This is a genomic window from Salegentibacter sp. UBA1130, assembly GCF_002311535.1.
Classification (GTDB): domain Bacteria; phylum Bacteroidota; class Bacteroidia; order Flavobacteriales; family Flavobacteriaceae; genus Salegentibacter; species Salegentibacter agarivorans.
In genome coordinates this window covers 57,672-115,342 of record NZ_DCAP01000012.1, presented here as the reverse complement: position 1 = coordinate 115,342, position 57,671 = coordinate 57,672, and the positions used below count along the sequence as shown (strand labels likewise).

At 36.8% G+C, this 57,671-nt stretch carries 58 protein-coding genes (1 of these 58 only partly in view); 20 read left to right on the top strand and 38 right to left on the bottom strand.

Going from position 1 to position 57,671, the window contains the following annotated elements; all coding sequences use genetic code 11:
* Nucleotides 1-140: 140 nt before the first annotated feature.
* The 3 genes from B4F31_RS04505 to B4F31_RS04495 form a co-directional block, all read right to left on the bottom strand.
* Nucleotides 141-332 carry a hypothetical protein gene (locus B4F31_RS04505; RefSeq protein WP_286760717.1) on the bottom strand — a complete coding sequence of 64 codons (192 nt, stop codon included), beginning with the start codon at nt 330-332 and terminating at the stop codon, nt 141-143.
* A 119-nt stretch (nt 333-451) separates the two neighbouring features.
* Nucleotides 452-1,753, bottom strand: coding sequence for a hypothetical protein (locus B4F31_RS04500; RefSeq protein WP_286760716.1), 1,302 nt, complete (start codon nt 1,751-1,753; stop codon nt 452-454).
* Nucleotides 1,754-1,935: 182 nt separating this feature from the next.
* Entirely contained in the window at nt 1,936-2,769 is an 834-nt protein-coding gene (locus tag B4F31_RS04495; protein WP_286760715.1) for a hypothetical protein, read from the bottom strand.
* Between the two features lie 363 nt (nt 2,770-3,132).
* Here B4F31_RS04495 and B4F31_RS04490 point away from each other — a divergent pair, with 363 nt between their 5' ends.
* Entirely contained in the window at nt 3,133-3,696 is a 564-nt protein-coding gene (locus tag B4F31_RS04490) for a DUF4256 domain-containing protein (RefSeq protein WP_286760714.1), read from the top strand.
* Between the two features lie 77 nt (nt 3,697-3,773).
* Here the strand turns inward: B4F31_RS04490 and B4F31_RS04485 are convergent, their stop codons facing one another.
* Complete coding sequence (locus B4F31_RS04485) at nt 3,774-3,908, bottom strand: hypothetical protein (protein ID WP_286760713.1); 135 nt, start codon at nt 3,906-3,908, stop codon at nt 3,774-3,776.
* Nucleotides 3,909-3,960: 52 nt separating this feature from the next.
* Between B4F31_RS04485 and B4F31_RS04480 the strand changes: the two genes are divergently transcribed.
* The 6 genes from B4F31_RS04480 to B4F31_RS04455 all read left to right on the top strand — a co-directional run bounded on the left by B4F31_RS04480 (nt 3,961) and on the right by B4F31_RS04455 (nt 9,311).
* Nucleotides 3,961-5,388, top strand: a complete 1,428-nt coding sequence (locus B4F31_RS04480) for an exonuclease domain-containing protein (protein WP_286760712.1) — start codon at nt 3,961-3,963, stop codon at nt 5,386-5,388.
* Nucleotides 5,389-5,633: 245 nt separating this feature from the next.
* Nucleotides 5,634-6,356, top strand: coding sequence for an iron-sulfur cluster repair di-iron protein (gene ric / locus B4F31_RS04475; protein ID WP_075326081.1), 723 nt, complete (start codon nt 5,634-5,636; stop codon nt 6,354-6,356).
* A gap of 206 nt (nt 6,357-6,562) precedes the next feature.
* Nucleotides 6,563-7,861: a hypothetical protein gene (locus B4F31_RS04470; protein WP_286760711.1), complete on the top strand. Its 1,299-nt coding sequence runs from the start codon at nt 6,563-6,565 to the stop codon at nt 7,859-7,861.
* A 93-nt stretch (nt 7,862-7,954) separates the two neighbouring features.
* Nucleotides 7,955-8,311, top strand: a complete 357-nt coding sequence (locus tag B4F31_RS04465; protein WP_335740080.1) for a type II toxin-antitoxin system RelE/ParE family toxin — start codon at nt 7,955-7,957, stop codon at nt 8,309-8,311.
* Nucleotides 8,311-8,601, top strand: coding sequence for a helix-turn-helix domain-containing protein (locus tag B4F31_RS04460; protein WP_093306305.1), 291 nt, complete (start codon nt 8,311-8,313; stop codon nt 8,599-8,601). The genes B4F31_RS04465 and B4F31_RS04460 overlap by 1 nt, the downstream gene beginning before the upstream one ends.
* Before the next feature lie 113 nt (nt 8,602-8,714).
* A complete protein-coding gene (locus B4F31_RS04455; RefSeq protein WP_075326077.1) occupies nt 8,715-9,311 on the top strand; it encodes a Crp/Fnr family transcriptional regulator in 597 nt (198 codons plus the stop codon).
* 5 nt (nt 9,312-9,316) lie between these two features.
* Here B4F31_RS04455 and B4F31_RS04450 read toward each other — a convergent pair whose 3' ends face one another.
* From B4F31_RS04450 to B4F31_RS04385, 14 genes are all read right to left on the bottom strand, one after another.
* Entirely contained in the window at nt 9,317-10,099 is a 783-nt protein-coding gene (locus B4F31_RS04450) for an ABC transporter permease (RefSeq protein ID WP_286760710.1), read from the bottom strand.
* 5 nt (nt 10,100-10,104) lie between these two features.
* Complete coding sequence (locus B4F31_RS04445) at nt 10,105-10,800, bottom strand: ABC transporter ATP-binding protein (RefSeq protein WP_286760709.1); 696 nt, start codon at nt 10,798-10,800, stop codon at nt 10,105-10,107.
* Nucleotides 10,794-12,029, bottom strand: a complete 1,236-nt coding sequence (locus B4F31_RS04440) for a nitrous oxide reductase family maturation protein NosD (protein ID WP_286760708.1) — start codon at nt 12,027-12,029, stop codon at nt 10,794-10,796. Before B4F31_RS04440 ends, B4F31_RS04445 begins: the two co-directional genes overlap by 7 nt.
* A 6-nt stretch (nt 12,030-12,035) precedes the next feature.
* Entirely contained in the window at nt 12,036-12,440 is a 405-nt protein-coding gene (locus tag B4F31_RS04435) for a nitrous oxide reductase accessory protein NosL (RefSeq protein ID WP_286760707.1), read from the bottom strand.
* Nucleotides 12,440-13,054 carry a hypothetical protein gene (locus B4F31_RS04430; protein WP_286760706.1) on the bottom strand — a complete coding sequence of 205 codons (615 nt, stop codon included), beginning with the start codon at nt 13,052-13,054 and terminating at the stop codon, nt 12,440-12,442. The genes B4F31_RS04435 and B4F31_RS04430 overlap by 1 nt, the downstream gene beginning before the upstream one ends.
* Before the next feature lie 130 nt (nt 13,055-13,184).
* The gene (gene nosZ, locus B4F31_RS04425; protein ID WP_083634156.1) at nt 13,185-15,152 is read right to left on the bottom strand and encodes a Sec-dependent nitrous-oxide reductase; all 1,968 of its coding nucleotides are present in this window, start codon (nt 15,150-15,152) and stop codon (nt 13,185-13,187) included.
* 68 nt (nt 15,153-15,220) lie between these two features.
* The gene (locus tag B4F31_RS04420) at nt 15,221-15,736 is read right to left on the bottom strand and encodes a c-type cytochrome (protein ID WP_075326071.1); all 516 of its coding nucleotides are present in this window, start codon (nt 15,734-15,736) and stop codon (nt 15,221-15,223) included.
* A 293-nt stretch (nt 15,737-16,029) separates the two neighbouring features.
* The gene (locus tag B4F31_RS04415; RefSeq protein ID WP_075326070.1) at nt 16,030-16,446 is read right to left on the bottom strand and encodes a hypothetical protein; all 417 of its coding nucleotides are present in this window, start codon (nt 16,444-16,446) and stop codon (nt 16,030-16,032) included.
* A 6-nt stretch (nt 16,447-16,452) separates the two neighbouring features.
* Nucleotides 16,453-16,866, bottom strand: a complete 414-nt coding sequence (locus B4F31_RS04410; protein ID WP_075326069.1) for a GreA/GreB family elongation factor — start codon at nt 16,864-16,866, stop codon at nt 16,453-16,455.
* A 17-nt stretch (nt 16,867-16,883) separates the two neighbouring features.
* On the bottom strand, nt 16,884-18,164 hold the full coding sequence (locus B4F31_RS04405) for a Glu/Leu/Phe/Val family dehydrogenase (protein ID WP_075326068.1): 1,281 nt from the start codon (nt 18,162-18,164) through the stop codon (nt 16,884-16,886).
* 12 nt (nt 18,165-18,176) lie between these two features.
* The gene (locus B4F31_RS04400) at nt 18,177-18,341 is read right to left on the bottom strand and encodes a hypothetical protein (RefSeq protein WP_286760705.1); all 165 of its coding nucleotides are present in this window, start codon (nt 18,339-18,341) and stop codon (nt 18,177-18,179) included.
* 170 nt (nt 18,342-18,511) lie between these two features.
* Nucleotides 18,512-19,831, bottom strand: a complete 1,320-nt coding sequence (locus B4F31_RS04395; protein ID WP_075326067.1) for a sigma-54-dependent transcriptional regulator — start codon at nt 19,829-19,831, stop codon at nt 18,512-18,514.
* Between the two features lies 1 nt (nt 19,832).
* Nucleotides 19,833-20,933: a sensor histidine kinase gene (locus tag B4F31_RS04390; RefSeq protein WP_075326066.1), complete on the bottom strand. Its 1,101-nt coding sequence runs from the start codon at nt 20,931-20,933 to the stop codon at nt 19,833-19,835.
* Between the two features lie 157 nt (nt 20,934-21,090).
* Entirely contained in the window at nt 21,091-21,633 is a 543-nt protein-coding gene (locus B4F31_RS04385; protein ID WP_286760704.1) for a lipid-binding SYLF domain-containing protein, read from the bottom strand.
* Nucleotides 21,634-21,950: 317 nt separating this feature from the next.
* Between B4F31_RS04385 and katG the strand changes: the two genes are divergently transcribed.
* Nucleotides 21,951-24,206: a catalase/peroxidase HPI gene (gene katG / locus B4F31_RS04380; protein ID WP_286760703.1), complete on the top strand. Its 2,256-nt coding sequence runs from the start codon at nt 21,951-21,953 to the stop codon at nt 24,204-24,206.
* A gap of 76 nt (nt 24,207-24,282) precedes the next feature.
* Here the strand turns inward: katG and B4F31_RS04375 are convergent, their stop codons facing one another.
* The 3 genes from B4F31_RS04375 to B4F31_RS04365 form a co-directional block, all read right to left on the bottom strand.
* A complete protein-coding gene (locus tag B4F31_RS04375) occupies nt 24,283-24,969 on the bottom strand; it encodes an MCP four helix bundle domain-containing protein (RefSeq protein ID WP_177195728.1) in 687 nt (228 codons plus the stop codon).
* 136 nt (nt 24,970-25,105) lie between these two features.
* Nucleotides 25,106-25,792 (bottom strand): outer membrane beta-barrel protein, encoded by a 687-nt coding sequence (locus tag B4F31_RS04370; protein WP_075326063.1) that lies wholly within the window; start codon nt 25,790-25,792, stop codon nt 25,106-25,108.
* A 225-nt stretch (nt 25,793-26,017) separates the two neighbouring features.
* Nucleotides 26,018-26,461, bottom strand: coding sequence for an Hsp20/alpha crystallin family protein (locus B4F31_RS04365; protein ID WP_093306320.1), 444 nt, complete (start codon nt 26,459-26,461; stop codon nt 26,018-26,020).
* Between the two features lie 181 nt (nt 26,462-26,642).
* Between B4F31_RS04365 and B4F31_RS04360 the strand changes: the two genes are divergently transcribed.
* Nucleotides 26,643-27,932: a DUF2254 domain-containing protein gene (locus B4F31_RS04360; RefSeq protein ID WP_093306322.1), complete on the top strand. Its 1,290-nt coding sequence runs from the start codon at nt 26,643-26,645 to the stop codon at nt 27,930-27,932.
* Nucleotides 27,933-27,965: 33 nt separating this feature from the next.
* The gene (locus tag B4F31_RS04355; protein ID WP_093306324.1) at nt 27,966-28,223 is read left to right on the top strand and encodes a DUF1456 family protein; all 258 of its coding nucleotides are present in this window, start codon (nt 27,966-27,968) and stop codon (nt 28,221-28,223) included.
* A 179-nt stretch (nt 28,224-28,402) separates the two neighbouring features.
* Here B4F31_RS04355 and ettA read toward each other — a convergent pair whose 3' ends face one another.
* From ettA to B4F31_RS04340, 3 genes are all read right to left on the bottom strand, one after another.
* Nucleotides 28,403-30,094 carry an energy-dependent translational throttle protein EttA gene (gene ettA, locus B4F31_RS04350; protein ID WP_075326060.1) on the bottom strand — a complete coding sequence of 564 codons (1,692 nt, stop codon included), beginning with the start codon at nt 30,092-30,094 and terminating at the stop codon, nt 28,403-28,405.
* Between the two features lie 65 nt (nt 30,095-30,159).
* Complete coding sequence (locus tag B4F31_RS04345; RefSeq protein WP_286760702.1) at nt 30,160-30,633, bottom strand: DinB family protein; 474 nt, start codon at nt 30,631-30,633, stop codon at nt 30,160-30,162.
* Between the two features lie 9 nt (nt 30,634-30,642).
* Nucleotides 30,643-30,822, bottom strand: a complete 180-nt coding sequence (locus tag B4F31_RS04340; protein ID WP_075326058.1) for a CAL67264 family membrane protein — start codon at nt 30,820-30,822, stop codon at nt 30,643-30,645.
* Between the two features lie 177 nt (nt 30,823-30,999).
* On the opposite strand from B4F31_RS04340, the gene B4F31_RS04335 reads away from it, so the two are divergent.
* Genes B4F31_RS04335 through B4F31_RS04325 form a run of 3 tightly spaced genes read left to right on the top strand, consistent with a single transcriptional unit; the run spans nt 31,000 to nt 35,178 of the window.
* The gene (locus B4F31_RS04335; protein WP_093306328.1) at nt 31,000-32,643 is read left to right on the top strand and encodes an acyl-CoA carboxylase subunit beta; all 1,644 of its coding nucleotides are present in this window, start codon (nt 31,000-31,002) and stop codon (nt 32,641-32,643) included.
* Nucleotides 32,640-33,527 (top strand): hypothetical protein, encoded by an 888-nt coding sequence (locus tag B4F31_RS04330; protein WP_093306330.1) that lies wholly within the window; start codon nt 32,640-32,642, stop codon nt 33,525-33,527. The genes B4F31_RS04335 and B4F31_RS04330 overlap by 4 nt, the downstream gene beginning before the upstream one ends.
* A 13-nt stretch (nt 33,528-33,540) precedes the next feature.
* Complete coding sequence (locus B4F31_RS04325) at nt 33,541-35,178, top strand: M1 family metallopeptidase (RefSeq protein WP_093306332.1); 1,638 nt, start codon at nt 33,541-33,543, stop codon at nt 35,176-35,178.
* Nucleotides 35,179-35,267: 89 nt separating this feature from the next.
* On the opposite strand, the gene B4F31_RS04320 is transcribed toward B4F31_RS04325, so the two are convergent.
* The 7 genes from B4F31_RS04320 to holA all read right to left on the bottom strand — a co-directional run bounded on the left by B4F31_RS04320 (nt 35,268) and on the right by holA (nt 42,432).
* Complete coding sequence (locus B4F31_RS04320) at nt 35,268-36,587, bottom strand: M24 family metallopeptidase (protein ID WP_093306334.1); 1,320 nt, start codon at nt 36,585-36,587, stop codon at nt 35,268-35,270.
* Between the two features lie 6 nt (nt 36,588-36,593).
* On the bottom strand, nt 36,594-37,691 hold the full coding sequence (locus B4F31_RS04315; protein ID WP_075326055.1) for an AMP-binding protein: 1,098 nt from the start codon (nt 37,689-37,691) through the stop codon (nt 36,594-36,596).
* Nucleotides 37,692-37,752: 61 nt separating this feature from the next.
* On the bottom strand, nt 37,753-38,694 hold the full coding sequence (locus B4F31_RS04310) for a CPBP family intramembrane glutamic endopeptidase (RefSeq protein WP_286760701.1): 942 nt from the start codon (nt 38,692-38,694) through the stop codon (nt 37,753-37,755).
* Nucleotides 38,695-38,697: 3 nt separating this feature from the next.
* The gene (locus tag B4F31_RS04305; RefSeq protein WP_286760700.1) at nt 38,698-39,732 is read right to left on the bottom strand and encodes an o-succinylbenzoate synthase; all 1,035 of its coding nucleotides are present in this window, start codon (nt 39,730-39,732) and stop codon (nt 38,698-38,700) included.
* 27 nt (nt 39,733-39,759) lie between these two features.
* Nucleotides 39,760-40,440: a metal-dependent hydrolase gene (locus B4F31_RS04300; protein ID WP_075326052.1), complete on the bottom strand. Its 681-nt coding sequence runs from the start codon at nt 40,438-40,440 to the stop codon at nt 39,760-39,762.
* An 83-nt stretch (nt 40,441-40,523) separates the two neighbouring features.
* Nucleotides 40,524-41,426: a 1,4-dihydroxy-2-naphthoate octaprenyltransferase gene (gene menA, locus B4F31_RS04295; RefSeq protein WP_286760699.1), complete on the bottom strand. Its 903-nt coding sequence runs from the start codon at nt 41,424-41,426 to the stop codon at nt 40,524-40,526.
* A 1-nt stretch (nt 41,427) separates the two neighbouring features.
* On the bottom strand, nt 41,428-42,432 hold the full coding sequence (holA, locus tag B4F31_RS04290; RefSeq protein ID WP_075326050.1) for a DNA polymerase III subunit delta: 1,005 nt from the start codon (nt 42,430-42,432) through the stop codon (nt 41,428-41,430).
* Between the two features lie 75 nt (nt 42,433-42,507).
* Here holA and B4F31_RS04285 point away from each other — a divergent pair, with 75 nt between their 5' ends.
* The 3 genes from B4F31_RS04285 (at nt 42,508) to B4F31_RS04275 (ending at nt 44,892) form a co-directional block, all read left to right on the top strand.
* Nucleotides 42,508-42,975, top strand: coding sequence for a type I restriction enzyme HsdR N-terminal domain-containing protein (locus B4F31_RS04285; protein ID WP_286760698.1), 468 nt, complete (start codon nt 42,508-42,510; stop codon nt 42,973-42,975).
* A complete protein-coding gene (locus B4F31_RS04280; protein WP_075326048.1) occupies nt 42,972-43,967 on the top strand; it encodes a glycosyltransferase family 2 protein in 996 nt (331 codons plus the stop codon). The genes B4F31_RS04285 and B4F31_RS04280 overlap by 4 nt, the downstream gene beginning before the upstream one ends.
* A gap of 91 nt (nt 43,968-44,058) precedes the next feature.
* The gene (locus tag B4F31_RS04275) at nt 44,059-44,892 is read left to right on the top strand and encodes an OmpA/MotB family protein (RefSeq protein ID WP_075326047.1); all 834 of its coding nucleotides are present in this window, start codon (nt 44,059-44,061) and stop codon (nt 44,890-44,892) included.
* A gap of 71 nt (nt 44,893-44,963) precedes the next feature.
* Here B4F31_RS04275 and B4F31_RS04270 read toward each other — a convergent pair whose 3' ends face one another.
* From B4F31_RS04270 to B4F31_RS04255, 4 genes are all read right to left on the bottom strand, one after another.
* Nucleotides 44,964-45,800, bottom strand: a complete 837-nt coding sequence (locus tag B4F31_RS04270) for an alpha/beta fold hydrolase (protein WP_093306377.1) — start codon at nt 45,798-45,800, stop codon at nt 44,964-44,966.
* Nucleotides 45,801-45,993: 193 nt separating this feature from the next.
* On the bottom strand, nt 45,994-46,614 hold the full coding sequence (locus tag B4F31_RS04265) for an L-threonylcarbamoyladenylate synthase (protein ID WP_075326045.1): 621 nt from the start codon (nt 46,612-46,614) through the stop codon (nt 45,994-45,996).
* Between the two features lie 65 nt (nt 46,615-46,679).
* Nucleotides 46,680-46,892 carry a DUF2945 domain-containing protein gene (locus B4F31_RS04260; RefSeq protein ID WP_075326044.1) on the bottom strand — a complete coding sequence of 71 codons (213 nt, stop codon included), beginning with the start codon at nt 46,890-46,892 and terminating at the stop codon, nt 46,680-46,682.
* 66 nt (nt 46,893-46,958) lie between these two features.
* Nucleotides 46,959-49,280: an ATP-dependent helicase gene (locus tag B4F31_RS04255; protein ID WP_075326043.1), complete on the bottom strand. Its 2,322-nt coding sequence runs from the start codon at nt 49,278-49,280 to the stop codon at nt 46,959-46,961.
* A 165-nt stretch (nt 49,281-49,445) separates the two neighbouring features.
* Here B4F31_RS04255 and B4F31_RS04250 point away from each other — a divergent pair, with 165 nt between their 5' ends.
* The 3 genes from B4F31_RS04250 to B4F31_RS04240 are packed head-to-tail and all read left to right on the top strand — an operon-like array spanning nt 49,446 to nt 52,870.
* On the top strand, nt 49,446-50,726 hold the full coding sequence (locus tag B4F31_RS04250) for an amidohydrolase (protein WP_286760697.1): 1,281 nt from the start codon (nt 49,446-49,448) through the stop codon (nt 50,724-50,726).
* A 3-nt stretch (nt 50,727-50,729) separates the two neighbouring features.
* The gene (locus tag B4F31_RS04245; RefSeq protein ID WP_075326041.1) at nt 50,730-52,352 is read left to right on the top strand and encodes an FMN-binding glutamate synthase family protein; all 1,623 of its coding nucleotides are present in this window, start codon (nt 50,730-50,732) and stop codon (nt 52,350-52,352) included.
* Complete coding sequence (locus B4F31_RS04240) at nt 52,349-52,870, top strand: hypothetical protein (protein WP_286760696.1); 522 nt, start codon at nt 52,349-52,351, stop codon at nt 52,868-52,870. Before B4F31_RS04245 ends, B4F31_RS04240 begins: the two co-directional genes overlap by 4 nt.
* Here the strand turns inward: B4F31_RS04240 and B4F31_RS04235 are convergent.
* The 3 genes from B4F31_RS04235 to B4F31_RS04225 are packed head-to-tail and all read right to left on the bottom strand — an operon-like array spanning nt 52,867 to nt 56,809.
* Nucleotides 52,867-53,790: a patatin-like phospholipase family protein gene (locus B4F31_RS04235; protein ID WP_286760695.1), complete on the bottom strand. Its 924-nt coding sequence runs from the start codon at nt 53,788-53,790 to the stop codon at nt 52,867-52,869. The genes B4F31_RS04240 and B4F31_RS04235 overlap by 4 nt on opposite strands.
* On the bottom strand, nt 53,790-54,692 hold the full coding sequence (locus B4F31_RS04230; RefSeq protein WP_075326038.1) for a patatin-like phospholipase family protein: 903 nt from the start codon (nt 54,690-54,692) through the stop codon (nt 53,790-53,792). The genes B4F31_RS04235 and B4F31_RS04230 overlap by 1 nt, the downstream gene beginning before the upstream one ends.
* Nucleotides 54,692-56,809: a M1 family metallopeptidase gene (locus tag B4F31_RS04225; protein ID WP_286760694.1), complete on the bottom strand. Its 2,118-nt coding sequence runs from the start codon at nt 56,807-56,809 to the stop codon at nt 54,692-54,694. Before B4F31_RS04225 ends, B4F31_RS04230 begins: the two co-directional genes overlap by 1 nt.
* A gap of 119 nt (nt 56,810-56,928) precedes the next feature.
* Between B4F31_RS04225 and recG the strand changes: the two genes are divergently transcribed.
* Nucleotides 56,929-57,671: the beginning of an ATP-dependent DNA helicase RecG gene (recG, locus tag B4F31_RS04220; RefSeq protein ID WP_093306367.1), read on the top strand. The gene runs 1,357 nt beyond the window's last position; the window shows 743 of its 2,100 coding nt (coding positions 1-743); it begins with the start codon at nt 56,929-56,931; its stop codon lies off the right edge, out of view.

The window sequence follows — 57,671 nt, the reverse complement described above, 5'->3', positions numbered from 1 at the left end:
TACTTGTGGTTAGCATTCTACGCAAGATGTGGGATGGGGGGCGCGTACCTGCCGCCCTAAGCATTTTCTTTCCTGGTTTCTAAAAATTACACTTTTACGGAAAATCCAATATTAGCTAAGAACCAAGATTAGTGCATTTTTTATTTTTCAACTGGTTTTTTGTAGTTCTTTACTATACCGTAAATTGAAAATATAAGAACAATAGCGTACAAAATTGCTAATGCCGGTTGTTCAAACTTCAGATTTTCAAAATCAAATTGTTTGTACAAAGCTGCTCCAAGTATTATGGCTATTACTGTAAAAAAGAAATTAGGTAGTTTTATGTTTTTCATTTTATTAATTTATGCTCCTAAGGCGATTAATACTCCTATGATAATTGATTTGCTGGTCCAGTTACCATTTTCCTGCTATCACTGCCGAATATTGACGATTAACCGTGGCATGTATGGTTCTACTTGTTAATCTCTTTTTTTGCTTTCTTAGTAGTCTTATGTTTTAGATCAGGATTTTTTTCTACCTGTTCTTCAATAACTTCTTGCAGAGGCTTTTTTGGTATTTCCAGTACAGTATATTCTTCACCAAAAATTTCCTTGAATGTATCTTTAAATCCTTTCTCTTTTCTTAGATCTGAGAATAAAGGCCAAGTCATGTAATTTTCTTTATCCACCTCTCCATCATTACCAATCTTTTTCATGAGTTTATAAGAATCCTTATAATTCTCTGTTAAAACGAGATGGGCTAATTTGAAGTTATCACTGCTTGCACTCCAATCTTTCTGACTAATTATACTATTTGTTTTTTCTTTATTATTATGGAGGTATTTTGATAATGATTTGTTGACCGTAAAAATATTACTCAAAGCTTCATTATGATGTTTTTTCTGTTTGCACGCATAATCTAATAGTATATCTGCGATATTAAATTGTTTTGAACTTAATAAATCATAACAAATATCATTTAACTTTTTATCTGCCTCTTCTAAATCGTCCTTCAATAATTTTCTCCATAAAGTATGAGTTAATTTAACAGAGATTTCAAAAAGGCAACTATATGCTTTTTTAAAATATTCTGGAGTTACTCGAAGCCGATCGTTTAATTTCATATCCTCTAAAACACATTTGTTCTCTTTACAAACCTTAAAATACTGATTTGAAACTTTGCCATCATTATGTACTAAGAGGTTTCTTCTTTCCGTAATTTCTATAAAAGTGGACCAAACAGGCAAATCTTTTCTTAAAGGAATTGCTAGCTTACTTTCTAGATATTCGAAATGATCGGAATGACTTTTTCTTAATACGGTTTCTATTTCCTTCTCAATTATATATTCTCTGGCTTCACCTATAGATTTAAATTCTACGAGTTGTGAAAAACTAATATTTCTTTCTGAGTTGTTCAGATATTCAGGACGAATATCATATAATGCTTTAAGAAGTCTATTTAGAAAAGCATCATATTGAGAGATTAAAGAAACGAATAAACTTTCTGGAATTATCTTTGAAGCTAAGGACGAAGTTTCGTAATTTTTGGATAAGGATTCGAATATTCTAGTTTCTTCATATTTGACCGCTATGACTTTTTCTCCATCTTCATCATCAATTTCTTCAACATTATTTTCTAGAAACTTGATCAATTTTTCATTTGCTTTCTTTTGGTAAGGATTTATCAGTAAAAGTACCATGGGAAGAGTGTCTTTTATTGATTCAATATGCCTTAAAAATGTATGTAAATTTTCATGAAGTTTTTCACCATTCATAGAATTTTATTTTAGTTCTGTATTATTTTTCCTAAATTATGCATAACGGTCTAATATAAGCTTAGGGGCGAGTTTCGAAGCGATTATCTGGCCACCTACCGTAAAATTATTTAATTGTAAAATCTTCATTATTTTTAAGTAGTCAACCCGCATTTGCTATAGGCAGTATCAGCCAAAGCTTTTTATTTTATCCCCTGTTCTATTGCGTCATAGCCGTTTAATACGTCAAGAATTCCTCGTCTTTCGTTGTAGGTCAATGTCCTTGTCTTAGTGTATTTTCCTGTCAGACGCATTTTCGCACTATTTGATTCAGCAAATTCTCTCAAAAACATTTCTACATCTTTAGTTACGGTCAGGTCAATCCATTCCCAAACTCCACCGCCACTATGATCAGTTTCTTTGTCATCATATTTGTTAAAGACTATTTCTTTCGTATTTCCGTCATAAGATAAGTAGGCACGTTCAAAGAAAATCCAATCATCACCTTTATACGTCATCTGTAACCTTAACCATCTATTTGTGCCATTCTCACCCATATAAATTGAAGTCAAGTTTGTATTTGTGTAATGTGTAAAATACGGCTGTTTGTACCAAGTTATTCCCGAAACATCATCATAGTTTTTTCTTAGTTTGTTGAGAGCTTTAAGTTTATCTGCCTTTTCCTTGGCCGCAATTCGTTCCGCTTCTTTGCGTTTTTCTTCTGCAATTCGTTCTGCTTCCTTTTTTCTCTTTTCTTCTATTTCTGTGACTTGGTCATTGATTGACTCAGCTTCTTTAAATTCTGGAGATTCTGGGTGACGATTTTGGAAATCGGAATAAATGGTTTTCACTTCTTCAAAGTTTTCTTCCTCAAACGCTATTTTGACCTTTGCTAAAAGCTTGTCCGACCCATTTTTACACTCGTCAAGTTGAGTTTCAAGCTCAGAAATTCGATTATCCAATTCAGCTTCTTTTTCCTCGTCGGAACATGCTCCAAGAGCAAAAATGATTGTCAGTAGTAGAATTATTCTTTTCATGCTTTTCTGTTTTTCTCTTGTGGCTAACTCATTATATAATCAATCCCCATTTCCTTTAAAAGCCATTCTCGCGGTACAAAAACACCGGGTATCACTCAGAAAATTACGTCTTAAAAGCCTTTGGAAAAAATAAGCTTATTCCAAAAAATTCAGAAATATGAGATTTTGATAAAACAAACAGCCTGTAGGGATGGCTGTTCTGATAGTTGTTATTTAAAAACAACTACCGATGTTAAATTTTTAACAATATAAGAAGAAGATTAAATTTTTATAGAAAATCCCGGAGAAAATCTTTTAGGCATCATAAGTTTATTTACCTAAAGCAAATAATTATTAAATTAATGCAGGAAAATATTATCGAAGATGAGTAATAAAAAATCACTTTCAAAAGACCGGGAAGAAGAAATAATTCAAATGCTAAAAAGCCGTTTTGAGGAGCATAAAACTCGCTTTAAGCAATTAGAATGGCCCAAAATTGAAGAAAAATTAAAGACAGAGCCAGAGAAACTTTGGGTTTTAAACGAGATGGAAGAAACCGGCGGGGAACCTAATTTGTTTAGCTACGATGCTAACACCAACGAGTTTACTTTTTGTGATTTCTCAAAAGAAAGTCCCAAAGGCAGGAGAAGTTTATGCTACGATCGCGAAGCCCTGGAATCCAGGAAAAAATTTAAACCAAAAAACAGCGCCCGGGACCTGGCTGCCGAGATAGGTATTGAAATCTTAGATGAAGCGCAATACCGAGAATTACAGCAATTGGGAGAATTTGACACTAAAACTTCCAGTTGGCTCAAAACACCAAACGAAATAAGAGAACTTGGTGGAGCCATTTTTGGAGATTTTAGATATGGAAAAGTTTTTATTTACCATAATGGCGCCGAATCTTATTACGCCGCCAGGGGTTTTCGCGGGTTTTTAAAGGTTTAGGTTTTTGAAAAATAGAGTTGACACCGTCGCCCTGTCCCGAAGCTTCGGGATTATTTCAGGGTCCAGGATATTAATACTTATTTCATTTTAGATCCTGAACCGGGTTCAGGATGACGAACCAGGGAAACATCAAACCTTGTCTGGTTGAACGGAGTGGAGATCTCTTTAGGCTTCAGCCTGACGAAACCTAACCAGATAAGGAATATTTCCATTATTTAGTATTTTTTCCTTTTAAACTTTCAGAAATAATCATAATTTGGCCGCATGAAAGATGTGAAATTTGCCATAACCGATATTGAAACCACCGGCGGCGGCATTAAAGGCAATAAGATCACCGAAATTTGCGTGCTGGTAGTGCAAAACGGAAAAGTTATAGACGAGTACAGCTCCCTGGTAAATCCCGGGACCGAGATTCCGCTATACATTGAAACGCTTACCAACATCAATGATAAAATGGTGGCCGATGCACCAAAATTCGCCGAAATAGCTTCTGAAATTGATAAAATCACCAAAGATTGTGTGTTTGTGGCCCACAATGTGAATTTTGATTATAATATTATTAAGGCAGAATTTAATAATCTGGAACTGCCATTTCAAAGAAAACGCCTGTGTACGGTACGGCTGGCCAAAAAACTAATTCCGGGGCTTTTTTCTTATAGCCTGGGAAATATTTGCACCTCTATAAATATTCCGCACGTAGATAGGCACAGGGCGCGCGGCGATTGTGAGGCTACAGTCACGCTTTTTCAGCGTTGCCTGGACCTGGATCCCGATTATGAGGTTTTTAAAGCATTTTTAAATCAAAGAACGGCGGCTTCTTATCTTCCGCCCAATTTTAAAAATTCAGATTTCGAAAAATTACCCGCTACAACCGGAGTCTATTTCTTTAAAGATAAAGATGGGATTCCACTTTATATAGGGAAAGCTAAAAATATTAAAAGCCGCATAAAATCTCATTTTCAGGAAAAATCTAACCGGAAATATAAGCTGATGCAGGCCACTTACAGCATAGACTACGAACTTACCGGCAGTGAATTGCTGGCACTTTTACGGGAATCTGCTTTAATTTTAAAATATTTCCCTGAATTCAATAAAGCCCAGAAAAAGGTGAGCAGGCCTTATACGCTTACCTCCTACCACAACCAAAAAGGGATTGAGCAATTTGTGATTCATAAAAACAAAGTCTCGCCGGTAAGCTGGATGAAGTTTTACACGCGAGAGGAAGCCATAAAATTCCTGGAAAATATTTGCCAGGAATTTGATTTATGCCCGCGGTATTGCGGCTTGCAAACCGGTGTATCACAATGCAGTCATTATAAAATAACCAGTTGCAGCGGGATGTGCAAAGGCGAAATTGATAAAGAAGAATACAACCAGCGGGTTTCTAAGGCGGTAGAGTATATTCAGCAATATGAAAATTCCTGTTTGCTGGTAGAAAAAGGAAGAACTAAAGCTGAAAAATCTTTTATCTACCTCAAGAAAGGTCGCTATGCCGGCTACGGATTTGTAGAAAATTCTGATGATTTTAATGGTCCCGAACAATTTGAAGATTACCTGGTACCGCAAACAAATTCCAGTTATGCCGATAGGATTGTGAACCGGTATTTAAACACCAAAAAGAACATTACCCGTTTAGACCTGAATACCGGTGAAGAAGTGGAAGAACGCGAAGCCGAAGAATGGTTTGGGTAAATTAATTCATATTTTTTTAAGTTGAAATGCAATACGCATCTTCCGCACCAGGGTTAAGCGCACAAATTTTTAAGTTGAATTTTTAATCGGTTTTTTGGGGATTTTCAGCAACTCCTACCACGAATTCAGGAAGGTTTAAATTGCGTTTATCGGGCAATTTTTAGGCTTATGACCAGACTCATAAAATAGCAGGAAGTCAAGGCAGATATTTGTAGAGAAATATTGTTCAACTTAAAGTTATTATTATGAATACCGAAACTGTAAAAACCGTAGCCGATTATGTTACCGAAAATATTAAAAACGCGCACCTGTTTAAAAAACACGGGATCGATTTTTGTTGCGGTGGCGGAATTAGTTTAGCCCAGGCTGCGACAAAAGCTAATGTGAGCCTTGAGGTACTGAAGAAAGAATTAGAGGAAACAGCCACGGTTACCACTCCCGGTTACGATTACAAAAACTGGAAACTGGATTTCTTAACCGACCATATTATAAACGTACATCACCAGTATGTAGAAGAAAATATCCCATTACTTATTCAATATGCGGCGCGTGTTGCCAAAGTGCACGGCCACGAAAGACCAGAACTTATAAGAATTCAGCAATTATTTACCGAAGTTGCCCAGGAATTAAGCGCCCATTTAAAGAAAGAAGAACTTATTCTATTTCCATTTATCAAGAAACTGGTAAGAGCCGAGGAAGAAGGAACACCGGCACCAAAACCGCAATTTGGAAAAATTGATAATCCTATTAAAATGATGGAAACTGAGCACGATGATGCCGGTGCCATTTTTAAAGAAATTTCAGAATTAAGCGATAATTACAATTATCCTGAATGGGCTTGTAATACCTACAGGGCATTTTATGCAAAACTGGAAGAATTTGAAACCGACCTGCATCACCACGTGCATTTAGAAAACAATATACTTTTCCCTAAGGCCATTGAGCTTGAACGCAGTTTAAACAGTTAAAGGTTGTTATATCCTGGAATCCCCATGCCAGGGTAGATTTAGTTTTTTATTTTAGAATGTTTTAATTGTGTTGATGAAACCCCGTAGCAGCAATGTTACGGGGTTAATTTTTGCTAATAATTGTAACAATACAGCCATAACCCTCATTGTAATCCCGATTTTTACCGGGAGCAGCAATCTATAAATTTTACTCAAACCGGGAGTGATTGCTTAACCTTACTCGGTATGGTGTTCCTAGTTCAATTTTTAAGTTAACTTCTTTTCTTTTTAGTATCTTTCGGCCTATGTTGCGTTTGGATTTAAAAGCTCATCACAAAATAGCTATCGCCTATTTTTTCCTGGCCGCTTTGCTGGGAATTTTCCTGAGATTATTTTACGTAACCCCGGTTCCCGGGAATTATAAATACATTCTTCACACGCATTCCCATATTGCTTTATTGGGTTGGGTGTATCTCGCTTTAACCGGCATTATTTATAGATTGTTTTTTCATAAAACTGAACTTTCAAGAAAATACATCTATATTTTCCTGGCTACAAATATTAGTTTGTTAGGAATGTTGTTTAGTTTTCCCTTCCAGGGCTATGCGGTGATTTCCATAATTTTTTCAACACTTTTCCTAATCTGCTCCTATTTTTATGCAGGCTTTGTGCTCCGCAATATTCCAAAGAAGCATAGTACAACTAAAAGCTTTAAACTTATAAAAGCAGCCTTATGGTATATGGTAATTTCCAGCATAGGACCCTGGGCGCTTGGAGGGATTATGAGTACCCTGGGCAATACCTCAATTTGGTATAAACTCGCTGTATATTTCTATTTGCATTTTCAGTATAATGCCTGGTTTTTAGTGGCCTTACTGGGAATTTTATTTTATCTCTTTCAAAAATTAAATATAGATTTTGGCAGAAAGAAATTTAAACGGTTTTTCCTGTTGCTGAATTCCGGCGTTATTTTAAGCTTTTTTCTTTCCACTTACTGGACCAACCCACCGTTAATATTTTATCTAATGGGTGGGCTCGGAGTGATTTTACTCCTCATCGCTTTTTACCAGTTTTTCGCCTTTATACTGCGGAATAGAAATCTTCTAAAAACAGGATTAAGTTCATTTAGTTATCGACTTTTAATGATTTCAGGCATATTGTTAGTCGGTAAAATTTTAATGCAAAGCCTTAGCGCCATACCCTTCTTCGCCGATTTGGCTTTTAATAATCTTGACTTTGTAATTGGCTATTTGCACTGGGTTTTCCTGGGTTTTGTTTCCCTGGCTTTATTCGCTTTCCTAAACTGGTTCAAGCTAATTCGAATCCCGAAAAATGCTTTTTACCTTTACCTCAGCGGTTTTCTAATTTCAGAAGCACTAATTTTCTACAAGGGCCTGGTACTTTGGTTAGGACTGCCTTTTTTTGGTAATTACTTTCTTTTACTGGTTTTAGTAAGTGCCTTAATGCCTATTGCCGTGGGATGGATTTTAGGAGTGAATTTGTTGAAAAGGCCGCCTCAAGAATAATTAATTTTCTTTCCTCGATAATCGAGATTTAAATGCTCCGAGGTAGTTTACGATGATTTATATCTATTTTGAAAATAGTAACTTTTAAGTTACATTTGTATTGGTGGAAAAATTAGAAAAGTAATAGCATACAAGAATTATTTTCAAGATTTCCTGAGCAAACAACCTATAAAAGTTCAGGATAAAATCTATAAATTAATTGAAGCTATAGAAACATTTGACCGCATTCCATCACATTATTTAAAAGCTCTAAAAGAGACAAACGGGCTTTACGAAGCACGCATAAAATTAGGCTCTGATATTTGGCGGGTTTTCTGTTTTTTCGACAAAGGAAAATTAGTGATTTTACTAAATGGTTTCACTAAAAAAACACAGAAAACTCCGAAAAGAGAAATAGACAAAGCTTTAAAATTAATGAAATCGTATTACTTAGATAAAAAGAAAAAATGATGGATGCAAAAGACTGGAAAACAATAAAAAATGAAGTTTACGGAGAGAAAGGAACTCCAAGAAGAGATGAATTAGACAGGGATTTTGAATCTTTTAAAATAGGTCTTTTACTAAGAAAAGCGAGGGAAGAAAAAAACCTTACCCAAGACCAATTAGCAGAATTAATTGACAAGAAACGCACATATATTTCCCGGGTAGAAAACAACGGCAGTAATTTAACTTTAAAAACTCTCTACGATATCGTGGAAAAAGGGCTCGGAGGAAAAGTAAAGATTTCAATAGAAATGTAAGTGATCACACGTCTTAGGCTGTTACTACCTGTCACCAACTATCTCAAATTTTGACCACATTAACCTATGGTTTCCTTGTTTTTTATAAGTTTGCTTTGATTAAAATTTAAAATATGGTTGCGGAAAATATTTTACTGGAATTTGGAGCTTCAAGAGAAACCTACCATAAAGGCGATCAACTTTTTAGGGAAGGCGAAATTGCACTTAATTTCTTTCAAATTATTTCCGGGGAGATCAAGATGAACAATTATAACGCCGACGGAAAGGAGTTTATACAGGGAATGTTTACTGACGGCCAAACTTTTGGCGAACCACCCTTGCTGGCCGATGTGAAATATCCTGCCAATGCCGAAGCCATAAAAACCTCTGAAGTTTTAAAACTACCAAAACTAAATTTCCTGGAGCTACTTACAAAGCATCCCGAAACCCACCTAAAACTCACCCGCACCTTGGCTGAAAGGCTTTTTTACAAAGCGATTATGGTTTCCGAAATTTCGAGCCAGGACCCGGAGCATCGAATAATCAGAATCCTGGATTATCTAAAGCGTTACGTGCATCAAATTGAAGGGCAGTTTAAATTTAAAGTAAACCTGACCCGCCAACAGATAGCCGATTTAACCGGACTGCGCGTAGAAACCGTTATTAGGGCTATGAAAGGCCTGGAGAAAAAAGGCGAACTAAAAATTAGAAGCGGAAAAGTTTATCGTTAATTCGGTTAAAAATCTTTTTTTGAAGCCAGGCGCAGCATTCCCCAAACCGGTAGAATTACCCAGGCCAGCAACACACCAAAACTTATTATACTCCCTTTAGTTGTTCCGAAAAATGATTTAAACACTGCACCGGTATATCCTAAAAGTGCTGAAATATCTAATTTTAGTAAAATTAAGGTTCGGCTTAAATCTATAGGATTTAGTACACTTGCAGCCAAGGCAAAATCTTCTAAAGGATATTCCTGGAAATACATTAAAAGTAAAAGGAAAATTCCGTCGTAAATAATTGCCAGGAAAAGCCACATTAAAATTGCCATCCCGAAACCTTTAATTTTATTCTCAAACCTGAGAGCAATTCCAAAGGAAAGTGCGGTAAAAATAAAAGTTAGAAAAGAACCCACTACCAATAAAGAAAGGAAATCCCAAATGGCTGAAGATTCAAATAAGCCATAAATTATAAAAGGAATTCCCAGCCCCAAAACCAGGCTAAGAGCCAACGATATTGCCACGCCTAAATATTGCCCTAAAAAAATATGTTTACGGGCTATGGGTTGCGCCAGGAGCAGCTCGGTAAATTCCCGGGAATTATAAAAATACATAATCCCAAAAATAGTCCCAATAAGCGGTACCAGAACAATAATAACATTCATTAAGGTAATGATCGCATTAGAAAGGTCGTTGTTTAAAAACAATAACACCAAACCTAATAACAGATAGAAGAAGAAATAAACAAAGCTCCACCGACTTCTAAAAAGATCAAAAAAACTGTATTTAAGAATTTTAAACATAAGGCTTAGGTTAAAATTTGAGCAATAGCGTGTTCAAGATCATCCTGACCGGTTTGTGTTTTTAGCTCGGTAATACTACCGTTAAAATAAATTACGCCTTCTAACAAGAATAAGATTCTATCAGCTGTTTCTTCTACGAAATTCATAATGTGAGAAGTAATAATTATTGTTTTTCCGGCTGCTTTTTCCTTTTGCAATAACTCTCTGAGTATTATTAAAGAAGCAGGATCCAGCCCTGAGGTAGGTTCATCTAAAATTATCAACGGACTATCAAACATAAAACACAGTACGATATTCACTTTTTGGCGGGTACCACCAGAAAGTTTACTCAGTTTTTTATCCAGGAAATTTTCTATACCAAAAAAAGCAATTAGTTCTTTATCCCGGGCAGGTTTTCCCCTTAGATCCTTGATCATTCCAATCAATTCTTTTACGGTAAGGTTGCCAGGAAAATTGGCAATTTGCGGTAGATAATCAATCTCCTGCCGGTAGTCACTTTGCCGGCGAATTTTCTTACCATTTACAGCGATTTCTCCTTTTTGCGGAATTACCATACCCAGCAAGCTTTTAATAAGCGTGGTTTTTCCTGAACCATTGGGGCCAAGCACCGCAATTATTCCCGGGACATTGGTCTCTAGGTTTAAGCCGTTTAAAACCTTTTGGGATCCAAAACGTTTATGAAGATTTGTTACCGTTACCATTGTATTTTTCTAATATAAGGTTGTTCGTCCAGCACATTGGCCGGTGTAAAAATGGGAGAAACTTTTTCTGAAAATTCAATCAGGTCTATAAACAGGCTTCTAAGCATTACAATACTTTCAGGCGTTTTATCTACTAAATAAGAAAATAAACTCACCGGCCTGTAAGGGATATCTCCAAAATTGTTTTTATCAAGATCGTAGCCGGAATAATTGCTCCAATAATTCCCGTTAAAAGTATTCCCGTTACTATGCCCAGTATAGGTAAGATCAAAAGAATTATATAAAAAATTATTTCGCTTAAAAACGTTATTGTAGCAGCCTCCTCTAATTTTTACAGCATAGCCGTTACTTTTAAAATCGTTTTCTAAATAATTTATCCGGTTGGTATTATCGGCGCTAATGCCAACGGTATTTTCTTCAAAAGTATTCTGTTTTAATTCAGAGTCTGTTATGTCCTTCAGCAACAAACCGTAAGAAGCGCTTCCCCAGTTGTTTTTAAAGGTATTGCGGTACATTAAAATTTCTTTTGAATACATTACCGCTACTCCTGCTCCATTGTTTTCAAAAAGATTCCCGGAATAGGTATTACCATCAGAAAACATAAAATGCAGCCCGTATCTTAAATTATTCTTACATACATTATTTATAATTTCGGTATCGTCTGTAAATTCCAGGTAAATTCCGTCGCGAACGCCTTCCAGGTGATTATCTTCAATATGCATTTCTGAAGTTTTCCAAAGATGAATAGCATTGCCGGAATGAGCCTGGCTGGTTGCTTTCCCGGTTACCTTGTTACCAACAATACGTCCGTTATTAGAACGTTCTATTAAAATTCCGAAGAAAATATTATCAAAACGGTTATTCTTAACTTCAAAATTAGTGGAATTACTTACTAAAATTGCGGAAAAATCGCTGGTATGACTTCTCCCTATATTGATGATTTTAAAGCCTTCAATTGTAAATGCATCAGCCCTAAAACTAATTGCCGTGCCTTGCATTTCAGCATCAATAACCGGGAAATCTTCGCCAATTAGGGTTAAAGATTTATCACTTATAACAATATCATTTTCTTTGTAAACACCGGGTTTTACCCTAATGGTGTCCCCAGATTTCGCAACTTCAACCGCGTTTTTGATAGATTTGATTTCACAGGTTTCACAAACCGTAATTTCTGTAGCGTAAAAGCTGAAACTAATAAAAGAAAGGAAGATGAAGAGCACAGCTTTCATTATAAATTACTTAAAATTATTTTTCAATTCTTCCCAATCTTGAAGTTCATCGCTATCCCGACTCTCTTTTTTCACAGCTGCAAGGTTTGCGCCCATTGGGCTTCTTAAGCTATCATTTTGCACAAATTCGGCTTCAGAAACCGGAAGCATTTTACCGGGTTTATCGTAATTAGATACTAGAAGAAAGGAGGTTTGGTATTCTCTCTGGTTCATATCATTAACCAAACATTCTATAGCATCATACTTATATTGTTTTCCTTTATCGGTCACCATTTGTGCCGAATAAGCCTGCTCTACAATAGTCATTTGACAAAAATGGCAATTGTCTTCACCATAATTGATTGGTTCGGGCTCAAAATTACAGGCCGAAAAAACAAATACTATGGTTAATATGTAAAATGAAAATTTCATTATTTAATAGTTTTTAAAGCTTTTTTTCGAATCCACCAGGCTACCAAAGTTAAAGACATTCCAATAAACATTAGATAAGCACCGGTTCTGGGATACGAATGAGCCGTAAAGTTCAGAATTTTTTGAGTACCGAATAATGGTGGTTTATAGTTTATAGGATTTCCCTCAGAATCGGTTAATTTTATAATTGCCTTAGGATCCAGATCTGTACCATAATCTAACAACCAATTATTGAAATCGTACATTCCCAGCAAACCAAGAACAAGCATTAAGATAAACCAACCTAAAAACCAGGAAGCGGGGATTTTTTTAAAAAATCCTAAAGCACCTAAGAGAACTCCTAATATCGCCATACCCGCAATGACTATGGGAAAAACCCGGAACTCCCACATTTCAGCCGGCTTTGGAATTTTCTTCATTCCTATATAATGATTTACCCCGTCTATATTCTGAATATCAAATTCTTCTTCTCCTTCTATCCCGCTAATAAAAATATCCATTCCCATAGGATCGGGGTATTGGGGTGCGCCAAGTTGAATATTCCATAAAGGAAAATAAAACAGGCCTAACAAGAGAAGTGAGCCCAATATCATTAAAATTGCAGATCGTTTCATATGCTTATGTATTATTAAACAGATTTGGGAGGCTATAAAAAAGTATTGTCTTAGAAAGTCTTTAAAAAATAAAGGAGGGCGCAAACAACTGGCCGCCACCCTCCTTTTTCAATCTAAAAACAACCTTTAACTAGTTACTTGTATATTCGTCATCTAAGCCCCATTTCATCGGGGTATTAGCTCCTTCTGCAGAAACTCTTATGTAACCCTGCATTTCCTGGTGAAGTGCAGAACAGAAGTCGGTACAATAGAATGGCCATACACCGGGTTTCTTAGGTTCCCAGGTAATGGTTTTTGTTTGTCCGGGCATTATTAAAAGCTCTGAAGTATTAGCTCCAATTACTGCGAAACCGTGAGGTACATCAAAATCCTGCTCTAAGTTGGTTACGTGGAAATATACTTTATCTCCCACGTGAATACCTTCAAGGTTATCTGGAGCAAAGTGGCTTCTTACCGTGGTCATATACACGTGAACTTCATTGCCCTCACGAACCATTTTGGTTTCACTTTCATTAACAGCGGCATACTTGTGATTATTCTCATCTAAACGATAAATCTTTTTTGAATTTTCTTTGATTTTATCGGCTTTAATGGCAGCTGCGTAATGCGGCTCACCGTGTGTTGGAAAATCAAGTAACAACTCCATTTTATCACCTGAAATATCAAACAACTGCGCAGAGTGTTCTAGCTCGGGGCCGGTTGGTAAATACCTGTCTTTGGTAATTTTGTTTAAGGAAATCATATATTTTCCATCTGGTTTTCTTGAGTTTCCTCCAGAAATCATTAAGTGACCTACAGAGTAATAACTAGGCTGTCTATCTACAACTTCCCAGGTATCTAATTTCCATTTTACAACTTCAGAAGAGATAAAGAATGTAGTATAAGCATTTCCTTTATCATCAAATTCGGTGTGCAATGGGCCTAAACCTGCTTCCTTAACGGTTCCTGCTAAGGTAGACTCGAAATTAAGTACTGGAATTCCGTAAGCATCTCCATCAAATTCTTCATTTTCAATAGCATCAAGCATTTTACTGAATGAATGCACGGTAAGGTCACTGGAAAGTTTTCCGTTTCCAATAATATATTCTCCTGAAGGATCTACATCACAACCGTGAGGAGATTTGGGAGTTGGCATAAAATATACTGCACCGGGTATATCACGAGGATCTACTCTAAGCACTTCGTTTTTGGTGGTAGAAATAGTAGTTTGAGTATCGTGGTCAAACACATTATGAACATACTCAGCATCCATAGTTTCCCCGCCTCCATTTTCTACATATTCGCTTATTTTCTTCCAGTTAACTGCAGCAATAAAATCCTTATCGTTTTGCGAAGCATTTACTTCCTGCATAGTATGTGATTCTTCGGTATTATACGTAGTAAAGAAGAACCAACCGTGAGATTCCCCACGCCCTGGGTGAGAAAGATCATAGTTAAAGCCGGGCATATCTATTTGAAAGTCAATTTCCATATGGCCATCATCGCCTACTGCAATAAAAGTTAAGGGCCCTCTAAAATTTCCTTTCATTTCATCTATAGGCATGTCTTTTTGAGGATAAGGCACTGAAAATCGTGTACCGGCCACCACATATTCGGTGTTTTCGGTAACATAAGAAGAAGAGTGGTTACCCGCACTGTGTGGGATCTCAATAATCTCTTCGGTTTCAAAAGTTTCCAGACTTATTCTGGCAATCCTGGGGGTGTTGTTCTCATTTATAAAAATCCACCTTCCATCTATTTCCCCGTTAGTTTGAGAAATATCGGGGTGGTGAGAATCTCCCCACGGCACCATACCAAACGAGGTTTTTAGCATATCTTTAGTTTCTTCGGAATAACCATACCCATTGGTAGGAAACTGAGAAAATACAGGAATTTCTTTTAGCATCCTTCCAGATGGAAGCCCGTAAACGGTTAGGTTCCCACTGTAACCTCCAGAAAGGAAAGCGTAGTATTCGTCGTGTTCTCCAGGGCTAACATAAACTTTTTCTGCAGCGCTGGAAGCCATAGCACCCGATTTCCCTCCTTCATCATTCTGGTTACAGGATGTAAAGATTGCGGCAAGTGCAAATACGGCGATAAAATTTGTGATTGTTTTCATATGATTAGGTATTATTTCAAATATGGTTCAAAACTAAAGTGTAGGTTTATAGGTTTTTATGAGTATCATCAGTTTTCGGCATCATACTGTCTAAAATATTCTACAATAGCCCTGGCCTGATCTTCTTCCAGTCCCTGATTGGCCATAATTGCCATATTAGACTCTACCATTAATCTTTTGGCGATAGGATCTTTTTTAATCATCTCTTCGGGATTAAGAATCATATTCATAATCCATTCTGGTGATCTTCTTTCGGTTACACCTTCTATAGCCGGACCAACAAATTTCTTATCCATTTTATGGCAGGCAGAACACATATTCTTAAAGATACTGGCTCCATTGGCTGCCATATCAGAATTAATGCTTTCTGGCAAATCCAAAGATTTTACCGGGCCAATTCCTTTATTAGATAAATCGTCTCCCGAATCTGCGGCAGCTTCTGTGGTTTCAGTTTCTTTTTCTTTTGGTTGTGAAGAGTAATCGTCCAGGCGTAGGCTTTCTTTTTCGTCTTTTTCAGAATTGCCACAAGCCACAAAAGAAAATACCAGCGCTACAGCCAATCCTATTTTTACAATTAATTTCATAGTTATAGATTTTGATTTCGGTGGTAAAATTACCCGAGAAGTCAATCTTATTTTATGACCCCAATCATAAGGAAGGGGATCAACTGAAACAGAACTGCTTAAGCCACTGTTAATAAGGTATTTAAATTAAATATATGGAGTGAAGTTTTACGGTAATTTTTAATAAAATATTTCTGTATTTTAAAATGAATCTAATTCTGAGTAGTAGAGGCTACTATTCATTTTTAAAAACAAAAAAGGGGCGATTAAAAATCGCCCCACATTAGTCAACCAAACACAGTCAAATTTAAAAACTAGTTGAAACTAACTTTTAAGAATTTAAATATCAAAACTTTAAGCTGTCGAAAATCTTTAAAATGTTTTCTAAGTGTGGTTTTAAAAACCAGGTGATCTTTTAAATAAAAGTTTTCACACTGCACATCGTCACATTCTTTTAATCCCTCCAATTTATTTTTATAATCAAAGAAGGTGGTTAAATGAAACTCATTGGCCTTATTTATTAACTCCAGTTGTTTCTTTAAGTAAGAAGCATCTTCCTGGTTTATTTCTACCTTAATAGTTTCTTTTAAACCTGATTTCAAAATATTGCTGAAGAAATTAATTTCCTCACTTATATAAATTAGGTGTTCTTCCCAGTCTTCTGATTCAGTTTGGATACTTAAAATTTGTATTTCCTCATCATTATGATGTTCCTGAAATTTTTCCCTCATCTTCCTTTATTTTTGCATTTTCATTTCCCTTACCATCTGTTCTACTTTTATAATATCAATAGCGTTCTTACCAGTTGGGAATTCCCATTCTACCTTATCTCCCTGGGCATAGCCAAATAAGGCCAGACCCATAGGAGCAAGAATAGAAATCTTATTTTCTTTAATATTGCTATGATCTGGAGTAACAATTTGGTATGTTCTATTAATACCAAAAGGAGTAGCTATTTCAACTTTAGAGTTGAATCTCACCACATCTTCGGGCATATTTTTTTCACTCACAATTTTAGCAAATTCAAGTTCGTTCTTTAGCTTTTCTATAGACGCACGGTAGGTACTATCTTTATAATATTGCGCCATGGAAACTATACGTTTTAAAAGCTCATATTCTACCTTTTCAATTATAATGACATCATATTTCATTTCTTCACAACAATTAATTAAGGAAAAATACCTCGCTGGTTATAGGCCGTCTCAATCCTGGAAATAGCCAGAATATAAGCAGCAGTTCGCCAGTCGGTTTTTCGTTCTTCAACTTCTTTTTCAACTTTCTTAAACACCTGAAGCAATTTTTTCTCTAATTTCTGCATTACTTCATCAAGCTCCCATAATTCACCATTACGGTTTTGCAGCCATTCAAAATAACTACCAATCACACCTCCAGAATTACATAAAATATCGGGTATAATGGTGATTCCTTTCTCCAAAAGAATCGCTTCACCTTCTTCGTTTGTAGGTCCATTAGCACCTTCAGCAACTATTGAAGCTTTTATTTTGAAAGCATTATCACCGGTAATCTGGTTACCCAGAGCAGCAGGAATTAGAATATCGCATTCCAGGCCAAAGAAATCTTCAGGATTCATTTCGTTTGCGTCAGTAAAGCCCTGGATAGATCCTTTTCTTGGACTTGAATGTTCAAATAATTTTTCTACTGAAATTCCTTCTTCATTATACAATGTGGCGTGGGCATCCTGTACAGCAATCATTTTAGCACCGTCTTCAATTAAGAATTTGGAAGCCCAATAGCCTACATTTCCAAATCCCTGCACAATAAAGGTTTTATCTTTTAGAGATTCTCCACGAGATTTCACAAGTTCTTTAGTGGTTAAATACACCCCAAAACCAGTAGCACGATCACGGCCTTCCAAACCGCCAGAGCCTACCGGCTTCCCGGTTACCACGTGCTGATTTTGCGAACGTTCTGAAGTAGAGATTGTAGACATATAAGTATCTGCAATCCAGGCCATAGTTTGCGCATTGGTATTTACATCTGGCGCAGGAATATCATGTTCCGGTCCTATATTTTCACCTAATGCATAGGTAAACCTACGGGTAATACGTTCCAGTTCTGCATCAGAATAATTACGGGGATCTATCTGGATTCCTCCTTTAGCACCTCCATAGGGTAAACCTGCCAACGAGGTTTTCCAGGTCATCCACATGGCCAGGGCTTTGGCTGCATCTACATCTACCGTTGGGTGGTATCGTAAGCCGCCTTTATATGGTCCCAGGGCATTATTATGCTGCACCCGGTAACCGGTAAAAATCTCTACTTTACCATTATCCATTTTCACGGGAAAATGTACCACGATCTCGTTATTGGTAATTTCAAGTATTTTCTTAATATTTGGATTTAGATCTATGATATCGGCTGTTTTATTAAACTGCTTAATAACCGTATCATACATACTTTGTTTGGGCATTGACTTTGTTGCTATCATTCTTTTATAATTTTATTGAAAATGTTCACAATACATTTTTCTGTTATCTTTCCAGCTGCAGTGGTGCCTTAAATCGCAATTAAAGCAAAGCGTTTTAAAGAGTTCGCTACCTGCATGCTTCAGTTCCTTTTCACTTTCTTCCAAAACTGCCGGTCTTTCCATTTCAACTATATTCATAGAATCTGTATTTTGGAATACACTAAAGCTAAAGCTGTGCCCAAAAAATTAAAAAATGAGAATATATATTTTAAAGTATTGATTATCAGAACTCAAAGAAGTAAAATTGAATTCCTATTATTTTCTGCATTGGAAAGAAATTACCCGGGTGGGAGATAATTACCCGCAGCTTATTTAATCTTTTCCCGTAAGGTTTTACGGTCTATTTGAAGGATTTCTGCTGCTTTAGATTTGTTTTGATCTACCGCTGCAAGAACTTTTAAAATATGCTTTTTTTCTACTTCTTTTAAGGCAACTAATTCTTCATCTACAGCCGGGACCTGGTATTTTACCGAAGCAGGTAGGTCTTGCGGAAGAATTTCATCTTCACTCATAATTATGGCTCGTTGAATCACGTTTTCTAATTCCCTAATATTCCCCGGCCAATTGTAACGCTTTAAAATCTCAACAGTTTTATCTGATAATTTTAAACCGGTTTTGCCATAATCCTGTTGGTATTTATCCAGAAAAGTTTTGGTAAGGGGAACAATATCTTCTTTTCTTTCCCGTAAAGGCGGGGTAAGAATATCTACCACATTTAAACGATAGTAAAGATCTTCCCTGAAAGTTCCTCTTTCTACCATTTCCCTTAAATCGCTGTTTGTTGCAGCAATTACCCGAACCTGGATTTTTTCTGAATTTCTACCGCCCAGTTTTCTTACTTCTTTTTCCTGAAGCACACGCAATAACCTAACCTGAACCGCCAGTGAGGCTGTACCAATTTCATCTAAAAAAATAGTACCGCCATTAGCAGCCTGGAAGTAACCTTCGCGGGTTTCTGAAGCACCTGTATAAGCTCCTTTAGTAGAACCAAATAATTCTGATTCCAGTAAATTCTCGGGAATAGCACCACAGTTAACTGCAATAAATGGATTTTGAGCAAAAGAACCTTTATAATGAATTGCCCGTGCCACCAGTTCTTTCCCGGTACCACTCTCTCCTCTTATTAAAATTGTAGCACGGTTATTTTTCACTCTTTCTATAATATCTACCAACTCTTCAAATTTTGCTGAAGAGCCAACCATTCCGCCATAATTATTTCTAATTTCGGGTGAAGAAGCGGTTTTTTTCGTTGATGTACGGTTGACTAAAGATTTTTTAACTGAAGTAAGTAACTCGTTTTTAGTAAATGGTTTAGGCAAATAATCTAAAGCACCAGATTTTATTGCGGTAAGTGCATTATCTATAGAAGGATAGCCGGTAATTACAAGTTTAGGAATTTCAGGATAATGATCGTCTACATATTTCACCAATTCCATTCCGTTCATTCCCGGCATTTGTAAATCGGTGATCAATAAATCTATACTGCTATGCTTTAAAATATCTATAGCTTCCATCACCGAACCAGCCTTGTAAGTATGGTAATTCTCCTGTTTTAGGTGGCGGTCCAGTACTTCAAGCATATCATAATCGTCATCTACAATAAGTAAGTTTTCTTTGCGTATAGACATATTAGAAATTCAATGGTAATTTTATTTTAAAAATAGTTCCTTTTGGAATGTTATCGGCAATGCTAATTTCTCCTTTATGACTTTTAATTATCCCGTGAACCACACTTAATCCAAGACCGGAACCTTCCCCCAGTGGTTTTGTAGTATAAAAAGGTTCAAAAATTTTATCTTTCACTTCAGGAGCAATTCCTTTTCCTTCATCGGCAATTTCAATAGTATAATGTGTTTCGTTATTATTAATGGAAATAACAATTTTGGAATTTTCCGGAGAATAATAAATCGCATTAATCACTAAATTAAAAAATACCTGGGTTAATTGTATAGGGTCTACCTGTGCTTTTAAAGCAGGATCCTGAATATTAAATTTAAACCGAATATTAGCTTTTTTAAAATTAGGTTTTAAAAGCGAAAGCGCCTGGGTAATAATGGGTTTCACCTTAATTTTTTTAATGTCTTGCGGCATATCACAGGAGAAAAACATAAGCTTTTTTACAACTTCCCTAGAATAAATTGCTGAATTAAGGATCTTTTGCGCATCTCGTTTTGTTTGCTTTTCAGCCGTTTTTTCTTCAATAAATTCAGCAAAACCTAAAATATTACCTAACGGAGTATTAAGCTCGTGCGCTATTCCCGCGGTAATTTCTCCCAGAATAGCCAACCGGTCATTTCTTGCAGCGGTTTGTTTTAAATGTTCTTCCTGTATTTTAATATTTTGGCGTTCAAAAAACAGCGCAATTTCATCGGCTATTTTATCTAAAAGTCGCTGTTCTTCCACCAAAAAATGCGCTTTAGATAAATCTGAGGCCGGATAATGTACTTTTATGAAACCTATTTCATTTTCAGAAATTTTAATAATACTTTTTTGAGAATAACCTTCTTTTGGAATTGGATTAGAACTCAAATGATACGATTCACATTGTATCTCTACAGTAGCCAATTCTGGAAAACGCCAGGCATTTTTAAGAATTTTCACAATAGATTCTAAAGTAGCTTCATAAGAACCCTCAAACTCCCTTATAGCCGATGAAACCTGATAAAGACAGGAGAGTTCTTTAATTCGCTCTTGCAATTTCTCTTCTACAGAAATACTTTCAGGTATCATCTTAAACAGGATTCTTTTAGCAAAGATAAGGGGATTTATTAAGCTAAATGAATTTGGGTTAAGTTTGATGTAGTAAAGTAAAATACCTTTTAAAAATTAGGGTATAAAACAAAAAAGCGGCTTCTAAAGCCGCTTTCATATTTAAAATAATTATTTTCTATCTAGGTTGAAAGGAAAAACGCTGCCCTCCTACAGAAACTCCTGCCATTGCTCCACCTTTTGGAATGGTAACTACGGCAACTCCGTCTTGAAAATCAATACTTTGAGAAGCTCCTTTATCAAGTATTACGGCAGATGCATTTGCAGAAAGCTCGTAATCTCCTTCTTTAAATCTTTCCAGATCGGCATCGGTTTCAAAGAAAAGCACTTCAATAAAAGCCTTTCCTCCAGCCTGCAAGCCAATATCTACCTGTTTAAGGTCTGCATATCCTATAATAGTATTGTTTTTATAAACAACGCCATTACCGGAAGCTCCTCCAATTAAATAAGCTCCCTTTCCCACGTTTGGAAAAATAGCGTAACCGGCAGAGCTATTTAGCAATTCAGAAGCGTTAGCGTGATTCTGCCTAATTTCATTTCTTGCATCACTAGCATCACTTCTAAGATCATCTTCAGTATTTTGCATACTTCCACAGCTTGCAAAAAGCAAAAGTACAAATACAAATACTGGTTTGTAAAAATTGTTGGTTAGTGTTTTCATTTCTTCATTAGTTTTTGGTTTCCTTATGAAATTAGTCATTCAATTCGAGAAAAATTGTTAACCGACTGTTATTTTGCTCAATATTAGCTTTATAGCACAAATAGTTAAAGAAAACACAATCAAATTAGCCTAAAAATAACAAAAAACGAAGCGAGGGTCTAAAAGCTCAGGCCATCTTTATGATTCAAAATGTTCGCCATTTTTAGTATATTATAGTTTTTACTTAACCACTATAGTTATTTAGTATGAAAAACAAATTTCCATAAGAAATAATTATAGTAATTTTATCCTATTAATCCTTTAAAACTCTCCAAATTATGGAAAAAAACGATCACAGAAACCATCCCGATAATCACAAGGTATGGGAAGTAAACGAATCCAGTCGTTGCCCGTTTATGGGTGGCGCACTTGATAAAACCGCAGGAAGCGGAACATCTAACCGTGACTGGTGGCCTAACCAATTAAACCTTTCAATTTTAAGACAACATTCCAATTTGTCCAATCCTATGGACGAAGATTTTAATTATGCAGAAGAATTTAAAAGTCTGGACCTAAAAGCTGTAAAGAAAGATATTTTTAAGTTAATGGAAGATTCCCAGGAATGGTGGCCGGCAGATTATGGCCATTATGGTCCTTTCTTTATACGTATGGCCTGGCATAGTGCCGGAACCTACCGTATAGGTGATGGTCGGGGAGGTGCCAGCTCTGGTTCACAGCGATTTGCACCATTAAATAGCTGGCCAGATAATGCTAACCTGGATAAAGCCCGACTTTTACTATGGCCAATTAAAGAAAAATATGGAAGAAAAATTTCCTGGGCAGATCTTATGATCCTTACCGGAAACTGTGCTCTGGAATCTATGGGATTAGAAACCTTTGGATTTGGTGGTGGCCGCGAAGACATTTGGGAACCGGAAGAAGACATCTATTGGGGTTCAGAAGGTGAATGGCTGGGAAATAAAGAAAGATATTCTGAAAATAACGAATTGGAAAGTCCGTTAGGAGCTTCCCACATGGGACTCATTTACGTAAATCCGGAAGGACCTAACGGAAATCCCGATCCGGTTGCGGCAGCTAAAGATATTCGCGAAACTTTTGGACGCATGGCGATGAACGATTATGAAACGGTTGCACTTATAGCCGGAGGCCACACTTTTGGAAAAACCCACGGTGCCGGAGACGCCGAGCAATATGTTGGTGCAGAACCTGCAGGCAGCGCTATTGAAGAAATGGGATTAGGCTGGAAAAACAGTATGGGAAAAGGAAATGCTGAAGATACTATTACCAGTGGAATTGAAGGAGCCTGGACCAATACTCCTACCAAATGGAGCAACAGCTTCTTTGACAACCTATTTAAATATGACTGGGAATGCATTAAAGGACCGGGTGGCGCTTACCAATGGAAACCAAAAGATAATGCCGGTGCCGGTACAATTCCAGATGCACACGATCCTTCTAAAAGTCACGCTCCTTTTATGCTAACTACCGATTTATCTTTAAAGGAAGATGAGGCATACGAGAAGATTTCCAGAAATTTTTACGAGAATCCTGAAGAATTTGCAGAAGCATTTTCTAAAGCCTGGTATAAATTAACCCACCGTGATATGGGACCACTTTCGCGCTATTTGGGCCCTGAAGTTCCTTCAGAAGAGCTTATTTGGCAAGATCCTGTACCAAAAGTAGATCACGAATTAATTAATGATAAAGACGTAGCTGAACTTAAGAAAAAAATCCTTAATTCAGGTTTAACGGTATCGCAGTTGGTATCTACCGCCTGGGGATCGGCCTCTACTTTTCGAAATTCAGATAAAAGAGGGGGAGCCAATGGTGCTCGTATTAGGCTTGAACCACAAAGACACTGGGAGGTTAACAATCCGCCACAATTGCAACAGGTAATCACAAAGCTTGAAAATATTCAAAAAGAGTTTAATGAAGCGCAAATCGGAAACAAAAAGGTTTCCCTTGCAGATCTTATTGTACTTGGAGGCTGCGTGGCTATTAAGAAAGCTGCAGCAGATGCCGGTTTTGATATTGGGGTCCCATTTACCCCGGGACGTACCGATGCCACGGCAGAGCAAACCGATGTGGAAGCTTTTGAACCCTTAGAACCTAATGCTGACGGTTTCCGAAATTATGCCAGAAACAGGGATAATATTTCAGCTTCGGCTGAAGAAATGCTTGTAGACAGAGCTCAATTATTAAGCTTAACCCCGCCAGAAATGACTGTTTTAGTTGGCGGAATGCGTGTTTTAAATACAAACTTTGACGGCTCAAAACACGGGGTTTTTACAGATCGTCCAGGGCAGTTAACCAACGATTTCTTTAAGAACATTCTGGATATGCGAACCACCTGGAAAGCAACATCAGATTCTCAAACCGAATTTGAAGGAAGCGACCGTACCAGTAAAAAAGTAAAGTGGACCGGCACAAGAGTAGATCTTATTTTTGGATCAAACTCTGAGCTTCGAGCTTTAGCAGAAGTATACGGGTGTGACGACTCACAGGAAAAGTTTGTAAAAGACTTTGTGAAAGCCTGGGATAAGGTTATGAACTTAGATCGTTTTGATATTTAATTACTAAAAATCAGGTAATAATTTAACCCCATAATTATCAAATTATGGGGTTTATTTTTTTTGAATTTTTTCAGTATTAATTCAGCTCAAATTGCTGTTTGGGTTGACGTAATAGCTTTTCTAAACCTAAAAGACGAAGTACAAAAACACCGATTAAAATGGTTAATGCAATTTTAAAATAGTAGAGTAAAGAAGTGATTCCCGAACTTGATTTATAATGTGCCATTAATTGTTGTCCTACTTCCGGTTGAATGCTGGCAATATTATGCAAATCCAGGTTTAAAACTTTAAAATAATCGTTCGCATTTTTATTAATTAGATAGCTGGCAGTAGTAAAATCTTCTTCCTTTAAATTTTCAAGAATGGTGTTTTCCAAAACCAGGTACTCTTTATAATGCTTCTGAAAATCTTCAAAGTAAACCTCTTCCCGCTCTACTAAATAGGTTTGACTATAATCTTGTAAAACCTGATCCATTTTAGAATTATACGTCGTAATTTCGTTTAAATTGAAAGCTGCATTATACTCCCCATTGTCCTTAATATCTTCAAAGAGCATTCTTTTTTCATGGAGAATTTCAGAAAGCTCATAAATTTGGGATGCAGGTAGAAGACGATCCTGATAAAGAGAAGAAAAATCCTGATCTATGCTTTTCAAACTCCTTTTCTCAATAAATTCGGTAATTAGCAAGAACGCAAAAAAAGCACTTAACAATAAAATAAGACGTTTGCGCTTTTTTGGCTTTATGGAATAGAGGTCTTTCATTTTAATAAATTTAGGCATGCAAATATACCTATCAATTTAATGATTTTAAGTCATTTATATTATGATTATCCTCATAAAAAAAGCCTTAATTGAAAAATTAACAATTAAGGCTTGATATTTACTTTTTACTTTTCGGTTAGAAATAACATCCTCTACCTCTTCTTCGCCCGGTATTAGATTCACTATCGCCAATTTTAAAGCTAAGGCTAAGCAGGAATTGATTTAACCTGGTGTCTGTAAATTCTGCCCGGTTTACACCGTAATCTCCATTATTAATATCTACATCTTGAATTTCTGCTGAAGCTAAACTTCTATCATAACGAAGATCAATTTCAAATCTTCCAAACCCCACCTTTATTCCAGCCTGAGCCGCGAGTGGAGTATTTTGTGCTACAATAGTTTGATTTAATGGCTCGGTACCCTCAAGAGTTGCATTCATTATATTCTGGTATGCAGGTCCGGCATAAACATCTACAGGGCCCCATATATTATAGCCAAATAATAATGGAATACTTAATTTTTCTACAGCATAGGTAGAATTCTGATTTGGAAAGGGAAATACAGTTTCCATAGAATTGTAAATTATTTCAGGACGAACGAAGAATTTATCGAAATTCAATTCAAAAAATATACCGGCGTGAAAACCAAACTGCGATTCAGCATTAAAGGTATCTGAGTTAAATCCTTCCCCAGAATCAAGTCCGGTTAATTCGCCTCCCATGACATAATTACCACCACCTTTTATCCCAAAACTATACTCCTGGGCCTGAGTAAAAGACACGCAAAAAATGCTAATAATAATCAGTAGAAAATATCTGTTCATAAAAATAGATTTATAGGTCTGTTCTTCGCGGGTAAATATATCAATTATCTAAAATAATAATAGAGTTCCCGGTTTCTTTTTAACGCATAAAAATTCAATTGCGTATATATCTTCCATATAAATATAATTAGACGATTTAAAGAAACTTTAAATACCTAAATAATCAGTATAAAAAAAACGTCCGGCTAGGGACGTTTTTTTAACTAATCAAACTAACTATCTAAATTACGAAATCTCAATCATTCGTTTAGCCTGTACTTTAGCTTCTTCCCGCTTTGGCAGTTCTATAATAAGAACCCCATCTTTATAAGAAGCAGAAATTTTCTCACTATCTACTGAATCTGGTAAACTAAAAGCTCTTTTAAAAGTACTATAACTAAATTCCTTCCTGGTGTACCTTCCATTTTTTTCTGAAGTTTCATTTTCTTTTTTCTCTTCAGAAGAAATGGTTAATACATCGTTGTCTAGCTCAATATTAAAATCTTCTTTAGTTTTACCCGGTGCAGCAACTTCTACGCTAAAGTTGTCCTCGGTTTCCTGAATGTTTACAGCAGGAATACTGGTTCCTATACTGTTAACATTTGTAGTTCCTCCTAACCAATCGGTTTTAAACATATCGTCAAAAACCGATGGCAGCCAATTGGCCTCATTTCTTTTAATTAAACTCATAGCTTTTATGTTTTTGTTAGACTTTAATTTTATTGTTTCTGATAAATTATTAGCAATTTAGATTCCATTCTATTTTTTATGTCTTTTTGGCATTTTTATTCATAATTAAACAGACAATTTGTCAATTGAATTAAAGAAGCTTATTTCTAGTGACTTTTGAGTAACTTTCCAACAAAACTAAATGAAGTATTTTTTTAATCGTATTTATATTCTCCTTTCCAACCTGCAAAGTAAAATTGCTTTTTATCCCAGTGTTTTTGCAATTCTGGGTTTTCTAATAGCCTTCACGCTTATTTATATAGAAAATCAGGGTGTATCCAGGTATCTTTTAGATCATATTCCAATGCTGGTGGTAGATAATGGCAACACCGCACTTAGCATATTAACCGCCTGCATTACCGGCCTTATTTCTATGATGGTTTTTAGTTTTTCTATGGTGATGGTACTATTAAATCAGGCGGCGAGTAATTATTCTCCCCGGTTGCTTCCCGGACTTATTTCTGATAAAAATCATCAGGTTATTTTAGGAATCTACCTGGCTACTATACTCTACTGTATTTTCGTGGCGGTTTCTATTCAGCCCGAAGGGGACTCTTATCAAACCCCAGGTTTTTCAGTATTAGTCGGAATTATTTTTACCGTGATTTGTATTGGTGCATTTATTTATTTTATACATAATATTTCGCAAAGCATACAGATTAACAATATCCTGGATCGCATTTTTAGACAGGCAAGAACCCGACTAATTTTTTTGCTGAAAACTGAAGAAAATGAAGATCAGGAATTCCCTGACACGAAAGAATGGTACGAGTACCATTCTGAAAAAAGTGGTTATTTTCAGAATTTATCTTCAGATAATTTATTAGATATCTGTAACGAAAAAGACACCCAGTTTGAAATTCTCCCAGTAAAAGGAATTTTTATTTTAAAGGGAATTCCGCTTTTAAAATCAAAAGAAAAATTGGACGATGAAACCTTAAAAAAGGTACTTTCTAATTTTAACCTTGCCCGCGGCGAGTTAGTAAACACCAATTATGTGCTCGCGTTTAAACAAATTACCGAGGTTATTGTAAAAGCAATGTCTCCCGGAATTAACGATCCCGGTACCGCCCTTAACGCTCTGGATTATTTAGCCGAACTTTTGGCTTTACGAATGCAAAAACAAGACAGACAATTTTTAAAGACAGATGAAAAAGTTTTAATCAAGATGCGGAGTGTAGATTTTGAAGAACTTTTATATCAGGTTTTAGCGCCTATAAGAGCATATTGCAAACACGATATAATTATTATTCAAAAACTGGGCATGCTTTTTTATTATCTGAAATCTCAAAAAGCAGTTAACGAAAAGTATTATGAAGTATTAGATATTGAAGCTAAAAACCTGTTTGCCGATGCAAAGTCTGTAATTAAAAATGATGCAGATCTCAAAAAAATAAACGCTATTAAAAAACAATTAAACCTGAAAAGTTAAAAGCAAAACTCAGGAAAAAGCTAAATTTGCCTTATGGGATTAACAAACAACGATATTTTTAAAAAACTAAGAGTCGCTCATAAATTACGAGACGACGATATTGTAAAAATTTGCGCTTTGGTAGATTTTAAAGTAACCAAAAGTGAATTAGGTGCAATATTTAGAGCCGAAGATCATCCAAAATATATAGAGTGCGGCGATCAATTTCTACGAAACTTCCTAAACGGACTCATAATTCACCTTCGCGGCCCTATGCCACCTAAGAAAGAAAAGAAACCAGAGAAAGAATAATCTCAGTTCTGGAGATTACAAAACTTTAAATAAAAAGGCCTCAAAAGATTAAAAAATCTGTGAGGCCTCTTTTATATATTATCCTGAACTTGTTTCAGGTTCTAACTTGAATGAAAATTAAACATCTTAGATTCTGAAATAAATTCAGAATGACGTTTTTTTTCTGCGAGATTAAAAAATTATCTCACCAACTTCTTATACTTAATACGTTTCGGCATAATATCTCCACCCAAACGTTTTTTCTTGTTTTCTTCGTAATCAGAGAAGCTTCCTTCAAAGAAATAAACCTGAGAATCTCCTTCAAAAGCAAGGATATGTGTACAAATTCTATCCAGGAACCAACGGTCGTGGGAAATAACCACGGCACAGCCGGCAAAATTCTCTAAACCTTCTTCCAGGGCACGGAGTGTATTCACATCTAAATCGTTGGTAGGCTCATCGAGTAGTAGAACGTTTCCTTCTTCTTTTAAGGTCATCGCCAAATGAAGTCGGTTTCTTTCTCCACCAGAAAGCATATTTACTTTCTTATTTTGTTCACTTCCGCTAAAGTTAAATCGGCTTAAATAGGCTCTTGAATTTACCTGGCGACCGCCCATCATAACCAACTCCTGCTCATCGCTAAAGTTCTGCCAAATGGTTTTTTCAGGATCTATATTAGAATGCGCCTGATCTACATAAGCGATCTTCGCGGTTTCACCAACCTCAAAACTTCCTTTATCAGGCTCTTCTTCGCCCATAATCATTTTAAAAATCGTGGTTTTACCAGCACCGTTGGGTCCAATTACCCCAACAATTCCAGCCTGCGGAAGTTTAAAATTTAAATCTTCATAAAGCAATTTATCACCAAAAGCTTTACTCACTCCATTGGCTTCAATCACATTGGTTCCTAACCTTGGACCGTTAGGAATATAAATTTCCAGCTGCTCATCCATTTGCTTTTGATCCTGGCTCAACAACTTATCATAATTATTTAAACGTGCTTTTTGCTTGGCCTGACGTCCTTTCGGATTCATTTTAGACCATTCCAATTCTCGTTCCAAAGTTTTTTGACGTTTGCTGGCTTGCTTTTGCTCTTGTGCCATACGTTTAGACTTCTGGTCTAACCAGGAAGAATAGTTTCCTTTCCACGGGATACCTTCTCCCCGGTCCAGTTCTAGAATCCAACCTGCAACATTATCAAGGAAATAACGGTCGTGCGTTACAGCGATAACGGTCCCTTTATACTGGGCCAAATGATGCTCTAACCAATGTACAGATTCAGCATCTAAATGGTTAGTTGGCTCATCCAGGAGTAAAATATCCGGCTCCTGAAGTAAAAGTCTACAAAGCGCCACACGTCTTCTTTCTCCTCCTGAAAGCACCGAAATCTTTTTATCGGCTTCAGGGGTTCTTAAAGCGTCCATTGCAATTTCCAGTTTGGTATCCAATTCCCAGGCGTTTGAAGAATCAATTTTATCCTGAAGCGCAGCCTGCTTATCCATAAGCTTCTGCATCTTATCGGCATCTTCATAAACCTCGGGTAATCCAAACTGGTCATTAATTTTATTGTACTCATCAAGAATGGCCACCGTTTCGGCAACTCCTTCTTTTACCACCTCCAGTACGGTTTTATCTTCATCTACTTTTGGTTCCTGTTCAAGGTAACCAACGGAATAGCCAGGAGAGAAAACCACATCGCCCTGGTAATTTTTATCTTCGCCGGCAATAATTCTAAGTAAAGTAGATTTACCAGAACCATTTAAACCAAGAATCCCAATTTTTGCACCGTAGAAAAAACTAAGGTATATATTTTTCAAAACCGGGGTATTCGCATTTTTATAAGTCTTGGTTACCCCAGACATTGAAAAGATCACTTTTTTATCGTCTGCCATAATGAATTTTTTAAGCTATTTTAAGATTTGCAAATATCTGAAATTAAAGTCAGAATTCGGTTTGATTATTTATAAAGGCCGAGTAAGCGCAAGATGATTAACATTTGCCCGGTGTGATAGGCCGTATGCTCTATAACCAGCATAATTTCCCGCAATAAGCTATGATTGTCAGAGTTTTTAACCGGAAGATTTAAATCAATGTCAGTATCTAAAATAAAATTTTTAAAACGCTCCCTATCTTCAAAATAATCTTTCTTTAATTTTTTCCAGTCTTCTTCGGTATCGGGAGTTGATTCTTTCGGCCAGTAATCATCGGGCCATTCTGAGCTTTTATAATTTTCAGAAATAGAATATTCCAAAATATCCTTTTGCGCGAAAACAATATGGTAGAAAAGTTCGTAAAAGGAATACGGTAAATTTTGAGGCTTTTCCCCTAATTTTTCAAACGAAATTTTATCGATCAAATCTTCCAAAGCCATAAAAGCTTCACCTCCTTGTAAATGTTTAATTAATTGTTCTTTGTTTACGGAATCTGACATATTATCGACTTAAATTCTACCTTTTAATGCATTAAACGCCCAGGAAATGGCAAAAAATCCAATCCCCGTGACCGAGAAACCAATTGCGTAATCTCGATATTTAAGCACACCCAATAAAATAATAGCGGCACCAATAATGAACAAAGCAAAAGATGCCCAGGCGAAAATGGTATTTTTATTCATTCCCATATTAAAGATTTTATACAAATATCGGCTATTTTACATTCCCAAACCATAAGTAGAATTCACGCTATTTTGTATTTTAGCCAAAAGACGGCTGTAAATTTAAAATTTACTGAAATTTTGATATTATTTCTACCTATTTAGAAGATTTTTCTAATTTCAGGAATTAAAAAATCATAATATATGAATATGAAATTCAATAAAAATGAAGACCATAATAAACTTTTGGTTTCTTCATTAAATCATAAACTTAAACGCGTAAAGCTTGGTGGTGGTGAAAAGCGCATAGAAAAACATCACGCCAAAGGAAAAATGACCGCCCGGGAGCGAATCGATTTTTTACTGGACGATAAATCCAATTCAATAGAAATTGGTGCTTTTGCCGGGGAAGGAATGTACGAAGAACACGGTGGTTGCCCTTCTGGTGGTGTGGTGGTGAAAATGGGCTATGTCTCCGGGAAACAATGTATTGTAGTTGCTAATGATGCCACTGTAAAAGCCGGCGCCTGGTTTCCTATTACGGGAAAGAAGAACCTTCGCGCGCAGGAAATAGCCATTGAAAACCGACTTCCAATTATTTACCTGGTAGATAGTGCCGGGGTATATTTACCTATGCAGGATGAAATTTTTCCTGACAAGGAACACTTCGGAAGAATTTTTAGAAATAACGCTGTGATGAGCAGTATGGGAATCACCCAAATTGCAGCGGTGATGGGCAGTTGTGTGGCAGGTGGTGCTTACCTTCCAATTATGAGTGATGAAGCACTTATCGTAGAAAAGACCGGAAGTATTTTCCTTGCCGGAAGCTACCTTGTAAAAGCCGCCATTGGAGAATCTGTAGATAACGAAACCCTGGGCGGTGCTACTACACATAGCGAAATTAGTGGAGTGACCGATTATAAAGCGAAAGACGATAAAGACGCGCTTACCCGCATAAAGAATATTATGGATAAAATGGGCGATTTTGATAAAGCCGGATTTAGTCATAAAAAAGCTGTAAAACCAAAGGAAAATCAGGAAGATATTTACGGAATTCTTCCTAAAAAACGCAGCGACCAATACGATGTTCGGGAAATTATTTCCCGTTTGGTAGATGGTTCAGAATTTGAAGAATATAAAGAAGGTTATGGCCAAACCATTATTACCGGCTACGCCAGGATTGATGGTTGGGCCGTGGGAATTGTTGCTAATCAGCGTAAAATTGTAAAAACTACGGCGTCGAAAACGAAACCTACGGAAATGCAGTTTGGTGGAGTGATTTATTCAGATTCTGCCGATAAAGCGACGCGATTTATAGCAAATTGCAACCAGAAAAAAATCCCGCTTGTTTTTCTTCAAGATGTTACCGGATTTATGGTTGGTAGCAAAAGCGAACACGGCGGCATCATTAAAGACGGAGCTAAAATGGTAAGCGCGGTAAGTAATTCGGTAGTTCCAAAATTCACCATAATTATGGGGAATTCTTATGGGGCAGGAAATTATGCCATGTGTGGAAAAGCATACGACCCAAGACTAATCGCAGCCTGGCCAAGTGCAGAACTTGCAGTAATGGGAGGAACCCAGGCCGCTAAGGTTTTAGCGCAAATTGAAACCGCCGCTATGGAGAAAAAAGGCGAAAAAGTTGACGAAGAAAAAGAAAAAGAGGTTTTTGAAGCCATTAAATCCCGCTACGACGAACAAACTTCACCTTACTATGCTGCGGCGAGATTATGGACAGACGCAGTGATAGATCCTTTAGATACCAGGAAATGGATTTCTATGGGAATTGAAGCCGCCAACCACGCGCCTATTGAAAAAGACTTTAATGTAGGAGTAATTCAAACATGAAAAAAACATTAAAACAAAGTGTAGGTCTGCTATTCTTTTTTATAATAACTGTATCGTATTCTCAGGATACAATTGTTAGGAATTACATCCCAATTTCAAACTATAAGGAAGCTGGGAATAAAATAACTAAAAAAGATAGTACCAATTTCCGTTTTTACAATAGGGATACCCTAGTACAGGTTTCAGCAGATTATAAATCGACCATAGATAAGAATAAAGTGAAGGTGCCCTATGAACCAAAAGACAGTATGTTTTTGGAGCTTTATAAGAATGTGGTTTACAATACAGACAGTTTTTCAGAAAAAAAGCTGTTTATGCGTTATTGGAAAGATTCTGTAAAAGTGTATTTTGAGCCAAGCGTCCCACCTGTACACGCCAATAAACTGATGCAATTTGCTAATAACATTTCAAACGATATCGACTCCTTAAATATAAAAAGAGTTGATAACGCAGATGACTCAAATTATAGAGTTTATTACCTGAATTCTGAACACAATAAAGATTTTGAGCCTAGAATTTTAGGGAAAAGCGGATATTATGCTCACTGGAATGGTAGAAATCAGATTTACAAAACAGATTTAAAACTTAATACCAGTCTGATTCAGAAGGATTCGTATAAAATGGAATTATTAAAATTTCATTTTTTTCGTTCCCTAGGCTATTTTCAGAGTTCAAAAAAATTAGCTTGCAAAAGCTATCTTTCAGCCTGTAGAAAACCCAGGGAGTTAACCAGTATTGATCTGGACTTACTTAAATATCATTATTCCTACGGAGTTTGTAAAGGTGTAGATCTTGAAGAATTCGAAAAACTTCACGCTGATTTTCGAGAACTCAAGAAAAAACATAAAAATATTGTATTAGAGGTTGTTCATACCAACTATTAATTTTAAAATAGATATGAAAAAATTAATTTTTATTCTTGCCGTTTCACTTGCAGCAATCAACATTTCCTTCGCCCAGGTATTAAGCGACAAGCAAGGGGATTATACCGAAGCCGATTCACTTAGAGGCTCATTAAGACCCGAGCGCGCCTTTGATGTTCAGAAGTATCATTTAAAGCTTAAAGTGGAACCCGAAAAGCAATTTATTTCAGGCTCCAATACTATTAGTTTTATTGCTGAAGATAATCTTTCTACCATTCAAATAGACCTTTTTGAAGATATGAAAGTGGATTCTATTCTTCAGAATAGGAAAACTTTAACTTACGAAAGAAAACACAATGCGGTTTTTATCGAGTTGGAAGAAACGGTAAAAGCCAATGAAAAAGGAGAAATTCAATTTTATTATTCCGGAAAACCCATTGTAGCAAAAAATGCACCCTGGGATGGCGGTTTTGTTTGGGATAAAGATGATAATGGAGATCCGTGGATTGGTGTTGCGGTTCAGGGAACCGGTGCCAGCCTTTGGTATCCAAATAAAGACCACCAAAGCGATGAGCCGGAAGAAGTTCAGTTAGATATCGCAGTTCCAAACGGATTGATGAACGTTTCTAACGGGCAATTTTTAGGAGAAAAAGATTTAGGAAACGGTTATACCGAGTGGAGCTGGAAAACCGTGAATCCTATCAATAATTACAACGTAATGATCAATATCGCGAATTATGAGCATTTCTCTGACTCGTATGGCGATCTAGATCTCGATTATTACGTTTTGCCTTACAACCTGGAGAAAGCTAAAGAGCAATTCAAGGAAGTTAAACCAATGATGGATTGCTTTTATGAAAAATTCGGGGAATATCCTTTTGTGGAAGATGGATTCAAACTAATTGAAACTCCTTACCTGGGGATGGAACACCAAAGTGCCGTAGCCTATGGAAACGAGTATAAAATGGGCTACCTGGGTAATGACCTGTCCGGCACAGGAATTGGCCTGAAGTGGGATTATATTATTATTCATGAATCTGGTCACGAATGGTATGGTAACAGTATTACCGCGAAAGATATTGCGGATATGTGGATTCACGAAGGCTTTACTTCCTATTCGGAAGCTGTTTATGTAGAGTGCCGCTGGGGCAAGGAAGAAGCCCTGGAATATCTTAAAGGAACTCGCCGAGGCCTTGGTAATAATGCAACAATTATTGGGGATTATGGTGTGAATAGCGAAGGCTCTGGAGATATGTATTTTAAAGGCGCCAATTTATTGAATACCATTCGTAGCATTTATGATAACGATGAATTATGGTGGAAAACATTAAAAGATTACACCGAAACTTATAAACACCAGATCATCGATACCGAAACTACTGAAAATTTCTTTGATGAAGCTACCGGGGTAGACCTAGAACCTATTTTTGATCAATATCTAAGACATACTGATTTACCGAAATTACAATTCAGAAAAAAAGAAGGTAAAACCCAGGCAAGATGGATAGCTGATGTTGAGCATTTTAAAATGCCGGTAGATATTTTGGTTGATGGAAAGGAAATTAGAATTTATCCTACAAACGAGTGGCAGAATTTAAAACAGAATATTGCGCTGGATAAAATAAAGGTAAACGACCTGGAATTTTATATAACTTCTGCTTATATAAAATAGATAAGAAAATTTGTTTATTCAACAACCTGCAGATTATTTAATTCTGCAGGTTTTTTTATATACCTAACTCTTTCTTATTGATCAAAAAATCACTCTGATGAAATAAGTATTAATTCCTCCTGTCTTCCGTTTAAATAACTGAAGCCTCCTTCACCCCAAAACCCTGCTTCCTCTAACATTATTCTAATTTCCTGGTTCCATTCTCTCAAAAATACGCTGGTATTGAGTTCTATTGCGTAAACTGTATTTTCATTTAGAAGATATTCCCCACTCCCGGGCACGCCGTCCTGTGAATCCCACATTCCAATAGTTGTGCCGGCAGAATGCCCATATAATCCCAGCGGATGGGTGTAAATCATAGGTTTCAAGCCTTCTTCCCTCGCCTGGTCTAAACTTTCTGAAAGTATCTGATTTCCAGATTTTCCTGTTTCGAAATTTTCGGTTAAAATATCCTGAACCTGGTTTCCTTTCTTAAAAGCTTGCTGAAGAAACTCTGGAGCTTCAGTTTCTCCTGGTTTTAAAACGTACGCCATTTGCTGGCAATCGGTATTCAACCTTAAATAAGTGATCCCAAAGTCACAGTGAAGCAAATCTCCATCATAGATTATCTTTCCTTCTTTATTAGATGAGAATGCCGAAATATGGTCTTCCAACGCTTCTTCATCCCTTTGAATAGACACAGTGGGATGAAACCAGGTTTCCAGTCCAAGATCGGTTACTTTTTGTCTCATCCACCAAACCACATCTTCAGTGGTAGTTTCTCCCGGAATAATCACTTCTTCGCTAAAAGCTTCCCTGATAATATTTTTAGTAATTTCAACCAACTGGGGATAAATCTCCATTTCCATCTGGGACCTGGTTTCAATCCAACCTACTGCTAAGTCTTCTCCAGACACAAGACGGTTTTTATATTTCAATGGTAGGTAATCCATAAATTCGTCAGAATCTGTTTTTACCAGTCCATCGGCCAAACCATAATTTTTTGAAGAATTCAGTGCAATTTTTTGTGGATCTCGTTTTTCTATAATATCAATTAACGCTTTCCATTGTTCAGGTTTCTTTTCAGGATCCCAGGCTGCTTCTATACTTTCTCCAACTTCATACCTGGCTACCGCAAGGCTTTCTAAAGTATCAGTTTCTTTATTTCTGCTAAAAACGAGAATAGTGCGTCTTCTTGCATTTAACCAGGTAGCTGGTAACATGGTGCGTAATACAGGATCTTCGTTATATTCACGGGAAATTATAATCCACATATCTACTGCTGCCTTATCCATTAAATCGGGGAGAAGATTTTTAAACTTATCGTTTAAAATTTCATTTATAACAGTAGCTCTTTCACGCTCAGGAAGAATTTGAGCCGAAGTATTTAAAACACACAACAGCGCAATAACCAATAATAATTTATACATATGGAACTAATTCACCTTGCTTTTAAAGGTATTTTCTCTATGAATTTTACCCGTATGGGTTTCTTCAAATTTTTCTATAAAATAGATTTTTTTAGGCCGCTCGTATTTTTCCAGACTTTTTAATTCATTAATCTCTCTTTCTAGTTTTTGCAGAAAATCTTCTGAAAATTCATTTTCAACAAAAAGCACCAGTTTTTCCCCTAAGGAATCATCTGGCATTGCCGTTACAAATAAGCGCTGATCTATAATTTTGGAAAGCTTCTTTTCAATTTGTTCTGGATGAAGTTTTATTCCGCCAGAATTGATCACGTTATCTATTCTCCCTTTCCAAATAAATTTCTTGTAGGTAAGAATCTCCACCACATCATTAGTGGTAATTATTTCATCTGAAAGTTTAGGAGCCTTAATCACTAAACAACCTCTATCATCTTGCGAAATATTAATATTCGGCAAAACTTTAAAAGGACGGGATTTTTTCCTGTTTTTTGATGGATTTAGCCTTTTTGCGGCAATATGGGTAACGGTTTCCGTCATTCCATAAGTTTCATAAACCTTGGTGCTAACTTCTTTTACCATTTTTTGAAGCCTGGGCGAAACCGCACCACCGCCAACAATAAGTTTCTTTATAAGATGCAGACGCCCAACCGAATTATCTAATTGAAACGGCGTCATTGCACAAAAATCATAACGTTTAAAAACCTGGTCTAAAGGATTTGAGGAAGGTGGCACCATATCTAATTGCCAGCCCAAAACCATTGCCCGAACCAGCATCATTTTCCCGGCAATATAGGTAGCGGGCAAACATAGTAAAGCAGTAGTTTTCTCAGGAAGATCAAAGAAACGGGAAGTTGCAATGGCAGAGTTGATCATCTGCTCTTTTTTGATCCTTATAATTTTTGGTTTCCCGGTAGAGCCAGAAGTTTTTACCTCAACATATTTTGAAGGCTTGATCCAGTCTAAAAGGAAACTTCCTATTTTCTCTTCAAATGCCTCTCCTTCTTTTATAAAGCTATAGGCCACTAAATGCAGTTCGGCATTGGAATAATGTCGTTTATTCAGCCTGAAATCGGGATGAGTTTCCGGTACTTTGTATTTATCTGCCATATTTAAAACCAAATATGTTACATTTCTACATATTGAAAGTTAGCAAATTGTAATGATAAATTTAACTTTCTTCTGAAAGTTTTAAGGTTTCTGGCTTTTCTACTTTTCCGAAAAGTTTATTTTTCCAATTATTCCAGCCATATTTTTTAGCCATTATGAAAAGAAAAAGGGGATAAATTATAAATACTGGAATAGCCACATCCCAGAAACCTGCTATGGGCGCAGAAACGTCTTTAAATATAGATTCAGTTTGGAAAGCAGTCCAGTCGGCAGTAACCAATAGCGCCGCAACCAAATTATTAGCGGCATGGAAGCCAAGCGCCAGTTCAAGACCTTCATCCATTAGCGTCATAATGCCAAGCATGAATCCCGTGCCAATGTAGTGTATCATAATTATATCTCCCAGCTGGCCTACCTCTGGATTAAAATAATGCAGCCCGCCAAAAATGATAGAAGTTAGAAATAATGGAACCCAGCGATTTTTAGCAAACACACCCAATCCCTGCATTAAATATCCACGGAACATATATTCCTCAAAACTGGTTTGCAGTGGAATAAATATAACGGCAATTCCTACCAAAATAAGAAATGAGGTGGGTTCGAAATTTAACTGATAATCTTCAGGATAAAAGAAATAATATCCCAGGGTGGTTAAGATAGTAAAGATAGCTACCAGGGTAAAAGCAAAGAAAAACCGGCTCCAATCTAGCTTCTTTCGAGTAGTGGTTAAGGTTTTTAATGGCTGCGAATGCAGGTATTTTGCATTGAAAAAAACCGCCACCAGTCCGGCTGCAAAAGGTAATAATAAGAAAAACAACGTTAAATTAGAATCAAAGACTTTTAGGACTGCTGTTTCGTCCATAGCGGCATCAAACCCACCTTCCAAAAAAAGAGCTATCAGAAATGGGATTTGGGCCATAAAAACCGCAATCATAATTATAACTACCCCAATAATGTATCTCCATAATTCATGATGATACCGAAACGCCTGCGCTATATACATTTACTAAAAATTAAATTCCCAGCTTTTAGCTAGATTATATTGAATATTTCCTTTTTCTACCTCTAACGGACTTTGAATATTATTGGTGTATAAATTTCCGGTGCCAAGTCCCTGGGGCATTTTATTGTTTTTGGTATAAGTAAATTGTGAAATTGCATTTAGCCCCACATTACTCTCTAAAGCGCTGGTGATCCACCAGCCAATATTGTTTTCTTCGGCTAAATCTATCCATTCTTGTGTGCCTTTAAAACCACCGATTAAACTGGGTTTTAAAATTATATACTGTGGCTTTATTGTATGTAACAATTCCTTCTTCTTTGTTACATTAAAAACGCCAATCAATTCTTCGTCTAAAGCGATTGGCAGCGGAGTTTTCAGGCATAAATCTGTCATTTCCTTCAGCTGTCCCTGTTTTATAGGTTGCTCTATACTATGTAATTGAAATTCACTTAAACGCTTCAGTTTTTCCTGGGCTTCTTCAGGTTTAAAAGCTCCATTTGCATCTACGCGTAATTCTATTTCTTCGGAAGAAAATTCAGAGCGAATATATTTTAAAAGCTCCAGTTCGGTTTCAAAATCTATCGCACCAATTTTCATTTTAATACAATCAAATCCCGCTTCAATTTTCTCCTGAATCTGGGATTTCATAAATGATTTCTCCCCCATCCATATCAATCCGTTAATGGGAATTGAAGCTTTTCCTATTGTAAATTCTGAAGGAAATATTTCAAAAGGATTTTTGGCATTTAAAGATCTAAAAGCCATTTCTACTCCTATTTGGATGCTGGGGAATTCTTTTAACTCTTCCCAAAGTATCGTTTCGCCCAAATTAATATTGTTGCAAACCCATTGCAGTTTTTCTTCATAATCTGGCCTATCATCCACACTCAGACTTCTAAGAATACCGCATTCACCGTAACCAACTTTATCAGCATCGGTTATTTTTAAAAACCAGGTTTCTTTAGTAGTAAGAACGCCCCGCGAAGTTCCGCTGGGGCGCTTAAATTTTAAGATATACTTTTTATAATCTGCCTGCATATATTTTTATTGGGAAAAAAGTGGAAATTAAAGTTCCAGGCTCTCTCCTATTTCAAGAAGCATAAGGTCTTTACCCTCATCAAAGAATTTTCTTTTTGCTTCTTCGTGGTCTATTTCAATATAACCAAAAGTATCATAATGGCAACCCAAAACTTTGTCACATTCTACAAAATCACTGGCTACTATGGCATCTTCTACACCCATTGTAAAATTATCGCCAATAGGCAAAATTGCAAGATCTAAAGTAGTGCGCTGCGGAATCAATTTCATATCCATAGTAAGCGCAGTATCGCCGGCAATATAAATATTTTTGTGTTCTCCTTCAATTACGAATCCGCCGGGTTGGCCGCCGTATTTTCCATCGGGAAAAGAGCTGGTATGAATTGCATTCACGTATTTTACTTTTCCGAATTCAAAATCCCAGCTTCCGCCGTGATTCATTGGGTGAACCTCAATGCCTTTTTCTTCGTAATGATTTGCGATCTCAAAATTACTCACAATTACAGCGCCTGTGTTTTTGGCAATTTCTTCAGCATCTAAAGTATGATCCTGGTGTGCGTGGGTGAGTAAAATATAATCAGCTTTAATGTCTTTGATATTGATTTTATCTTTGGCCAGTTCATTCCCGGTAATGAACGGATCTACCAAAACATTGATATCTGCTATTTTAATTCCGAAGCAACTTTGTCCGTAATACGTGATTTTCATAATATAATTTTTATGTTCGCCCTAATTTAGGGATTCGCTGAAAAAGTTTAGAAATGCTCAAATATATAATTTTGTTAAACTTCTTACCATATCTGGCCTAAACCAAAAAGTAAGGCGGCGGCAAAGGTTGAAAGGGCTAAAATTTTAAGTTCAGGATCTAATAAAGTTGCATTTTCATTCTCTACCACTCTTTTAAGATGTAGTATTAAGGGAATAAAAGCCGGCAGATAAAGAAAATCGTTTACACTTTCCAGGGTAAGTACGGTGAATAAAACCAAACAAAGTATGGCTCCCAGAATAAGTGCATAATGATAGTTTTTGGCATTTTTAGCCCCGAGTTTCACTACAAGAGTATTCTTTCCCGCTTTTTCATCAGAAATTCTATCGCGCATATTATTGAGATTTAAAACCCCCATACTTAAAAAACCAATACTGAATGACGGAAGCAACACTAACCAGTTCCATTGATGTGCATATAGAAAATAGGAGCCATACACAGCAACCAAACCAAAGAAAATAAACACAAAAACATCTCCCAGCCCACGATAACCGTAAGCCGATTTACCAACTGTATATTTTATTGCCGCAGCAATTGCCCCAACTCCCAGTAGGAAAAAAAATAGAGCATAACCTAAATTTTCTTTCCCGAAAGCAGCATAAATAAGTAAAACAGCAAATAAAAAGGTAACAATTGCAGTGATTACAATTCCCTGAAACATTTCCTTTTGAGAAATAAGTCCGCTTTGTATGGCGCGTTGCGGGCCTACCCTATCTTCGTTATCGGTTCCTTTTACCCCATCGCCATAATCGTTAGCAAAATTTGAAAGCACCTGTAATCCTAAAGTGGTGGCTAGTGCAAGACTAAAAATAGTAATACTAAAAACACCTTCGCTAACCGCAATGGTGGTTCCAACAATAATTCCGGAAACCGATAATGGTAAAGTTCTTAACCGGGCAGCGCTAATCCATGAATTTATTTTACCCATTTTAATTTAAGATCTTAACCATTAATTCTTTAAGTAAATCGCCGTGAGAAATATTCACCGCGCCCACGCCTTTTCCTTTAACATCGCTTTCGTGCAACAAACCAATTACCTGACTCACTTTTTTCATCGGGTAATTTTTTGCTGCGGCTATATAATCCCCAACAAAATAAGGATGCACTTTTAGCTGTTTGGCCACGTTAGCCTTAGATTTATCGGGGAGGCCGTGATATTGCATAATTTGTGAGAAATAAGAAAATAAGAGCGAAATGGTCACCACCATTGGGTTGTCTTTCGGGTTTTGCGCGAAGTAATTTACAATGCGATGCGCCTTTAAAGAATCTCGCATTCCAATGGCTTTCCGCAGTTCAAAATTATTAAAGTCTTTACTTATTCCTATATTTTGCTCAATAAGCTCTGGGGTAATTTGAGTTCCTTCAGGCGTAATTAGTTGAAGTTTATTTAATTCGTTATCAATTTTCCCCAGATCAATTCCTAAAAATTCTACCAGCATTTGTGCTGCTTTTGGAGAAATGGTATAATTTCTTGCCTTCAGGGTTTTCATGATCCAGTCTGCCACCTGGTTTTCATAGAGGCGTTTACTTTCAAATAAAATCCCACTTTTCTTTAGAACTTTAGAAAGTTTCTTACGCTTATCCAGGCTTTTGTATTTATAACAAAAAACCAAAGTGGTGGTAGGCTGAGGATTTTCGGCATAATCTACCAGTTTCTCTATGCTTCTGGAAAGGTCCTGTGCTTCTTTAACGATAATCACCTGTCTTTCCGCCATCATTGGGTAGCGCTTGGCATTGCTCACAATTTCATCTATATTGGTATCGCGGCCATACATAATGATTTGGTTAAAACCTTTTTCTTCTTCTGCCAGTAAATTTTGCGCTATAAAATCTGAGATCCTGTCTATATAATAAGGTTCTTCGCCCATTAAAAAGTAAAGCGGCGATACACTACCTTTTTGAATATTATTTACAATCTCTTTTGCTTCTTCCATTAAGGTGAAGGATTTTTGAATTTTAAATTAAACTGAAGCTTGCTGCGCTGTGGTTTTCTTTTTTACTTTTGGCCTATGTTAGCGCTTAATTTTCCAAAATATTCGTTCCGGTTCAAAAATAGTGAAAATAAAATAGCCGTTTTTGATGAACTCCGGAAAAAATTTGTGGTTTTAACTCCCGAAGAATGGGTGAGACAACACGTGGTTAAATTCCTTACTTTAGATAAGAATTATCCTAAAAACCATATTAATGTTGAAAAACAACTTAAGCTTGGAAAGCTTACTAAACGCTATGATGCGGTAGTTTTTTATCCTGACGGAAAAATAAAAGTGGTGATAGAATGTAAAGCCCCACATATTAAAATAACCCAGGAAGTTTTTGACCAGATCGCCAGGTATAATTTGAGTTTAAAAGCCGATTATTTAATGCTTACCAACGGATTGCAGCATTACTTCTGCAAACTTGATTACAAAGAAGAAAAATATCATTTTCTACCTGAAATTCCCGATTATATTTCTTCTAAAACTTCTGAAAAACAATGAGCACCGCAGTAGTAATCTTAAATTGGAATGGCCGCAGTTTACTGGAGCAGTTTTTGCCTTCGGTAATTCGTTTTTCTGAAGGTGCCAATATTTACGTAGCTGATAATGCTTCTACAGATGATTCGGTAGAATTTGTACAGGAAAATTTTCCGCAGGTCAAAATTATTCAGAATAAGGAAAACGGCGGATTCGCCAAAGGTTACAACGATGCGCTTTCCGGTTTATCCGAAGATATTTTTGTCTTGCTAAATAGTGACGTAGAAGTTACTAAAAACTGGCTAAACCCTATTCTTGAAATCTTTAAAAACGAACCTAAAACGGCTGCAGTCCAACCAAAAATACTTGATTTTAAAAGAAAAAACTACTTTGAATATGCAGGAGCAGCCGGCGGCTATATAGACAAATATGGCTATCCATTTTGCCGTGGGAGGATCTTTGATACTTTAGAAGAAGACCACGGGCAGTATAATGACGATACTCCTATTTTTTGGGCCAGCGGTGCTTGTTTTGCAATTAGAAATACAGTTTATTGGGAGGCCGGTGCGCTCGATGAAGATTTTTTTGCCCACCAGGAAGAAATAGATCTATGTTGGCGAATCCATAATTTAGGCTATCAAATAAAATTTTCTGGAATTTCCAACGTTTACCACGTGGGTGGTGCTACCCTGGATAGTATGAATCCCAGGAAGACGTTTTTCAATTTCAGAAACAGTTTATATATGCTTTTAAAGAATGTTCCCACACCTAATGTTTACGGCATTTTAATTATGAGAATGATCCTGGATGGGATTGCGGGAATCAAGTTTCTGATAAATGGGAAATTCTCACATTTATATGCTATCCTGCAGGCGCATACCGCTTTTTACCGTAATTTTCAAAAAATGCATAGAAAACGAAGAGGAATTACAAAAAACTCTGAATATTATCAGGTAAAATCTATTATTTGGTCTTATTTTTGTTTAGGCAAAAATGAATTTTCTAAATTAAAATAAAGGTATTCAAACTTATAGTAAAGCTTCTTTTTCCGCTTTACTTTTTTTTGATACTTTTGAATCATCTAACATTAATAACAATTACAAGATTATGAAACGAATTATGCTTTTATCGGCAACCGCCGTTCTTTTGTTTTCCTCTTGCGTATCTAATAAGAAATACGCTGAACTGGAAGAAAAACAAAAACAAACCCAGGATGAACTAAACACTGCAACCATTAAATTAAATGCGTGTTTAGAAGATAAACAAAACCTTAACCAGCAAATCACAAGACTTAACAATACCAACGCGGCATTGCTTAACAACGTAGGTGACCTTGCCACTCTTTCTAAGAAAGAAGCAGAAAACCTTGAGCGTTCTCTTGAAAGCATTAAAGAAAAAGACCTTGCTATCCAGAGTATGCGTGATGCTATTAGCAAAAAAGACTCTGTAACTTTAGCGCTTGTAACAAGCTTAAAAGGTGCTTTGGGTAATATGGCCGATGAAGACATTGAAATAAATGTTGAAAAAGGTGTAGTTTACGTTTCTATTTCTGACAAACTTTTATTTGACAGTGGAAGATACAATGTAACCGACCGTGCTAAAGAAGTACTTGGTAAAGTTGCTACTGTAGTTAAAAACAAGCCAGACATCGAGTTTATGGTAGAAGGACATACTGATGATAAAGCTATCAAAACTTCAATGTTTGAAGATAACTGGGATCTTAGTGTGAAAAGAGCTACTTCTGTAGTTAGAATTCTTCAGGATGAGTTTGGTGTAGAGCCAGCTAGAATGACTGCCGCTGGTAGAAGTTACTATGTACCTGTTGCAACCAACGAAACTGCTGAAGGTCGTGCTAAAAACAGAAGAACAAGAATTGTAGTTCTTCCTAAACTTGATCAATTCTACGGAATGATCGAAGAAGGAATGAAATCTGCTAAATAAGCTTTGATTCTTTTAAATATAGAAAAACCCCGCAATTGCGGGGTTTTTTATTTTCTAACAGGTTGATAATATTATTTCTTTAAAAAGCGCAATAAGATCTCATTAAACTCCTTTTTGTGCGTCATCACCAGGCCGTGTGGTGCGCCTTTAATTACTTCAAAAGTATTATCCTTAACCAGATCTTTACTTTTCTTACCGGCAATATCTATTGGCACAATTTCATCATCATCTCCATGGACTATTAGCGTTGGTACATCAAACTGTTTTAGATCTTCTCTAAAATCTGTCAATCCAAAAGAATCTACACAATCTAGTGTGGCTTTAGCTGAAGCTTTACAAGCAATACTCCAGTCATAATGTTTCTGGTCTTCACTAATACGATCTTTATTTTTGCTGAAGTTGTAAAACTTATCACCAAACCCCGCTAAGAAACCTGCGCGGTCTTTTCTAATCTCCTCTTTAAAACCTTCAAAAACTTCTTTCTCAAGCCCATCAGGATTATCGTCTGTTTTCAGCATAAAAGGCGGCACAGCAGAGATCAAGGCAGCTTTTTCAATATTTGCAGTTCCATATTTTCCAATAAAGCGGGCTACTTCTCCTCCACCCATAGAGAAACCTACGAGAATTGTTTTTGAAAGTCCTAATACAGTGATAACATCGTTTAAATCTGAAGCCAAAGTATCGTAATCATAACCTTCCCAGGGTTTATCACTGTCGCCAAATCCTCGACGGTCATAGCTTATACATCTAAACCCCGCATCTACAATTTTCTCTACCTGGTATTCCCACATCCTATGACTTAAAGGCCAGCCGTGAATTAGAATCACCGGTTGCCCTTCGCCATAATCTTCATAGAAAAGTTTAATCTTATTTCCTTTCTCTTCGTTTTTAGTCTCTATATAATTCATTGCTTATTTTTTTATTAAGTTATGCACTAAAGCTTAGTCTAAAAAAATAAAGCCCGCATTTAGCAGGCTTTTAACGTGTTTTCAAAATTTTAACCAAGAACCCAGGGGAAACCTAGGAGGTATGAACTAGAAAACTATTTTATAATTTCGAGACCATTCTCGGGGAATTAAACCCTCAATGAGAGATTTAAAATTACATAATTTCAATACTTCCTTTTCCTTCCCTTATTACTTCAGGTTCAGAATTTGTAAGATCTATAACGGTAGAGGGAATATTGTCTCCATAACCACCATCAATTACCAAGTCTACGAGATGATCCCATTTTTCTTTAATTAATTCAGGATCTGTGGTATATTCTATTACTTCATCTTCATCGTAAATAGAGGTAGAAACAATCGGATTCCCCAAAGTGGCGACAATACTTTTACAAATCGCATTATCGGGCACCCTAATCCCTACTGTTTTTTTCTTTTTAAAGACATTTGGAAGGTTATTATTTCCGGGTAAAATAAACGTATAAGGGCCGGGAAGATTTCTTTTGAGCACTTTAAAAGTTGCAGAATCTATTTGTTTCACATAATCTGAAAGATTGCTTAAATCTTCACAAATAAAAGAGAAATTAGCCTTTTCAAGTTTTACGCCCTTGATCTGGGCGATTTTTTCTAATGCCGAGGTATTGGTTATATCGCACCCAAGACCATAAACAGTATCTGTTGGATAAATTATAAGCCCTCCTTTTCTTAGGACTTCTACTACTTTATTAATATGTTTCTGACTCGGATTTTCGTCATAAATTTTAAGTAATTCAGCCATAATTATAATTTTTTAGTAATTGAGAATTTACAAATTTTCGTGCAGATATTTTTGAAATAGACTAACTAATCTAATTTAGAAACTTCACTTTCCAGCTTCAGCACTTTACTTCCATCCTCCTGTTCTATAAAAAGTGCTTTATTGCCTTCTTCGCCTTTTCGGGTAATTTCACTTCCGGCTATTGTTTTGGTAATTTCTCTAGTGTAAGTTTCAGTTACTTTCCCTTTAGCCTTACCGTTTCCCCATTTCCAACTAACAGTGCTTCCTTCTTTAATCATTTTTTATTTTGAAGGTAAAAAGAAAGCCGCATGAAGCGGCTTTATATAACAGAAGTTTAACGAGTTCTAAGAGATCAATTTCAGCTTAGCAAATCTTAAAAGTAATTTTTTAATTCCTCCGTTTTCAAAATCAATTTCGGCTTTTTTATCCTGCCCTATCCCATCTATAGCAAGTACTTTTCCTTTTCCAAAACGCATATGCTCCACTACATTCCCAGCCTCGAGTTTTATAGCGTTTGTAGCTTTTTGAGGCTCGGGACTAGCGGGTTTTAATTTTCGAAGTTTTCTTAACTGAGATTCGCTTGGTTTATGCGCCGGAGGCGGAGTTCCCTTTTTAGGTTTACTCTGTCGAAGTTTGCTTTTATCAATATCATCCCCAAAAATATCAGTATCTATCAGCGGTTTATATTTATAATCGTCCTGCGGAATCATATAATCCATATACTGCTCGTCTACTTCTTCAATAAACCTACTAGGTTCGGCATCTACAAGTTTCCCCCAGCGGTAACGTGACTGCGTATAGGTCAGGTAAGCCTGTTTTTCGGCCCGGGTAAGGGCTACATAAAACAAACGGCGCTCTTCTTCCAGTTCGCTTCGGGTATTCATACTCATTCCTGAAGGAAATAAATCTTCTTCTAAACCAACAATATATACATAAGGAAACTCCAGTCCTTTTGCCAGGTGAATGGTCATTAACGCCACGCGATCGTCATCACCGGTATCTTTATCCATATCTGTAGCCAGGGCGACGTCTTCCAGAAATTCAGCTAAAGAACCATCAGCATCTGCCAGCTCTTTTTGGCCTTCTACAAAGTCTTTAATCCCGTTAAGTAACTCTTCAATATTTTCAATTCTAGCAATTCCTTCTGGAGTACCATCTTTCTTTAATTCCTGAACCAATCCTGTTTTTTTGGCTACAGTATCTGCAACAGTAAAGGCATCGGCATTTTCGGCTAAAATCGTGAAACTCTTAATCATATTCACGAAATTATTCAGCTTGGTCTGCGTACTTTTATTGATCTTTAGATCCAGATGATCTATATTCTCAATAATTTCAAAAATGGTTTTCCCATATTGATTTCCCGCAATGCTTAACCTATCCATCGTGGTTTGTCCAATTCCTCGAGCCGGATAATTAATTATCCGCTTTAAAGCTTCTTCATCTTTTGGGTTGATCAGCAATCTTAAATAAGACAGGACGTCTTTAATTTCTTTACGCTGGTAAAATGAAAGTCCACCATAAATTCTATACGGAATTTCCTTTTTTCTAAGCGCGTCTTCCATTGCCCTGCTTTGCGCGTTGGTTCTATAGAGAATGGCAAAATCGCCATTACTCATCTGATTTTGCATTCGGTTCTCAAAAATAGAACCGGCAACAAATCTTCCTTCTTCCCCATCAGTTAGCAGGCGATTCACCACAATTTTTGGCCCTTCATCATTTGCCGTCCAAACTATTTTTTCCAGTTTGGTTTTATTCTTTTCAATAATAGAGTTTGCCGCATTAACGATATTCTTGGTAGAACGGTAATTTTGCTCTAACCGGTACATTTGTACGTTATCATAATCCTTCTGGAAATTCAGGATATTATTAATATTTGCTCCGCGGAAAGCATAAATACTCTGCGCATCATCACCTACCACACATATATTCTGAAATTTATCTGAGAGTGCTTTTACAATTAAATACTGCGAATGATTGGTATCCTGGTACTCATCAACCAGAATATATCTAAAACGATTCTGGTATTTATGAAGCACTTCAGGAAAACGGTTTAACAGTTCATTGGTTTTGAGCAAAAGATCATCAAAATCCATCGCACCGGCTTTAAAGCAACGCTCCACATATTCCTGGTAAATTTCACCAAGACGCGGCTTTTTAGACATCGCATCGGCCTCTTTCAATTCCGGGTTTTGAAAATAAGCTTTTACGGTAATCAAACTATTTTTATAGGAAGAAATACGGCTATAAACCTGCTTATATTTATAAACGTCTTTATCCAGGCGCATATCTTTAATAATCGCCCTGATCACGCTTTGAGAATCTTGAGTATCGTAAATGGTGAAGTTTGACGGATAACCCAATTTATCGGCTTCAAACCGTAAAATTTTTGCGAAAATTGAGTGAAAAGTTCCCATCCAAAGATTTTTCGCTTCACTGTTACCCACAATTTTAGCGATTCGGGTTTTCATCTCCCGGGCGGCCTTATTGGTAAAGGTTAGCGATAAAATATTAAAAGGATCTACGCCCTGGCTCATAAGGTAAGCAATACGGTAAGTAAGCACCCGCGTTTTTCCAGATCCTGCTCCTGCAATCACAATCATTGCGCCATCCTTTTGCAGTACAGGCGCACGTTGTGCATCATTTAATTCGGCTAAATAAGCTTCCAATCTCTTCAGTTTTTTAAATGTGTGAAATTAACCAAAATGATACAATTTTTAAACCCGTAAACCTACTTTGTTTTAAACAAACTCAGATTAGCTTGGAGCAATTGTTTAAGTTTTTAATATCTTTAAAATTCTGCAATCCAAATTGAGCGCGAAATAAAATTTATTATGAAAAAAATTATATTCAGCCTGCTTGGGCTTTTCAGCTTTACATTAGTGGCGCAGGAAATTGACCCCCAAATTAATTCGGCTGCCGAAGAGATAGAAGAACAGGTAATTTCCTGGCGAAGGGATTTTCATCAAAATCCTGAACTTTCTAACCGGGAAACACAAACTGCAGAAAAGATCGCCGCGCATTTAGAAAGTCTCGGCATTGAAACCACTACCGGAATCGCTAAAACCGGCGTAGTGGGAATTCTAAAAGGCAATAACGAAGGAAAAACTGTGGCTTTAAGAGCCGATATTGACGCACTCCCGGTAACCGAAAGAAATGACCTTCCTTTCAAATCTGAAGTGCGCACGGAGTTTTTAGGCTCAGAGACGGGGGTGATGCATGCTTGCGGACACGATACTCATATTGCGATTATGATGGGGGTTGCAGAAATTCTTTCAAAAAATAAAGACAAGATAAATGGGACGGTAAAATTCATATTTCAACCCGCAGAAGAAGGTCCGCCACCGGGTGAAGAAGGCGGCGCTTCTTTAATGATTAAAGAAAGTGTACTTAAAAATCCTGATGTAGATGCGATTTTTGGGCTTCATATAAATTCTGAAACCCCGGTGGGAACTATTAAATATAAACCCGAAGGCACTATGGCTGCGGTAGAACGTTTTGTAATAAATGTAAAAGGAAAACAAACTCACGGTTCGGCACCCTGGAGCGGTACAGATCCAATTTTAATTTCAGCAAAAATTATTGATGGTTTGCAGACCATAATCAGCCGGGAATCTAAATTGGTAGATGCGGCGGCGGTAATTTCTGTAGGAAAAATTACCAGCGGTGTTCGTTTTAATATCATTCCGGAAACTGCTGAAATGATTGGGACGATAAGAACTTTGGATCCTGATATGAAAGCATTAATTCTGAAAAGAATGAACGAAATGGTTCCTGCAATTGCTGAAGCTTACGGTGGGGAAGCTACGGTTGAAATTCAAAATAATACTGCGATCACTTATAACGACCCCGAACTTACAAGCAAAATGCTACCGACATTACAAAAAGTAGCCGGAAAAGAAAATGTGGTTTTGGCCAAAGCAACAACCGGCGGGGAAGATTTCTCTTTCTTCCAGGAAGAAATTCCCGGGTTCTATTATTTCCTGGGTGGAAAACCTTTAGATTCCAATGAACCGGCACCCCACCACACTCCCGACTTTTTCATAGATGAAAGCGGAATGTTACTGGGTGTAAAAACAATGTCTCAACTGGCTATAGATTACCTAAACCAATAATTTATGGAAAGTATTTTGGATTTTTTTGGAAGTATTCCCTGGTGGGGATGGATTCTTATCGTTATTGTTTTAATTGCTATAAAAGATATCTTCTTTAGCCGTGCGCACACCATAAAACACAATTTTCCTGTGGTAGGGCATTTGCGGTATTTCCTGGAAGGAATTGGCCCGGAACTGCGGCAATATATCGTTGCCAGCAACCGGGAAGAATTACCGTTTAACCGGGTAGAACGAGGCTGGATTTATGCTTCAGCAAAAAATGAAAACAATTACGAAGGTTTTGGAACCGATCAGGATATTTTTTCAACGCATTATATTTTTATAAATAATGCGATGATTCCTTTTAAACTGGACGAAAAGCATCCCAACAGAATAGACCCTAATTTCATTGCCTGTGCAAAGGTGATGGGCGAATTTAACAAAAGAAAGCGTCCGTTTAGACCGGCCTCTATCATCAATGTTTCGGCAATGAGCTTTGGTTCACTTTCTGCCAGGGCAATAGAATCGCTAAACGCAGGTTGTAAAGAAGCCGGAGCCTACCACAATACCGGGGAAGGCGGACTTTCGCAATATCACAAAAAAGGAGCAGACGTGGTATTTCATTTTGGAACCGGATATTTTGGAGTTCGCGATGAAAAAGGAAACTTTTCTATGGATAGAATGGTGGCGCTTGTAAAAGAGAATCCTCAAATCCGCGCTATTGAAATTAAACTTTCGCAGGGTGCAAAACCTGGAAAAGGCGGCGTGCTGCCTGCTTCAAAAATTACTAAAGAGATTTCTGAAATTAGGCACGTTCCTATGGGGCAGGACATCCTGTCCCCTCCAAATCATTCTGCTTTCGACAATATTCCAGAATTGGTAGATTTTATTGAAGATATCGCTGAAGCAACCGGACTTCCGGTAGGGATTAAATCGGCCGTGGGAAGGTTAAATCAATGGGAAGAACTTGCCGCTCTTATGGCAAAAACCAAACGAGGACCCGATTTTATTACTATTGACGGTGGCGAAGGCGGAACCGGGGCCGCGCCTCCAAGTTTTGCCGATCACGTTTCACTACCTTGGATTTACGCATTTACCGATGTTTACCAAATATTCCTAAACGAAGGGATTACCGATAGAATTGTCTTTATTGGAAGTGGAAAACTCGGGTTTCCTGCAAAAGCCGCAATGGCCTTTGCCCTGGGCGCAGATTGTATAAATGTAGCCAGGGAAGCAATGATGAGTATTGGCTGTATACAGGCGCAGGCCTGCCACAATAACACCTGCCCTACCGGCGTTGCTACACAAAACAAATGGTTGCAGGCGGGAATTAATGTAAAAGACAAGGCGCGACGGGTAAATTACTATTTTACCAAATTTAGAAAAGAACTTTTAGAGATTACACACGCCTGTGGTTACGAGCACCCCGCACAGTTTACTATGGACGATGTAGAGATAAATTTAAGCGATAAGAACCTGGCAAAAACCCTGGCCATCACTTTTGCATATCACAAAGAAAAAGTACCTTTCGAGGGTATTCAAACGCATATGGATAGCCCACATCTGGGTGGAATTCATAAGCAAAAAGAAGTAACCACCAAAGAAGCCGAAACCGAAGAAACCGCACCCCATAATAAGAACGAATGAACCAGATAGAACTTTCCCAAATACTTTTAGCTATTTTACCGGCTTTAATTGTTGGTGTAGTAGCCTTTTATTTTTTTAGTTCCTATAACAAAAATGAAGAAAACAGAAGACGCTTTCTTTTACATAGAGAAAATCAGAAAACTTCGCTTCCTATAAAGTTGCAGGCTTACGAAAGGATGACGTTATTTTTAGAAAGAATTTCACCCGGAAAAATTTTATTTAGGGTAAAACCCAATTCTAATGATAAAGAAGCCTATGAACGATCCTTAATTAATACAATTGAACAGGAATTTGAACATAACCTGGCGCAGCAAATTTATCTTTCGGTTGAATGTTGGGATTATATTAAAACGGCTAAAAATGCTACTATCGGAATTATTAGAAAAGCTAATCAACAGGAAAGTGTTACTGATGCCGATAAATTAAGAGAAATAATTTTGAAGAATCTAATGGAAAAACAATCTCCTACTGAAGCTGCGATCGCTTACTTAAAAAATGAAGTAAAACGCTTCATTTAAAACAATCCGAAGAAACTTTTGCGTTTGGTTGCCAGAAATTGCAAATGCTTTTCCTTGGCGTGATCGTAACCTTGCTGCCACCATTCCCCCATTAATTTTTTATTAAAAACCAGTGAGTTTTCGGTCAATTTTGTTGGAGTGAAATAGGTATTCAGTTTTACTTTTTTATTTAAAGCCGCCAGTTTTCCTTCTACAATATCGTGGTATTCTACCTGATCCAGTAAAAACCCAAAAAGGTTGATCATTAACGAAAAAGGATTTTTCCCCAGAACCTTATTATACTCCATATTTTCGGCTTCAAGAATAATCGCATCAACTTCTGTTGCGCCGCGTTTTATGGCTTCCCGTATAGGTACCACGCAACCAAGTCCGCCATCGGCATATTCAAATCCGTCTTTATTAGCAAGGCTCATAAATGGAATATAATTACAACTTATCCAAATCCAGTCGCAAAAATCTTCGTAAGAAAAATCGTTAATCGACTTATATTCTACGCGGTTTTTAGATAAATTGGAAACTGTTACAATTACATCTTCAACCTGGTTTTTAAGCTTACTAAAATCTTCTTCAGAAAAATTTCTTTTTATATGTTTTCTAAGGTTTTGGCTTTCTCCAAAAGTTCTTTTCTTCCGCACAAACTGCCAGAACATATTAAAGTAATTGATGGTCACATACTCCCTTCCTTCTTTTCGTTTAACTACAAAAGGATTTATGCTAAAAATCTTACGCTGGTTTACATTGGTGTAGATCTCGTAAACCTTATCTATATTTCCCATCGCGAGATGCGGAATAAGCAAGCTCCCGGTTGAAGTACCAAGAAACAAATCGTATTTCTTGCCCTCTTCCTGAATTAAATATTGAGCAACGCCTCCTGCGAAGGCGCCTTTACTGCCCCCGCCAGATATTACCAGTGCACGCATTAAGGTTCAATTTGATTAATTTCCTCGCTTTTTTCTTCGGCAAACTTATAACCGCTTTTCCACCAGGATTTCATTTGCTTTTCATCAAAAATAAGGGAATTGGTAGTCAATACCGTAGGCGTGTAGTAAAAATTTATAGTTACATTTTTATTGGCTGCCGCAAATTTCCCTATTTTAATATTTTGAGATTCGATCCTGTCCAACATAAACCGAAACAAATTAGTAATGAGTCCAAAAACGTTTTTAGAAGGCATCCTATTATAAAAAGTAGCTTCAGTTTGTAAAATAATCGCATCAATATGGGTAGCGCCTCTTTTTATTGCTTCTTCAATTGGTACCATCGTTCCCAGCCCACCATCGGCATATTCGCAACCATTTTTTTGCACAAGACTCATAAAAGGCGTGTAATTACAGGAAATCCAGATCCATTCACAAAACTCCTCGTATTCAAAATCTTTAATCGATTTATATTCTACCGTATTTAAAGAAATATTAGAAACCGTTACCACAATATCCTTTTTCGCGGCTTGTAAACTTAAGAATTCTTCTTTGGTTAAAGTGGCTTCAATAAGTTTTTTAAGGTTTTTACTTTCACCAAAAGTCTTTTTCCCTTTTAGAAAATTTAGAAGTACGTTTAAGTGATTTATGCTAATTTGATCGTAGCCGTGACGTCTTTTTATAAGAAAAGGGCGATTACTAAAGATACTACTTTGATTTACCGTAGTATAAATGTTTTTTATTTTTTCACACTTATTTAAAGCAAGATGAGAAATAAGTAAACTCCCCGTAGAAGTTCCTAAATATAGTTCGTAATCGCGCTGTAATTCTTCAATTAAATACTGGGCTACCCCACCGGCAAAAGCGCCTTTACTGCCTCCTCCCGATATTACCAATGCCCTCATTAATTGAGTTTTGTTTGCAAATAATCCTGTTCTTTTTGAGAAAGACTATCCTTTAAAGCTAAGAATTTCTTACGATATTCTTCGTTTTTAAGCAGCTCATTTAATAACTGCCTGGAATAATTTCTAAACCTGTAAGTTGGGTGCTGGGTTCCCTGCATCAAGTCCTGCAGGTTTTGATTGGTAAAACTATTTATCTGGTATAAATAGCCAAAAGCATTCTCCCTTACTTCAATTGGAAAATGGGTAGCGGTATAACCCGAAAGCTCATTATATGTTTCCTGTTGTTTCTCAGGTTCGTAATTTGGTGTCACCAGGTTTAAGGTAAGCCAGAGCATTCGTACATTTTTATTGGTAAATCCTTCGATTCCCTTGGTCTGATCTAAATAGGTGGAAACTTCTTGGGGAAAATTCATCCATAATTTAAGCAGAGCGGCTTCTTTAGTAACATAGGATTCATCCTTGAGCAGAGATTCAAATTTTGATTTTAATTCCTGCGGAATTCTCTCCATACTGGTGGCAATAGCCTGGCGCACATAAATATTGTTTGTTTCGAATGCTTTTTTGTAAAGATTTATAGCTCTGGCAGAAGTTTCACCTTCTAATTGATAAACCACTTCCTGGCCGGTATAATCGCTTACCGGGAAATCGAGTTCTGCACTTAAAAGTTCTTCCTTTTTTTCTAAAGCTGTTTCTCGCAGTGCCAGAATATTTAAATGATTTTGAATAAAATCTGAATTCTTTAAAGAATTTAGAGCCGCAAACCCCTGAAAAGCGGTTTGGTTTAACCATTTCGCCATAAAGTCAGATAAGCTAACATTGGCAGCGGCTTCAACCTCAGCAATAAAATTCTCTGTAGTAGCGGTTTGAAACTTGTAGCGTTCCAAATAATTTTTCACCGCTTTTTTAAACGCCCCATCTCCCACTCGCTCACGCAAAATATGCAAAACCCAGGCTCCTTTTTGATAATAGGTTAAGGATGTTGCCCTAGCTTTGGTAACCGGTTCACCTTTTCCGCTATCGCTCATTTCTTTCAGTTTTTCACCAGATTCATAAAGTTGCCAGTAATAGTAATCATCTCCAAAGATTTCACGTTCGGCCAGCAGCGCGTAATAAGTAGAAAATCCTTCGTGTAGCCAGTGATCGTTATTCGTTTCAGCGGTCACCAAATTTCCAAACCATTGGTGGGCCAGTTCGTGTGCATTGACGCTCACATAATTTCGGTCTGTAAAACCTATCGAATCGGTAATAAAAGCGTGGTCAAAAATAGTAGCCGTAGTATTTTCCATTCCAGAATATAGAAAATCGCGTACCGGTGCCTGCTTGTAATTTTGCCACGGATATGCTACCCCAATTTCAGTTTCGAGAAAGTCGAAAATCTCTTTACTGTGCCTATAAGTCGGTTCCATATTTTTCTTTTCTGAAACCGGCATATAAAACTGTAAAGAAACCCCTGAAGCAGATTTCTTTTCTTCCACAACATAATTTGCCGCTGCAAAAGCCAGTAAATAACTGCTCATAGGCTGTTGCATATCAAAATTCCAACTTTTTAAAGAATCACTACCCGATGTACCAGAAAGTTTTCCGTTGGCCATCACTTCTAAATCATTCGGAAAATGATACGTGATATCAAATTCTACTTTTTCCCGCTGATCGTCAAAAGAAGGCAACCAATTAGACGTGTATTTCCCCTGTCCCTGTGTCCATATTTGTTTGGGAGCCGTTATAGAATCGTCTATATCCCAATTTATAAAGTATACCGCTTCTTTTGGGTTAACAGAATATTTAAGTTGAAGAGAATTATTTTCTGATGGATTTATTTCATTTTTCATCCAAATACGTCCCCCGGAATTCCTGTAGTTCTTTTGTTCCCCGTTCAGCAAAACCTCATTAAAATTCATATTTCGCGCATCAACATAGAAGGAATCGATGCTTTTTATAATTTCGAACTCGTAATTAATCTCGCCCGAAACCTCTTTATTTACCGGATCTACAAAAATTTCTGCATCAGCGGTTATAAAATCTATATTTTCAACTTGGTTGAGTGAATCTGCAATGGGAGCCTGGCTATAAAAGTTCCAGCTACAGCAAAAAAGGAGGGCGATAAAAGAATATTTCATACTAAAAAACTACAGGGCACAAATTACAAAAACTGGATAAATTTAATCGCTGAAAATTTCAGGTTTAATTTTTAAGTGAAATTCAGCCTAAAAAACCTGATTTTAATATCTTCGTTTGCATGAACGCCAATATTTTGCAAACACCCATAGATTATCTAAAAGGGGTAGGCCCAAACCGCGCAGATTTACTGCGGAAAGAACTTGGCATTCATACCTACCAGGATCTATTAAATTTATTTCCAAACCGTTACCTGGACAAAACCCGTTTTTATAAAATAAACGAGTTGCAAAGAAACTCGGCTGAAGTGCAGGTGGTGGGCAAAATCACCCATATAAGAAGTGTAGAACAAAAACGCGGCAAGCGCCTGGTAGCCGATTTTATTGATGATACCGGAAAAATGGAACTGGTTTGGTTTCGTGGCCAAAAATGGATTCGGGAGAATTTAAAGATCAACACACCTTATGTTATTTTTGGAAAAACCAATTGGTTTAACGGTCTTTTTAGTATGCCGCATCCGGAAATGGAACCGGTAGAGGAATATAAAAAGCAACTGCGTACCGCGATGCAGCCAATTTATCCTTCTACAGAAAAATTAGCAAAATCAGGCATTACCAACCGGGTTATCAATAAACTGATGCAGCAACTTTTTATTGAAACCAAAGGGAAATTCTACGATACGCTTTCTGAAGAAATCACTTCAGAATTAAAACTTATTCCAAAAGCAGAAGCCGTATTTAATATTCATTTTCCGCAGAGCCAGGAACTGCTGGCTAAAGCACAATTCCGCTTAAAATTTGAAGAACTATTTTATATTCAGCTGCAATTGTTGATTAAAAATATGCTTCAGAAGCAAAAAATAAA

Coding starts and splice junctions, on each gene's coding strand:
- B4F31_RS04310 (WP_286760701.1), bottom strand. CDS start 38,694: ATGTATATAGCGCAGGCGTTTCGGTATCATCATGAATTATGGAGATAC.
- B4F31_RS04385 (WP_286760704.1), bottom strand. CDS start 21,633: ATGAAAACACTAACCAACAATTTTTACAAACCAGTATTTGTATTTGTA.
- B4F31_RS04505 (WP_286760717.1), bottom strand. CDS start 332: ATGAAAAACATAAAACTACCTAATTTCTTTTTTACAGTAATAGCCATA.
- B4F31_RS04280 (WP_075326048.1), top strand. CDS start 42,972: ATGAGCACCGCAGTAGTAATCTTAAATTGGAATGGCCGCAGTTTACTG.
- B4F31_RS04415 (WP_075326070.1), bottom strand. CDS start 16,446: ATGAGGGAAAAATTTCAGGAACATCATAATGATGAGGAAATACAAATT.
- B4F31_RS04395 (WP_075326067.1), bottom strand. CDS start 19,831: ATGTCTATACGCAAAGAAAACTTACTTATTGTAGATGACGATTATGAT.
- B4F31_RS04490 (WP_286760714.1), top strand. CDS start 3,133: ATGAGTAATAAAAAATCACTTTCAAAAGACCGGGAAGAAGAAATAATT.
- B4F31_RS04275 (WP_075326047.1), top strand. CDS start 44,059: ATGAAACGAATTATGCTTTTATCGGCAACCGCCGTTCTTTTGTTTTCC.
- B4F31_RS04375 (WP_177195728.1), bottom strand. CDS start 24,969: ATGAAAGACCTCTATTCCATAAAGCCAAAAAAGCGCAAACGTCTTATT.
- B4F31_RS04355 (WP_093306324.1), top strand. CDS start 27,966: ATGGGATTAACAAACAACGATATTTTTAAAAAACTAAGAGTCGCTCAT.
- B4F31_RS04360 (WP_093306322.1), top strand. CDS start 26,643: ATGAAGTATTTTTTTAATCGTATTTATATTCTCCTTTCCAACCTGCAA.
- B4F31_RS04455 (WP_075326077.1), top strand. CDS start 8,715: ATGGTTGCGGAAAATATTTTACTGGAATTTGGAGCTTCAAGAGAAACC.
- B4F31_RS04305 (WP_286760700.1), bottom strand. CDS start 39,732: ATGCAGGCAGATTATAAAAAGTATATCTTAAAATTTAAGCGCCCCAGC.
- B4F31_RS04330 (WP_093306330.1), top strand. CDS start 32,640: ATGAAAAAAACATTAAAACAAAGTGTAGGTCTGCTATTCTTTTTTATA.
- B4F31_RS04270 (WP_093306377.1), bottom strand. CDS start 45,800: ATGAATTATATAGAGACTAAAAACGAAGAGAAAGGAAATAAGATTAAA.
- B4F31_RS04430 (WP_286760706.1), bottom strand. CDS start 13,054: ATGAAACGATCTGCAATTTTAATGATATTGGGCTCACTTCTCTTGTTA.
- B4F31_RS04320 (WP_093306334.1), bottom strand. CDS start 36,587: ATGTATAAATTATTATTGGTTATTGCGCTGTTGTGTGTTTTAAATACT.
- B4F31_RS04365 (WP_093306320.1), bottom strand. CDS start 26,461: ATGAGTTTAATTAAAAGAAATGAGGCCAATTGGCTGCCATCGGTTTTT.
- B4F31_RS04225 (WP_286760694.1), bottom strand. CDS start 56,809: ATGAAATATTCTTTTATCGCCCTCCTTTTTTGCTGTAGCTGGAACTTT.
- B4F31_RS04405 (WP_075326068.1), bottom strand. CDS start 18,164: ATGATAGCAACAAAGTCAATGCCCAAACAAAGTATGTATGATACGGTT.
- B4F31_RS04370 (WP_075326063.1), bottom strand. CDS start 25,792: ATGAACAGATATTTTCTACTGATTATTATTAGCATTTTTTGCGTGTCT.
- B4F31_RS04285 (WP_286760698.1), top strand. CDS start 42,508: ATGTTAGCGCTTAATTTTCCAAAATATTCGTTCCGGTTCAAAAATAGT.
- B4F31_RS04230 (WP_075326038.1), bottom strand. CDS start 54,692: ATGAGGGCATTGGTAATATCGGGAGGAGGCAGTAAAGGCGCTTTTGCC.
- B4F31_RS04245 (WP_075326041.1), top strand. CDS start 50,730: ATGGAAAGTATTTTGGATTTTTTTGGAAGTATTCCCTGGTGGGGATGG.
- holA (WP_075326050.1), bottom strand. CDS start 42,432: ATGGAAGAAGCAAAAGAGATTGTAAATAATATTCAAAAAGGTAGTGTA.
- B4F31_RS04235 (WP_286760695.1), bottom strand. CDS start 53,790: ATGCGTGCACTGGTAATATCTGGCGGGGGCAGTAAAGGCGCCTTCGCA.
- B4F31_RS04265 (WP_075326045.1), bottom strand. CDS start 46,614: ATGGCTGAATTACTTAAAATTTATGACGAAAATCCGAGTCAGAAACAT.
- B4F31_RS04420 (WP_075326071.1), bottom strand. CDS start 15,736: ATGAAATTAATTGTAAAAATAGGATTGGCTGTAGCGCTGGTATTTTCT.
- B4F31_RS04240 (WP_286760696.1), top strand. CDS start 52,349: ATGAACCAGATAGAACTTTCCCAAATACTTTTAGCTATTTTACCGGCT.
- B4F31_RS04445 (WP_286760709.1), bottom strand. CDS start 10,800: ATGGTAACGGTAACAAATCTTCATAAACGTTTTGGATCCCAAAAGGTT.
- B4F31_RS04460 (WP_093306305.1), top strand. CDS start 8,311: ATGGATGCAAAAGACTGGAAAACAATAAAAAATGAAGTTTACGGAGAG.
- ettA (WP_075326060.1), bottom strand. CDS start 30,094: ATGGCAGACGATAAAAAAGTGATCTTTTCAATGTCTGGGGTAACCAAG.
- B4F31_RS04300 (WP_075326052.1), bottom strand. CDS start 40,440: ATGAAAATCACGTATTACGGACAAAGTTGCTTCGGAATTAAAATAGCA.
- B4F31_RS04440 (WP_286760708.1), bottom strand. CDS start 12,029: ATGAAAGCTGTGCTCTTCATCTTCCTTTCTTTTATTAGTTTCAGCTTT.
- B4F31_RS04500 (WP_286760716.1), bottom strand. CDS start 1,753: ATGAATGGTGAAAAACTTCATGAAAATTTACATACATTTTTAAGGCAT.
- B4F31_RS04400 (WP_286760705.1), bottom strand. CDS start 18,341: ATGAATATAGTTGAAATGGAAAGACCGGCAGTTTTGGAAGAAAGTGAA.
- B4F31_RS04340 (WP_075326058.1), bottom strand. CDS start 30,822: ATGGGAATGAATAAAAATACCATTTTCGCCTGGGCATCTTTTGCTTTG.
- B4F31_RS04250 (WP_286760697.1), top strand. CDS start 49,446: ATGAAAAAAATTATATTCAGCCTGCTTGGGCTTTTCAGCTTTACATTA.
- B4F31_RS04495 (WP_286760715.1), bottom strand. CDS start 2,769: ATGAAAAGAATAATTCTACTACTGACAATCATTTTTGCTCTTGGAGCA.
- B4F31_RS04480 (WP_286760712.1), top strand. CDS start 3,961: ATGAAAGATGTGAAATTTGCCATAACCGATATTGAAACCACCGGCGGC.
- B4F31_RS04390 (WP_075326066.1), bottom strand. CDS start 20,933: ATGATACCTGAAAGTATTTCTGTAGAAGAGAAATTGCAAGAGCGAATT.
- B4F31_RS04335 (WP_093306328.1), top strand. CDS start 31,000: ATGAATATGAAATTCAATAAAAATGAAGACCATAATAAACTTTTGGTT.
- B4F31_RS04315 (WP_075326055.1), bottom strand. CDS start 37,691: ATGGCAGATAAATACAAAGTACCGGAAACTCATCCCGATTTCAGGCTG.
- ric (WP_075326081.1), top strand. CDS start 5,634: ATGAATACCGAAACTGTAAAAACCGTAGCCGATTATGTTACCGAAAAT.
- B4F31_RS04485 (WP_286760713.1), bottom strand. CDS start 3,908: ATGGAAATATTCCTTATCTGGTTAGGTTTCGTCAGGCTGAAGCCTAAA.
- B4F31_RS04435 (WP_286760707.1), bottom strand. CDS start 12,440: ATGAAATTTTCATTTTACATATTAACCATAGTATTTGTTTTTTCGGCC.
- B4F31_RS04345 (WP_286760702.1), bottom strand. CDS start 30,633: ATGTCAGATTCCGTAAACAAAGAACAATTAATTAAACATTTACAAGGA.
- B4F31_RS04450 (WP_286760710.1), bottom strand. CDS start 10,099: ATGTTTAAAATTCTTAAATACAGTTTTTTTGATCTTTTTAGAAGTCGG.
- menA (WP_286760699.1), bottom strand. CDS start 41,426: ATGGGTAAAATAAATTCATGGATTAGCGCTGCCCGGTTAAGAACTTTA.
- nosZ (WP_083634156.1), bottom strand. CDS start 15,152: ATGAAAACAATCACAAATTTTATCGCCGTATTTGCACTTGCCGCAATC.
- B4F31_RS04260 (WP_075326044.1), bottom strand. CDS start 46,892: ATGATTAAAGAAGGAAGCACTGTTAGTTGGAAATGGGGAAACGGTAAG.
- B4F31_RS04410 (WP_075326069.1), bottom strand. CDS start 16,866: ATGAAATATGATGTCATTATAATTGAAAAGGTAGAATATGAGCTTTTA.
- B4F31_RS04325 (WP_093306332.1), top strand. CDS start 33,541: ATGAAAAAATTAATTTTTATTCTTGCCGTTTCACTTGCAGCAATCAAC.
- katG (WP_286760703.1), top strand. CDS start 21,951: ATGGAAAAAAACGATCACAGAAACCATCCCGATAATCACAAGGTATGG.